The organism is Noviherbaspirillum sp., assembly GCF_035654295.1.
Lineage (GTDB): Bacteria > Pseudomonadota > Gammaproteobacteria > Burkholderiales > Burkholderiaceae_D > Noviherbaspirillum.
Genome location: NZ_DASRXF010000066.1, coordinates 1 through 50,068, shown reverse-complemented (window position 1 = coordinate 50,068; position 50,068 = coordinate 1). Strand labels below are relative to the sequence as shown.

Sequence of the window (50,068 nt, the reverse complement as noted above, 5' to 3'; positions counted from 1 at the left end):
CAGCGCCACCGTCAACATCCCATTCAGCGTAAAATCGTTCTCGTGAGTCGGTTGCATGTCGTTCTCCTCGATTTGTTGGTCGCACTTCAAATTCTAAGGATAGCTTTTGCAACTGGCTCACCTCTTCATAGGATCTACGGTACTTTATAAAGGATGGTAGGGTGGATAGAGCGAAGCGAAACCCGCCAAGCGGCCCGCCGAGAATATTCTTTAGCCACCGACGTCCTGCTACCAGTAGTTCTCCGTCACAAAATGGCCCGGCAGCGCCCGCCGTACCGGCCTCATCCCGCGTCCGTGCAGCAGCTTGCGCATATCCTCGATCATCTCCGGATTGCCGCACAACATGAAGCGCGAGGCGGCCTCGGTGATGGGCAGACCGGCGGCCTTTTCCAGCGCACCGTTCTCGAACAGCGTCGTCACACGTCCCTTGAGCAGCAGGGGATCGGCGCCTTGCGCATCCTCACGCGTCACCGCGCGCACGACTTGCAGCCGCGAGGGCGCCTCGAAAGGCGCCTTGCGGACATAGCTCGCCAGTTCGTCACGATAGGTGAATTCCTCGGTATGCCGCGCGCCGTGCACGAGGATGAGGTTGCGGAAGCGGCCCCAGACATAGGGATCGCGCAGCATGGATATGAAGGGGCCGACGCCGGTGCCGGTGGCGATCATCCACAGGTCCTCGCCATCGGTGAAGCGGTCCGGCGTCATGAAGCCGTAGCGCTGCTTCTCGACAAGAATCCCGTCTTCTTCCTTCAACGCCTTGAGTTGCGTGGTGAACAGCCCGTTCGGCACCAGTACGCCGTAGAACTCGAGGAAGTCCTGGGCCGGCGAGGAGACCATCGAGTAGGCGCGCCACACCACGCCGTGCGCGTCGCGCAGGCCGAGGCGCGCGTATTGCCCCGCATCGAAGGAATATCCCGGCGGCCGCGTTGTCGTAAAGGTGAGCAGCTTGTCGGTCCACCACTGCAGGCGGAGGATTTTTTCCACGGTGGCCTTCTCGGCGATTTTCGGATCCGTCAGCATATCTACCCTTTCAGCCCGGCAAGGAGCGGCAAGTCTCGATCAGTATTAATATTGATTGTAAATGAATCTTAATTACGAGGTGAGCGATGGCGAAGATAGTCCTGCTGGAGAAAATTCATGCGAGCGCGGCGGCACACCTCAATGTGGAAGGATTTGCCGACATCGTGCAGATTCCGACCGCCTTGAAGCCCGAGGAACTGAAGACCACGCTGGCCGATGCCGACGCCGTGGGCATTCGCTCCGCCACGCACATTTCGGCCGATACCCTGGCGGCCTTGCCGAAGCTGAAAGCCATTGGCTGCTTCTGCATCGGCACCAACCAGGTGGACCTGAACGCCGCCGCCGCCCAGGGCATCCCGGTGTTCAACGCGCCGTTCTCCAATACCCGCTCGGTGGCGGAGCTGGTTATTGCGCAGGCCATCCTGCTGCTGCGGCGGATTCCGGAAAAGAATGCGCGCACCCATCGCGGCAAATGGGACAAGAGCGCGCAGGGCGCCTACGAGGTGCGCAACAAGCTGCTTGGCATCATCGGCTACGGCAACATCGGCGCGCAGGTCGGCATCCTGGCCGAGAGCGTGGGCATGCGGGTGTGTTACTACGATGTCGAGAGCAAGCTGCCACTGGGCAACGCCAGGCCCATGCCGACGCTTCAAGCGTTGCTGGAGCAGGCCGACGTAGTCACCTTGCATGTTCCGGGCGGCAGCACGACGGCAAACATGATGACGGCGGAGCGCATTGCACACATGAAACCGACAGCCGTGCTCATCAATGCTTCGCGCGGCACCGTGGTCGACATCGACGCGCTCAATACGGCGTTGCGGGAAAAGAACCTCGCCGGCGCGGCGCTGGACGTCTTTCCCGCCGAGCCGGGCAACGACAAGGAGGAATTCGTTTCCCCGCTGCGCGGTCTCGACAACGTGATCCTGACGCCGCACATCGGCGGCAGCACCGAGGAGGCGCAGGAAAACATCGGGCGCGAAGTGTCGGACAAGCTCGCGCGCTTCCTCAAGGCGGGCACGACGCGCTGGGCGGTGAATTTCCCGGAGATTTCCCACGTCGAGAAACAGGCGCGCAGCCGGGTGCTGCATGTGCATCGCAACGAGCCGGGCGTGATCGCGCGGATGAATGCCGATTTTGCGGAGGCGGGGCTGAACATCGTCGCCCAGCACCTGCAAACGCGCGGGCCGATCGGTTATGTAATCACGGACGTCGAAGCGCCGATCTCCAAGGAGCTGCTGCGCAAGCTGTGCAACGAACCGGCGACGATCCGTTGCGAGCTTGTCTAAGGAAGAGGAGGGATCAGGCGGCCGCCTTGGCCTTGTCGCGCGGGTAGACTTGCACGCGCGCCATGGTGCGCAGGGCGCCGCTGTTGCGCAGCAGGTCGGCCAGGGTGACGCCGCTGAGCACCTGGAGGTAGGCCGCCGTCGCCCGCCGCAGTACATCCTGCAGTTCGCAGGAGGGCGAGAGCACGCACTCGTTGATCTCGCGGTTGAAGCATTCCACCATCATGAAATCCGGCTCAGTGTTGCGCACCACGTCGCCGATGTTGATTTCCTCCGGTTCCTTCCCCAGGCGCAGGCCGCCGCTGCGGCCGCGGATGGTCTCGACCAGTCCCGACAGGCCGAGCTGGTGCACTACCTTCATCAGATGGCTCTTGGAGATGCCGTAGGCATCCGCGATGTCCTGGATGGTGACCAGGTTCTCGCGGTGGATGCCGAGGTACATCAGCGTACGCAGGGAGTAGTCGGTGTAGTCGGTCAGGCGCATGGCTCGCTCGGTCTGTGGCGGGAATACGGGAAATTATATCCCCGGCCGGGAAATAAGATCGATCTATTATAAATCTTAAGGCGGCCCGGTGCGCAAAACCGTTCTTGTAGCGTGGGAATGCAACAGCCCGCGTGGCCGGAACGGCAACGCGGGCTGCGGGAGTTGGCAGGATGCTTACAGGCGCTTGCTGGTGACGACACGCGCCTCGCCGCGGTCGCCGACCGTGTGCAGCGTGACCGGCCGGCGCCAGACCCGGCCGATGTATTCCAGCACCCGCTCGGCACGGGAGAGATCCACGCCGCGGCCGTCGCTCTGGTGGTCGTGCACCAGTTGCAGGCTGCCGTCCACATGCAGGTGGTTGGCGGCGATGCGCGGTGCGCCGTAATTGAACTTCGGTCCGAGGATGGCTTCGTGCACCGCGTGCACTTCATTGGCCGAGATGCGGATGTCGCCATCGTCGCGCGCCTCGTACACGAAGAGCTCGAGCTCCTCGATCAAGTCCCTGGTCAAGTAGTTGCGGACGAAGCCGAAGTCGTCTTCTTCCTTGACGATCTGGCGTGCCTTTTCCAGCCCATGCTTCTCGATGATGTCTTCCCACATCGAGAAGCCGAGATGGTAGGGATTGACCGCCAGCGCCAGCTGCCGCTCGGCCGCGTACGGGCGCACCACATCCGAGTGGGCCTTGATCGCGGACAGGTAGAGGTCCTGCGGCAGGAAATCCGCCTCGCGCAGCAGGCGGGCATGCCAGTACGAAGCCCAGCCCTCGTTCATGATCTGGCAGGCGAACACCGGGTAGAAGTAGTACGACTCTTCGCGCACGGCGAGGAAGATGTCGCGCTCCCAGTCCTCCATCTCCGGCGCATAGTGCGCGATGAACCAGAGCAGGTCGTACTCCGGCTGAGGCGGAATGGCAGGACGCTTGGCTTGCGCGTGGGCCTCGGCGAACATCCTTTCGCCCGGCAGCGAGCGGAAGCGCTTCTGGAATTCGTCGAGCGCCGGTTCCGGTTCCGGCTTGGGCGCATGTGTCGGAAACAGCGGCCGGTGCAGCTCGCGGTTGATGTCGATGTGCGGTTCCAGCGCCAGCGCGGCATCCAGCACCGCCTCCACCCGTTCCTGTCCGTGCTCCTGGATCGCGGTTTCGATGCGATGGGCGCGGTCGGCCGCCTGTTCCAGGATATGGCCGCCCGCCATCTCCATGAACTGCGCGAACAGGTGGTTGTTCTTGGCGAAGTCGGCGTGTCCGAGCACGTGCGCCGTCACCAGCGCATTCTCCGGCAGCGTGTTGCCGTTGACGAGGTAGGCGCGGCACGGATCGCCGGGGAACATCACTTCGAAAATGCGCGAATGGCCCATGCCCTGCCGGATGAGCTGGTGGATGTAGCGCACGCCGAAGGACCAGTGGTGCATGCGCACCGGCAAGCCGTACACCGCGATTTCCATCATGAAATTGTTCGGGACGAGCTCGAAATCGACCGGGTAGTAATCCAGACCGAGATCGCGGGCAAGCTTTTCGATGCGAGTCGAATACTCCTTCAGCTGCGCGACCGCTTCAGGCGTGTGAGTGGAGTTGCACATGCTGTCTATTCCTCTTGCTGCTGAACGAAGAACTTGCGGATGGCCTTCCAAACGTCCTCATGCCGCGTCAGGATGCTGCTGCCGATCGGTGCGCCGCTGCGCTCGACTTCGGAGCACAGCATTTTCATTTCCGTTTCCGAGGTCCGCGGGGAGCCGGGGACGGTCTCCACATAGCCGATGTAGTTGAGCAGCTTGCCCAGTTTCGAGAGGTACTCGGTGGCGGCGGCGCGGTCTTCGGTGAAGTTCTCGCCGTCAGACGCATAGAACAGGTAGCCGTTGTACTGCGACGGGTCGTATTCCGTCTCGACCAGTTCCAGCGCCAGCTTGAACGCCGTGGACGCGCCGGTGCCGCCGGTGCCGCTGACATTGAAGAACTCGCTCTCGGAAAACTCCCATGCCTGCGTAGTATGCGCGATGAAGCGCGTTTCCACCTTGCCGTAGCGGCGGCGGATGCCCTGCAGCACAAAGAAGAAGAAACTCTTCGCCAGCTTGCGCTCGGCATCGGTCATGCTGGCCGAGACGTCGAGCGCGAAAATCACAACCGCGTTCGTCGCCGGCTTGCGCCGCTGCACCAATTGCTTGAAGCGCAAGTCTTCGTTGGTGAACGGCACCGGGTTCTCGGTCGTCCTTTCCTGCGTCGCGCGCCGCTTCACCGCTTCCTTCACGGTGCGGCGGCGGTCGAGGCGGGCGCGGGCGCCGTGCTTGTCCCAGCCTTCGCGGACATATTCGTCGTCGGTGACGGCGGTGTTGCGCTTGGGCTGCAGGTCGGGCAACTGCAATTCTTCCCACAGCCAGTCGATGATGTCGTCGACCTTGAACTCCAGCAGCAGTTTCACCTCGCCATCGTTGTTGCCGCCTTCGCCCTCGTCGCCGCCCATGTCGGGCTGCGCCTGGCGCAGCACGTCACCGGGCTTGCCTTTGCCCTGGCCCGCGCTGGTGAAGGTCTGGTTCGAGTCCGCCAGCCGGAAGCGGGCGTGCTCGAGCAGACGGACCGGCACCTGCACGGTGCGGTCCTCCGCGCCGGTCATGACATCCGGACCGGCCACCAGGTTGGGCAGGTTCTGCTGGACCGCCTCGCGGACTTTCTGGTTGTGGCGCAGCCAGTCGCGAGAGCCCCTGGAGAAAAGGTCGTACCAGGGTGTTTCAGCAGAAATCGTGATGTGGTCAGTCATAGAGCATGCGCCTCATTCCTGTGCCATCAGCGTGGTCACGTAGTTGAGCGCCTCACGTGCGCTGTGGCTGTCATAGCCGTACTCATCCACCAGCCGCTTTTCGACGACCGAGATCTTCTGCCGCACTTCCTCATCCGGACGGGTCGTGGAACTGACCAGGCGCAAGACTTCGCGCCGTTGTTCGAACAGGTATTGCTGCACGGCGTTGTGCAATTGCGCATGGCTGTCGAGCGTGAATTTCTCGCCGCGCTTGTAGGCGCCCATCGCCTTGCGCACCACCTCCTGCCGGAACGACTGCTTGCCGGAATCGGAGATGTGGATCTTTTCTTCCACCGCGCGCAGGAAGCGTTCGTCGGGCTTGCGTTCCTCGTTGGTGATCGGGTCCTTGATCTGGCGGTTGTCGAGCATCGCTTCCACCTCGTCCAGGTACTTGTCCAGCAGATCCTGTGCTTCCTGCTCGAAAGAGACGAACAGCGCCTTGTGCACGTCTTCCTTCACCCACCTGTTGTAGAAGTCCTTGCGCGCCAGCACGAGGTAATCGATCCACTTACGCTTGCGTTTCGGATCGATGCGCGCGTCGTTCTCGATCGAATCCTTGAGAGCGAGCAGCACATCCATCGTGGTCAGGCTCTTCACATTGGTCTGGATGATCGCGTTCGACAGGGCGTTGATGACGAAACGCGGGGAGATTCCCGCCAATCCCTCGTCAGGCATGCGCTGTTTCATGCGCTCGGCCTCGGCGTGGGCATAGCCTTCCACCTCTTCATTGGCGTAGAGGCGGACTTTCTTGCTTAGTTCCACCTCCTTGTCGTCGGCCTCGTGCAGGCGCGTGAAGATGGCAAAGACCGCTGCCGCATGCAGGACATGCGGATCGAGGTGCACTTCGCGGAAGGCGGGTGCCGCCGAGGAAATCAGTTTCTTGTAAATTCTCGCCTCATCCTTGTAATTCAAGGTATAGGGCACCTGGATGATGACCATGCGGTCGAGAAGGGCTTCGTTCTCGCTCTCCTGCAGGAATTTGCGGAATTCCGCCAGGTTGGTGTGGGCGAGGATGGTCTCGTCGAGATAGATGAGCGGGAAGCGCGATACCTTCACGTTCTTTTCCTGCGTGAGCGTCAGCAGCAGGTACAGGAATTCGCGCTTGACCTTCAGGATCTCGATCATCTCCAGCATGCCGCGGCTGGCCGCATATACGGCGCCTGACCACGACCATGCACGCGGGTCGCCTTCGTCGCCATACTCGGCCACCTTGGACAGGTCGACCGAACCCACGAGGTCGGCAAGGTCGGCCGTGGTCGGGTCGTGCGGCGCGTAGGTGCCGATACCGACGCGGCCGGCTTCGGAGATGAAGATGCGCTCCACCGGCATGCGCAGGAAGTCGCCGCTGTAGTCGTTTTCCAGACGGGTGCGGCAATGCGGGCACACCTCGCCGATGATTTCCACGCCATAGGTATCGCGGAAGCGCGGGCGCAGGGAATGCGGAATCAGGTGCAGCGGCGATTCATGCACCGGGCAGCCCTGAATGGCATACATCGCGCCTTCTTCCGTGCGGCTGTATTCCTCCAGGCCGCGCTTGAGCAGGATCACCAGGGTCGACTTGCCGCCCGAAGGCGGGCCGAGCAGGAGCAGCAGGCGGCGTCCCACTTCGGAGCCTGCGGCCGCCGCCTTGAAATAATCGACGACGCGTTCGATGGCCTCGTCGACGCCGAAAAGTTCCTGGTCGAACAGTTTGCAGCGGAAAGTACCGCCGTCGTCTACGTCGCCCATCCAGCGGATCATGTCCCACATGTACTGGTGCGACGTGCGCGCGGCTCCTTTCGGGTCTGCCGTCATCACTCGTTCGAGGAATTCGGAGACCGTCCCGGACCAGTGTGCAGCCCGATGATCCTTGGTGAACTCGATCAGGCTTTTCAGCAGGTCGTCTTGCTGCTCGGTACGATTGACGTCGCTATGCGTGGTCATTGCATGTGCTCCCCGTAGGTTTATCGATTGCCCTGAATGGACATCCGAATTGGGTTTACGTTTCTGTCACTCTCGATACGACACGCTCAATTCAAGTATAGGGCGCTGAAAAAAGCGCGAATGATGAGGATGGTCAATGAATCCACTGCTGTGTTGTTTGCCTCGTCCCGCACTGCTTCATGTGGCGCGTATCGCACAACCCATTGATAGCAAGATGCATGCAAGCATATGTGAATGAAGAGAGGCAGCGCGTACGGCCGAGGCCGGCCGATCAGCCTTGAAAAACTTACACGCAGGAAGTGGACAGAAGGCAGGAGATGCAGTGTCGGCAATGGTTGATCTGGATCAATGGAACAAGCGCCCCGATTCGGGATAGTGTTCGCATGCTTGCCTCGTCTCAATAGAAGAAGCGGCGCTGCGGAGGACACCACATGCACATGCAATTTCTCGGAGCGACGGGCACCGTCACCGGCTCCAAATACCTCGTTACATCCGGCCGTTCGAACATCCTGGTCGACTGCGGCCTGTTCCAGGGCTACAAGCAGCTACGCCTGCGCAACTGGTCCCACCTGCCGGTTCCCCCCGCATCCATCGATGCGGTCGTGCTGACCCATGCCCACCTCGACCACAGCGGTTACATTCCGCTGCTGGTAAAAAGCGGATTCCGCGGCAAGATCTATTGCAGCGAGGCCACCTACGAGCTGTGCCGCATCCTGCTCCCCGACAGCGGACACTTGCTCGAAGAGGAGGCGGGTTACGCGAACCGGCACGGACATTCCAGGCACAGCCCTGCGCTGCCGCTCTATACCCAGGAGGAGGCGGAGGACGCGCTCGCGTATTTCGCGCCTGTGAAGTTCGGCAAGCGATTTGCCGTGGCCGGTGCGCTGCACGCCGAGCTGGCACGATCGGGGCATATCCTCGGCGCCTCGATGGTCACCCTGCGGGACGACAAGACCAGCGTCGTGTTTTCGGGAGACCTGGGGCGCATGAACGACCCGCTCATGGCGCCGCCGGCGCAGGTCGAGGGCGCCGACTATCTGGTGGTTGAATCAACTTACGGCAATCGCCGCCACGATGCGGCCGATCCGATGACCTTGCTCGGCAAAACCATCCAGGAAACAGTTGCACGCGGCGGCGTCGTCATCATTCCATCGTTTGCGGTGGGTCGCGCGCAAACCTTGCTGCACTATGTGGACCGTCTCAAGAAAGCCGGCGCCATCCCGCCGCTGCTTCCCGTCTACCTGAACAGCCCGATGGCCGCCGATGTCACCGCGCTATACCGCGCCTACCGGCATGACCACCGGCTGGATGAGGAGCAGTGCAGTGCGATGTGCCATGCCGCGAAGATCGTCAATACGGTCGATGAGTCGAAGGCCTTGAACATGAAACGCATGCCGATGGTCATTATCGCTGCGAGCGGCATGGCGACCGGCGGGCGGGTCCTGCACCACCTCAAGGCATTTGCTTCCGATCCGCGCAACACTATCCTCTTTGCCGGCTTCCAGGCGGGCGGCACTCGCGGCGCTGCAATGCTCGGCGGGGCGGATGCGATCAAGATCCATGGCGAGTACGTTCCCCTGCGCGCGCAAGTGGTGCAGATCGAAAACCTTTCGGCCCATGCCGATGCCGACGAAATCCTGGCATGGCTGTCCGGGTTCCGCCAGCCGCCGAAACGCACTTTCATTACGCACGGCGAGCCCGAGGCGGCGGACAGCTTGCGACGGCGCGTCGAGGAAACGCTGAAATGGGAATGCAGCGTTCCCGACTACCTCGAACGCGTGGAGCTGCCTTAGCCGCCGGACTCAACGACACTGACGGAGCAACAGGAACATGATACCGATCCTCTTTGCGATGCCGGGCAACGAAGCCTTCACGCTGCATCTCGACCGCGCGATTTCCTGTGAAGTCGGCCAGATGGAGATGCGCCGCTTTCCCGACGGCGAGACCTACGTGCGGCTGCGCTCGCCGGTGTACGGGCGTGATGTCGTCTTCGTCTGCACGCTGGACCGGCCGGACGAAAAGCTGATATCCCTCTACCTCGCGGTACGTACCGCACGCGAGCTGGGCGCGCGCCGCGTCGGCCTTGTCGCGCCATATCTTTCCTACATGCGGCAGGACGCGCGCTTCAAGGAAGGCGAGGGGATCACCTCCGCGCACATCGCGGCCTTCCTGTCGGATTTCCTGGACTGGCTCGTGACCGTGGACCCGCACCTGCATCGCCACCACAGGCTCAACGAAATCTACAGCATCCCGACCAAGGTCGTGCACGCCGCGCCGGCCATCGGCGACTGGATCGCGGAACATGTGGACAATCCGGTGATCATCGGCCCCGACGCGGAAAGCGAACAGTGGGCAGCGAAGGCTGCCGAATCGGTGCGCTGTCCTTATGTCGTGCTCGAGAAAACACGCAAGGGCGACCACGAGGTGGAAGTAACGGAAGTGGCGGAATCCTGGGGGACTGGCGGATGGAAGGGCGGCACGCCGGTCCTGGTCGATGACATCACATCGACCGGGCAGACGATGATTGCCGCCACGCGCCGGCTGAAGCAGGCAGGACTGCCGCCGCCGGTCTGTATATCAGTGCACCCGGTCTTCGCCGGTTCCGCCTTCGAGGATCTGCATGCGGAAGGGGTCGCCGACATCGTCAGCTGCAACACGATCCACCATTCCACCAACCGCATCGACGTGGCCGAAGCAATCGCTGTCGCGGCCGTCGAACTCATGGCCATCCTGCCGATCAACGGCTGAACCGCAGGGCGGATCAGCACTCGCTGCGCGCTGCTGCCAGCCTTGTGTCTTCGCAACAGGTCCTTCCTGTTGCGATTGACACCGCATGCCGATTTCGCTGAAATGATCCGTACGGCAATCGTTCCTCGCATGGAACGGAGTTTGCTACGCTGGTTATATCGTTATCCGGGTTACGAACATTCCGCACCGCATGATCCGAGGAGTTTTTACACCATGACGATCACTCTCGCCCGCTCTCATCCTATCTACAGCATGACAGCAGTCGAAAGCGCCAAGGAAAGGGCGCGTGCACTGAAATCGACGGAACTGGAAGTCTTCTACGACGACATGCTTGAAAAAGGGGCAGAGCGCTTCGTAACGACGCCCTCGACGACCGCCGCGCTGCAGCCGCTCTACGAAGATTGTCCGAACTTCCGCGAAGTCCTCGACGACCTCACGCGCTATCTCGGCCTCGCCATCGCCGGCGGCGCCAGCTTCAACGTGATGCCGGTACTGCTGCTGGGCGATCCCGGCGTCGGCAAGACGCACTTCGGAAAGCGGCTGGCGGCCGTGCTCGGCACCGAGTTCGAATTCATCAGCATGAACGCGCTGTCGGCGGGCTTCGTCATCACCGGCAGTTCCTCCACCTGGAAGGGTGCGAAGTGCGGCAAGGTGGCCGAACGCCTGGTGCGCGGCAAATTTGCCAATCCTGTGGTGCTGCTGGACGAAGTCGAGAAGGCGACGGGCTCCACGCAATCGGACCCGATGGCCGCGCTCTACCAGCTGCTCGAACCCGAGACCTCGCGCGCCTTCCACGATGAGTTCATCGATGTCGACCTCGACGCCAGCCAGGTATTCTGGGTTCTCACCGCGAACAGCCTGGAAGGCATTCCGCCGGCATTGTTGTCGCGCATGGCGGTCTACGAAGTGCCTTCGCCGACAGCGGATGAAGCGGCAGGCATCGCGCAGCGCGTCTATATCGGGCTGCTGCGCGAACTGAAGCTGCAGCACATCGACGAAGAGCTGCCGGACAGTGTGCTCGACAAGCTGTCCGCCATCTCCCCGCGCGAAATGCGCAAGACCCTGCTCGACGGACTCGGTCACGCCGTGGCCGAAGGTCGGACCGCGCTGGTGCCGGAAGACGTGCGTGTGAAGGCGGATGCGGCGCGTCGCAGGATCGGATTCTGATCACGCCTGTTTGAGCGTGCGCAACACGGGAAACGCTTGACTGCGGCGCCGCTCTCAACAGGGTTCGACCTTGGCAGAGGAACACCATGTTCAATTTCACGAGCGCCATTGTTCTCGCCGTGCTGGCGGTGTTTCTCGCCGCCTGCGACAAGCAGGGCCGTCCGATCGAGGAATTCGGCCTCGACAAGCTGGCCCGGGGCGTGTCCTCGGAAGCCGACGTGCGCCTCGTCATGGGCCAACCGGAAACCGTATGGGAAGAAGACGACGGCACGCGCAACCTGCAATACCCGAAGGGGCCGGAGGGCGTACGCACCTGGGAATTCACGATAGACAAGTCCGGCAAGCTGAAGGACTACCGCCAGCTGCTGACAAAGGAAAACTTTTCGAAGGTGACGCAAGGCATGAGCCGCGACGAGGTCAGAAGGCTGCTCGGCAAGCCGCGGACAGTCGCGCAGTTCAAGCTGAAGAACGAAGAAGTGTGGGACTGGCGCTATCAGGATATGACCATGCCGCGCCTGTTCAACGTGCATTTCGACATGAGCAGCGGAAAGGTGACCGAAACCTCCAGTTCCGACGCATTGAACTACTGACAATGACGAAACTGAAAGAGGTTTGCATAGTCCTAATTACTGGCAACAGGGCAAGCGCAAGCGCTACGCCGCGGCCCGGTAATGACAACTTGCATCGTTCATGGAGGCAACAATGAAAACGGTATCCCTCGCATTGTTCGTTTCGCTGCTGGCGCTTTCCGGCGCCGGTTATGCTCAGTCACAGCAGTCGCAGTCAATGTCGCCTTCCTCGGAGATCAGGGAAAGCACCGATCCGGCACGCGCGGAAGAAGTCATGCGCCGCGCACAGGAAATCCAGTCCCGCCAGTCTTCCAGCGCCGACATGTCGTCCGGCTCCAGTGACACGAGCAGGAAAGCGTCGGGTAAAAGCAGACAGGGGAAGAAGTCCGGAATGAAGTCCGGGAAGAGCAGCGGCGACGCCAGCTCGGGCGTATCCACTGGCGGCTCGGGCACGTCCGGTGAAAGCGGGCCGAGCGGCAGCAGCAAGTAAGCGATTTGGCAGGAGTCGCTTCGCGGCTGCGCTCGACCCGCACGACCGTCCGCTATTAGTTTGGTGGGTTTCGCTTCGCTCTACCCACCCTACCGTCCTATATAAAGAACCGTAGGGTGGGTAGAGCGCAGCGAAACCCACCATCCAATAAAGAACCGCAGGGCGAATAGAGCGCAGCGAAACCCACCGCGCATCACGAACGAACCATTAGTGCCCGCGCCCACCCACCACGCCAAGCCACGCAAAGATCTCCGGCCACAGCCGCCGGTGCGCATTCTCTCCCATCAACGCCCCGACGTGGGCCAGCGCCACGCCGGTATCGCCCTCGTACGCAAGCAGGCGCTTCTGCCGGCTCGCTGCGGCGTCATGGAATGCAATCACCGAATCGGGCGGAATGACCACGCTGTGCGGGTCGTACACGGCCAGCAGCGGCGCGGACACGTCCTTGGGCGACACCGTGCGTCCCGCCACCGATAGCGTGCCGCGCATCAGGCTGTCGCGCCGGTAGAGGTCTTCCACCACCTGTTCGAACAGCCGACCGGGCAGCGGTGATTCATCGAGCGTCCAGCGTTCCACCAGCATGTGCGTGCGCAGCGTGCGCGAAGAGCCGAGGCTGGCGACGAAGTCGCCGATGCGTTCGACGTGGAAGGTGGCGGGTGACGCCATCACGCTCGCCATGTTCAGCACCGATCCGGGCACGTTGTCGAACAGGCGTGCGACCTTGTCGGCCGGCGGACCGAAGCTGATCAGCGGCGCGAAGGCGCCGGACGCACTGCCGAAATGCAGCGGCGTCTCAACCAGCACCAGCCCGGCGACCTGTTCCGGCCGCAGCGCCGCATAAATCGCGGCGAAAATGCCGCCGAGCGAATGGCTGAGCAGGAATAGTTGCCCCGAGGGATGGGTGGTGCGTATCGCCCGCACGCAGCGATCTAGCAGCGTGTACGCATAGTCGGCCAGCCCCAGCTCGCTCTGTTCTTCCAGCGGCTCGGTCCACTCCGCAAGGTAGACCTGCATGTCCTCGCGCATGGCATGCTGCACGACGCTGCATTCCGGGGAGATATCCCAGATGTAATGGCGCTTGATCGGCGCGGGAACGATCAGCGCGATGCTGTTGCTCGCAGGATTGCCGCCGTAGAAGCGCAGGCGTACGCCGGGCGACGAGAGGGCAGTGCGGCAGGGACTTTCGGTGGGGCCGTATCCCAGCTGGTCCATCGCGTTGCCGCGCCGCTTGCGCGCCTGGTCGAGCGATTCGAACCACCAGCGAATGCCGGACGAGACGGTTTGCATGCATGCCTCCATTGAGTTGAATAGGGTACGGCTACCCTTTGGCCGGGAACCCGCGGCATTCGTTCAATTCAGTCAAAGGCAATGTTGTAGAACAGCGAGATTGCGCTGCGGGAACCTGCCTCGGCCTCGAGCGAGAGCTTGGGCGACAGCGCGTAGCGCACCTGCACCACACTGCCTGCGCTCTCCAGCCCTTGCTGGTAACTGAGGTACAAGCGCGACGACACCTGCTTGCCGATAGTGACGATGCGCTGCTGCAGCGTATCCTGGCTGGTACCGATGCTGAACGTATCCAAGCCGAAGGTGCTGGCGATGCGGGACTGCACGCCTGCCTTGGCGCCTTCGGACAGCAGGGCGGCCGCCGCGCTTTGCAGCGCGCCTACATCGGTATCGCCGGCCGCCGCCAGTCCTCGCCCGAGCACCAGCCACGACAACTTGTCGGCATCGGGGAGCGGCGGTTCGGAGACCAGGGTGATGCGCGGCGTCAGCGCGGTGCCGCGGATCGACACGCCTGCTTCCACTTCCTGGCCCCGGCGCATGGCAAGGATGTCCAGCGAAGGATTGTTGAGCGGCCCGCGGAAACGCAGCGCACCCTGTTCGATTTCCAGTTCGCGCCCGTAGGCGGTATAAGTTCCCTTGGCAACCTGTATCGTGCCGTAGGCCTGCAGCGTTTCGCCGGCGTTGCCCTGCAGCCGGACTTCGCCCGCCAGCCGCGCATCCAGGCCGCGGCCCTTGAGCACGACCGCGCCGTCGCCGAGCGCCACCGTGATGTCGACATCGAACGCGGTCTTGTTGGTGCCTTGTTTTTCTTCGCGTCCCACGATCACCACGTCGTCCGACAGGCGCGGCTTGTTCTGGCTGCCCAGGTCGATGAAGCCGGAATCGACAGTGAACCGTCCGCTTGCCTTGCCCGCGTTACCGCTCCAGGCGAGTTCGCTAGACCCGCTGACCACGATGCGCCGGTCGCTGCGGTTGAGCAGGGCGAAACGCTCGGCCAGCAACGTGAGCCGGGCTGCCACCGTACCGCCGCTGAAATCGACCGGGCCGGACAGCGCGACGCGGCCTTCGGCCCCCTGGAAGTTCAGGCTGTGCACAACCCAGCGGTTGCCCTGGAATTCGCTGTCCAGCCTGCCGTCGCGCAGGTCGAGGCCGAGGTCGGCAAGCGCCAGCCGCAATGCCTGGCCGCCGAGCCGGCCGGACAGGCGCGGCTGGTCCGCGGTGCCATTGAGGTTCACTTCACCCTTCAGGCTGCCGTCGAGCGTGGTGGACGGAGAGAGCAGCGGGCCGATCCATGCCAGCGAGGGAACGTCGATGCTGGCCTTGCCCGAGAGCGGCGCATCGGGAGCAATCGCCATCCGGTTGCCGCCGTTGCCGAGCAATGTGCCGCCATCCAGTGTCAGCCGGCCCAAGCGGCGCCCCTCGGCCAGCATGTTCAGGTTCAGCCGTCCTGCGGACAGGGTGGCGCCGGCGGTCAGGGTGGAAAGGCCAAGCGTGACGGGTGCGCGTGCAAGCACGGTCAGGTCACCGCGTTCCCGGCGCAGCGCGAAGGTGCCGCTGTGCGTTTCCCCGATGCGGAGATTCCATTCCCCGGCGAGCTCCAGGTCCGTCTTCACCGGCGGCGCCGGTTGCGCCAGGCGCAAGAGCTGCGCAAGCTGCAGCCGCTCGATGCGCCCGCGCGTGACGATACCATCGCCATTGCGCGCGAACAGGTCGACGGCAACGCGCCCGCCGTCCGCGTCGAGCACGAACTGTTCAAGCTGTATCTGTTCGGCCGAGAGCAGCAGCGGGGCGGGGCGGGCAAGGCGGCCGCTGAAACGCCCGCCGGCATTCAGAGCCAGGATGCTGCCTTTCCAGAGCGGTGATTTTTCCAGCCGGCTCAACCCGCCCTGAGCGCGCAGAGACCAGGTCTGGCCAGTCTCGATGAGGGCGAGATCGATCGCGTGTGCCGCCGTCGTTCCTTTGGCGGTGGCCGAGAAGCGCTCTGCGCGCAGGCGGCCGGTGGAAATCTGCTCCGCCTGCAGGGAAACATCGAGCGGAGCGTCCGGCTGCGGCGCCAGCACAAGGCGGGCGGAGAGGCGGGCGATATTTTCCTTGTCGCGATGCAGGCCCGACGCGTCCAGCTCCGCCGTGCCGTTCTCGATCACAAGCGCACGCGTACGGTCGAGTGCGAGCCGCGCCTTCCCTTGCATACTGTCGATCCGCACGCCGCCGGGCGCGCGCGCACCGTTCGCGCTCCATTCCACCGCGATCCGTGGCCGCGCAACGGTGCCCCGCGCGCTGCCCGAGGCTGTCATGGCGCCGCCAAAACCGGGGCCGAGCTGCCCGAGCTGCGGCGCATCCAGCGCAAAGGACAGCGCCGCGTCGCCGCCGCTCAGCTCGCCTTCCGCATTGAGCCGGTTGACGCCGGACACCAGCAGCAGTCGCGGAATTTCCAGGTGCTCGCCGCGCAGGCGCAGTTCGCCGTTGCCCGACAGCGGCTGCCCGGCGAGCCGGCTGTCGGTGATGTTGTAGGACAAGTCGGCGTCGAGCCGCGGTACGCGCTTGCCGCGCAGGGTAAAGCCGGCGTTCAGCGCGAGCTCGGGCAGTTGCGGGAAGCGGCCGAGATCGTGCAGCCGGAAGCCGTCGACCTTGCCGTCGGCGCGGAAGGTCTGCTCGCCATCGAGGGCGGCCTGCCCGGTGAGGTCGATCCGCCCGCTGCCTGCCTGCAATTCCGCCCTTCGCAGGTCCAGCATGCGGCCGGAAAGCACGGCATGCGCATCGAGCGTGATGCGCTGCCGGCCCTCCAGCGGCTCGGCGAGGGACACGCGGATTTCCTGCACGTCGCCGCTGCGCGTCAATTCTGCTTCGCCCGACAGCGTCGTGGTCCGCGCCCGGCTGTCCAGCCGTGCGAGATCGAGCGCTTCGGTGCGCAGCTGGAACCGCATCCCGTCCTGCGCCACGCGGCCTTGTCCCTCCAGCGTGCCGGCGGGACGCTTGGCGGTGCCGAGGTTGGCCGACAGGCGGTCGAGCAGCACGGCGCCGGATTCCTGGCGGAAGGCCAGGCGCAGCGCGTGCAAGGGAAGTTTGTCGCTGTCATAAGGTCCGGCGGCGGCATTGACGGCTTCGAGCTCGCCCGTGCCGTTTTCGTCCACGGCCAGGCGCAGGTCGAGTGCTGTCGCCGGCAATCGCGTGTCGATGTGTGCCAGGTCGATCCCGCGCGCCGACAGTTGGGACCGGCCCAGCGGATTGGGCGAGAAGGGATGGAGCGTCAGCGAGCCGTTGACGCTGGCCTTGTCCAGGGCGAGGTCGACGACGGTCTCCAGTTGCTGCAGGGAACCGCCGAGGTTCACCGTGCCCGTCGCGGCAAACGCGCGCTGCTCGACGCTCGCCTTGCCGCTGCCGGAGAAACGGCCGGCGACCGCGTAGGGCTGCGCGGCCTCCACGGAGGCAGTGCCGCTGATGCTGGCGTCGTAGTCCGTGCGCCCGGGCGGCGCGGCGAGCGTCAGGCGCTGGAGCTGCAGGTCGTAGCGCCGGCCATCGAAACCGAGGCGCAAGGCCAGCGGGCCGAGCATGGCGACCGTCTGGCCGGCACGGCGCAATTCGCCGGATTGCAGCCGCAGGTCGTCGATGCGCATGTCGAAGGGGAGGCCGATGCGCGCCGGCAGCTTCGCCGGCTCCGTGTCCTGCGTCCCGCTGCTGTCGGCAAGGAGGTGGCCGATATGCAGTGTCTCGACATCCAGCATCCCGCGCAGCAGTGCGGCCGGACGCCATCCGAGCCGGATGTCGGTCAGTGTTGTCCGGCTATCGTCTTGCGTGAATGACAGGCGTTCGATGCGCAGATCCCCGGCGATTCGGCCGTAGACACCCTGGGCATCGAGTGCGCCGCCGGTGAGCATGCCGGCGGCGCCTAGGACGGCGCGCGCGCCGCTGGCCGTCCCCAGCAGCCACGCGCAGGCGAGCAGCACGATGGCAAGCACCGCCAGCAAGACGATGCCCGCCTTGCGCATGCCCGAACCCGGCCGTTTCGTTTCAGAAGCCATAACCCACCGAGAAATGCAGCCGCGGTTTGCGCGTTGCATGCCCGTAGGCCAGGTCGATGTTGACCGGCCCGATCGGACTGCGCCAGCGCGCCCCCACGCCGGTGCCGCGCTGCAGGCGGAATCCATCCCAGGAGTCCGCTGCGTTGCCCGCATCGACAAACACCGCCGCGCCCCATTGCGGCAGGATCTGCCGCACCAGTTCCGCGCTGACCACAGCGGTCACCGGCCCGGCGACGATGGCGCCATCTTGCGGCACGCCGAGCGAGTTGTAGCCATAGCCGCGCACACTCTGGTCGCCGCCGGCGCGAAACAGCAGGTCGGCCGGCACCGTCTGCCGGCTGCCGCCGAAAACTTGCCCGACCTGGCCGCGCAGCACCGCCTGCCATCGGGGTGCAAGCGGCCGCAGGAGGGTGGCGCGGCCGAGGACGCGGAAGATATTGCTCTCATTGATGAGGCCGCGCAGGCCGGTGCCAAGTTCCACGGACGCGACGTAGCCCGCGCGCGGGCGCAGCGGATGATCGAGGCGGCGCTTGGTGTAGGTGAAGGAGGCGATCAGCGCCTGGCGGTTGTTGATGAAGGTATCCCCGATACTCTGCCGGTCGCCGAGGTAGGTCAGAGCCCAGGCCTTTTCGTCGAAGCGGTTGGGGCTGGTTACGCGTGCGCCGAAGCGCAGCTTGTCGTTTGTCTCGCCACCCGTGGTCGTGCGTTCGACCCGCGCGCCGAAGCTCGGCAGCCAGCCGGGGGGAAGCAAGCCCGCGGATACCGGCGGCAGGAAAATGTCGCCGCCGGCAAGGTAAGTTTCGCGGTCGATGCGCAACTCGGATTCCAGGCGCCAGTCGCGCCGGAGGAAGTTGCGGTCCAGCCAGCGCACTTGCGCCCGGGCGCCGGTATCGGTAGAAAATCCGCCGCCCAGTGCCAGCCGCTTGCGCGGGTTCTCCACGAGGTCGAGCCGCACCGGAACGCGTTCGGGCCGCGCACGGTCGGGCTCAAGTGTGGCGAAGGCCGAGCGGAAGTAGCCGCTGTCCTCCAGCCGTGCCTGCAGTTCGTTCAGCTTGTCCTGCGAGTAGGGCTCGCCGGGCTGGATCGGATTCAGGTTGTCGATCATCGCGCGCGAATAGCGCGTCAGACCGTGGATATCGAGTTCGCCGAACGTGAAGGCGGGGCCGGAATCCGCCTCCACCGTCAGCACGGCGCTGTTGTCCTTCGGATCGATGCGCGCCTCGCTGTGGGTGATGACGGCCGTCGGATAGTCGCGTGACAGCAGGTCCTTCAGCAAGTCGTTCTTTTCCTCGGTCCACGCGGCCTGTCGGAACACGTCGCCCGGATCGAGGCCCCAGCGGCGGCGCAGCCTGTTCATGCGCGACTCGTCCGCGCCCGGCCCCTCGGCAATGGCGCCCCTGAAACGGATGTCGACGGAGATGACGCGCGTGCGCTGCCCGGGATCGACCTCGATGCGCACCGACCATGGCGAGCCGGAGGTGTCGAGCACGGCCCTTACGGTCGGCGAGAAGTAGCCTTCGGTAGCGAGCAATTCCCTGACCTGTTCCGGCGCCGTATCGACCAGCCGTTCGACTTGCTCCGGCGGCAGCCCCTCGTTTGCCTGGCGGCTGATGTCGAGATGTTCCTCCAGCATCTCCTGGAACTCGCCTGCGCCTTCGATTTCGAGCACATATGCCGGTGAAGACTGCGCCGTCGCCGCTTGGGGGAGCAGCAAGACTGCCGTCAGCGCGGCAAGCGAGAGAAAAGCTGCGGTGCGGGCAGGGATGCGCAAGGGAATGTAGGCAGAGTGGGGTGATCGTGCCCATTATTGAGGGACAGCAAAAGCACCGCATTAGGCTAGATCAAGTGACAACTTGAAGCGTTTCAAGACTGGTGCGCATCGCAGAAAGGAACGAAAACGGCCCGGCTCTGTCTTGTCCTTTGGCAGCGCGCCAGAGAGGCATTGAGGCAAGGCAAGCGCTACATCGTTTCGAAAAGGTAAGGATTTTCACCGAACTCGCCGGCATGCTATGGAATGCCGGGAACCGGCTCGCTGCGATCCGCCTCGAACAGCTATGGAATGGTCTCGCGGCCCGGCTGCCGTTTGGACTTATGTACATACCTCACGGACGGTAACGAACGGGCAGGGTATAATTCGCCGCTCAAGCGCGTGGTTGACGCGCATTCCCATCTGGTACCGGCAGCCGAAGGCCGTCCGGAGAGGCCGTAAGCAGATTCGTTAAAGAAGAAAATTCCTGTCGCCGCGACGTTGCGGCGGAAAACGGCAAAAGACCTCTGGCTGCAACCTAAAACCAACATGCACACTTCAACTGGCGAAGGCGCCGCATCCCTCCTGCAGCAGTATCCGTTGCGCGTCCTCGTGGTCGAGGACAACCGCGACCTTGCCAAACTATTCTGCGACCTGCTCGAAGTCATGGGCTGCGCCACCGAAGCCGTCTTCAATGCGCGCACAGCGCTCGACAGCGCGCGCCGGCAAGCCCCCGACCTCATCTTCTGCGACCTGCGCCTGCCCGGCGGCATGAGCGGATTCGACCTCGCCACCGAAATGCGCAACGACCAGGCACTCTCGGGCATTCCCCTGATCGCCGTCAGCGGTTATGCCGAAGGTGCCGAGCGCGAACGCGCGCTGCAGTCCGGCTTCAGCCGCGTGTTTGAAAAACCGGTGAAATTTGCGCAGATGATGGAAGTGCTGAAGGAGTTCCGGAAGGCGTGAGGGGTGGTGCGGCGCGGGTTTAATACGCGCTCCGAACGTCGAGACGGTGAGCCCCGGTGGGCTGGGATGCAATCCAAGCTATCCCAGCTATCACACGAGTGGTTAAACAGTGCTGGGATTGCATCCCAGCCTATGAAGGGGTTGATCCGCGCGCATAAAAAAGCCGGCCCGAGGCCGGCTTTCTTTTTCAGTGCCACATCACGCCGCCACAGCAACCTTCTCATCCGCCGGCGCAGACGTCCGGATCAGGTGATCGAACGCAGACAGCGCCGCCTTCGATCCTTCTCCCATCGCAATGATGATCTGCTTGTACGGCACGGTCGTGGCGTCGCCCGCGGCGAACACGCCCGGTACCGAGGTCTGGCCGCGCGCATCGACTTCGATCTCGCCGCGGTTGGTGAGCGCAATCGTGCCCTTGAGCCAGTCGGTGTTGGGCAGCAGGCCGATCTGCACGAAGATGCCTTCCAGCTCGATGTGGCGCGATTCGCCCGAGGCGCGGTCGGTGTAGCGCAGGCCGTTGACCTTGGCGCCGTCGCCGGTCACTTCCGTCGTCTGCGCCTGGGTGATCACGGTGACATTCGGCAGGCTGTGCAGCTTGCGCTGCAGGACCGCGTCAGCGCGCAGCTTGCTGTCAAACTCGAGCAGCGTCACGTGAGCGACGATGCCGGCGAGGTCGATCGCGGCTTCCACGCCGGAGTTGCCGCCGCCGACCACCGCGACGCGCTTGCCCTTGAACAGCGGGCCGTCGCAGTGCGGGCAGTACGCCACGCCGCGGTTGCGGTATTCCTTTTCACCCGGCACGTTCATTTCGCGCCAGCGTGCGCCGGTGGCGAGCACCACGGTCTTGGCCTTGAGGCTGGCGCCGCTCGCAAGCTTCACTTCGATCACGTCGCCGGGAATCAGTGCCTCGGCACGCTGCAGGTTCATCACGTCGACGTCATAGGTCTTCACGTGCTGCTCCAGAGCGACCGCGAGTTTCGGGCCTTCGGTCTCTTTCACCGAGATGAAGTTTTCGATACCCATGGTGTCCAGCACCTGGCCGCCGAAACGCTCCGCCACCACGCCGGTGCGGATGCCCTTGCGTGCCGAGTAGATCGCCGCGGAGGAGCCGGCAGGGCCGCCGCCGACCACCAGCATGTCGAACACGTCTTTCTTCGCCAGCTTGGCGGCTTCGCGCTGCGCGGCGCCGGTATCGAGCTTGGCGAGGATTTCTTCCAGGCTCATGCGGCCCTGGCCGAAGGTTTCGCCGTTCAGGTACACGGTCGGCACGGCCATGATCTGGCGCTGGTTGACTTCGTCCTGGAACAGCGCGCCGTCGATCATCACGTGGGTGATGTTCGGGTTGAGCACGGCCATCAGGTTCAGCGCCTGCACGACGTCCGGGCAGTTCTGGCAGGAGAGCGAGATATAGGTCTCGAAGCGGAATTCGCCTTCGAGGTTGCGGACCTGCTCGATCACGTCGGCGTCGACCTTCGGCGGGTGGCCGCCGACCTGCAGCAGCGCCAGGACCAGCGAGGTGAACTCGTGCCCCATCGGGATGCCGGCAAAGCGCACGCCCATCTTGCTGCCGGTGCGGTTGAGCGCGAAGGAGGGCGCGCGCTCGCCGTCGCCGCGGCGCTCGGTAAGCGAGATGCGCGGGGACAGTTCCTTGATGTCGTTGAGCAGCGCGAGCATTTCGCGCGACTTGTCGCTGTCGTCCAGCGATGCGGTGATCTCGATCGGGTGGGTGACTTTTTCGAGATACGCCTTGAGTTGGGTCTTGAGGTTGTTATCCAGCATGATGGCTTCCTTGGTCAGGTTGCTAAATCAAATATTTCAGGGTGCGCAGTGCCACCACCGGATCAGTCTCGGACTGCCGGACCAGGAGAAGACTGATCGGGGAGTGGCGCTGCCTCCGGGCGCTTGCGCCGCGCCCGGGGAGCGTTTGCGCCGGCGGTGCGGCGCAGTGTCATGCGGCTGTTAGATCTTGCCGACGAGGTCCAGCGACGGAGCCAGGGTTGCTGCGCCCGGGGTCCACTTGGCGGGGCAGACTTCGCCCGGGTGGGACGCAACGTACTGGGCTGCCTGCACCTTGCGCAGCAGTTCCTTGGCGTCGCGGCCGATGCCGTTGTCATGGATTTCGCACAGCTTGATCTGGCCTTCCGGGTTGATCAGGAAGGTGCCGCGCAGTGCCAGGCCTTCTTCCTCGATCATCACTTCGAAGTTGCGGGTGATGGCGCCGGTCGGGTCGCCGATCAGCGGATAGCGCAGCTTGCCGATGGTCTCGGAGGTGTCGTGCCAGGCCTTGTGCGTGAAGTGGGTGTCGGTGGACACGCCGTAAATTTCCACGCCCAGGGACTTGAAGGTGTCGTAGTTGTCAGCCAGGTCGCCCAGCTCGGTCGGGCAGACGAAGGTGAAGTCGGCCGGGTAGAAGAACACCACGGACCACTTGCCCTTCAGGTCGTTTTCCGTCACTTCGACGAACTTGCCGTTGTGGAAGGCGGTTGCTTTGAAGGGTTTCACTTGGGTATTGATCAGGGACATGGTCTACCTCTCTTGGTTGAAAAAGCTCGGATGAGTGAATAATAGGCGAAATCTATTGTCTTGTGAAATCAATAGTTTCAATGTATGCGATAGCGTAACTGTATGACACGACGCTATGTCTTGCACGCCGCTATTGTATTGACTTGCTTGCAAGTCTGCAGACATCCGAGGCCGTCATCCATGTTCTGATGAAGAGCGCCCGGATTGGTTCGGCGTCCTTCAGGCGGTCGTTACCGGGCGCACGCACCCCGCGGCTTCCCGGGCGCGGGCACGTGCCGTATCGATGTCGGCGGCTGTTGCCAAGGCCACGCCCATGCGGCGGCGGGCGAAGGATTCGGGCTTGCCGAACAGGCGGATGTCGGCGCCCGGTACCTGCAAGGCTTCGGCCACGCCCTCGAAGGCAATGGCCTTCGCCTCGTGCCGGCCGTAGATCACTGCCGATGCGGCCGGAGAGGCGAGCGACACGTCGACCGGCAGGCCGAGGATGGCCTTGGCATGCAGCTCGAATTCGTTCTGGCGCTGGCTGGCCATCGTCACCATGCCCGTGTCATGCGGCCGCGGGCTGACTTCCGAGAACCATACCATGTCGCCCTTGACGAACAGTTCGACGCCGAAGATCCCCAGTCCGCCGAGTTCGTCCGTGACCTTGCGCGCGATGTTCCGCGCTTTTTCCAGCGCGGTCGTGGGCATCGGATGGGGCTGCCAGGATTCGATGTAATCGCCTTTTTCCTGCAGGTGGCCGATCGGTTCGCAGAAATGCGTGGCCACAGCGCCGTCCTTGAGCGCGCGTACCGTGAGCTGGGTGATCTCGTAGTCGAAGTCGACGAAGCCTTCCACGATCACCCGTCCGGCATTGACCCGGCTGCCGGAGGCCGCGTAGTTCCAGGCTTCCTCGATGTCGCCCGGGCCATCGAGCTTCGACTGGCCCTTGCCCGACGACGACATCACCGGCTTGACCACGCAGGGGAAGCCGACTTCCGCGCAGGCGGCCTTGAGTTCCTCGAGGCTGTCGGCGAAACGGTAGGGAGAGGTCGGCAGGCCGAGGTGTTCGGCGGCAAGGCGGCGGATGCCTTCGCGGTTCATGGTGAGCCAGGCGGCGCGGGCGGTGGGGATGACGGCGGCGGCGCCTTGCTTTTCCAGCTCGACCAGCGCGGGCGTGGCGATCGCCTCGATCTCCGGCACCACGAGGTCCGGCTTTTCCTGTTCGATGAGCCTGGTCAGGGCGGCGGGGTCGGTCATGTCGATCACATGGCAGCGGTGGGCGACCTGGTGGCCGGGCGCATCGGGATAGCGGTCCACGGCGATCACTTCGACGCCGAGCCGTTGCAGCGAGATGATGACTTCCTTGCCGAGCTCGCCGGAGCCGAGCAACATCACCTTGACGGCGGACGGGGAGAGCGGGGTGCCGAGGCGGAATGGGCGTGTTGTCGTCATGTCGGGTAATGGTGGTTGGGGTTCAGCGCAGGGTGTTGAGGCTGTCCAGTTCGGACGCGGCCCAGTCGACGAAAGCCTTGACCTTGATCCGCAGGTCCTCGAAGCGATCGCTGTCTTCGAGCGGCGTCATGCATCCCAGCGCCAGGGTCCAACCGGTGCCGGTCTGCAGGAAATTCTCGAGGATTTCGCGCCGGTTCTTCATCATCCGGATCTTGAAATCGTCCATCATCGGGATCTGCAGGTCCACCGATTTGCGCCAGGTGTCCAGCATTTCCTCCATGCGATCAGGATCAAGGTCGATTTTCATTGTCGGGCTTTTGCAAGTGAGCGTGGTAGTGTACTTTCAATATCGGTTTCATACATCGGATACCCCATGAAAATACTTGCCCCGGTTTTCCTTGCAGCATTCCTGCATTTGTCCGCCCATGCCGAACAGGTCGGCGAAGTCGATACCGCCTTCAAGCTGGTCGGCCCCGACCACAAGATCGTGGTGGAGGTGTTCGACGATCCCAAGGTCAACGGGGTGAGCTGTTTCCTCTCGCGCGCCCGGACCGGCGGCATCAAGGGAGCACTAGGGCTTGCCGAAGACAAGGCCGAGGCATCGGTTGCCTGCCGGCAGGTGGGCGAGGTGTCCTTCCCGGGGGCGATCCCGAAGCAAGAAGAGGTGTTTACCGAGCGTGCCTCCATCCTGTTCAAGCGCATCCGCGTGGTGCGCATGGTCGACCCCAAGCGCAATGCACTCGTGTATCTCGTCTATTCCGACCGCCTGATCGAGGGCAGCCCCCAAAACAGCATCACGGCCGTGCCGGTCGCGAGCAGCCAGAAGATTCCGCTCAGATAGACAATCAATCGACCGATGTTTGCGCATACCGAAATGTGGCGACGCAACGATTGCGCATGACGGCCAGTCCAAATGGCGGGCAGGCGACTAGTGCCGGTTCTGCTGATTCCTTCAAGAAAGCAAAGAGCTAGCGCCTGGATCATCTGACGTTATTTGGCAGAAAGGAGCAGGCAATGAGAGAGGAATATGAGAGCAACCAATCGCGCCTGGCATGGATGCTCGGCGGGTTGTCTCTGGGCGCGCTGGCGATGTACCTGGCCGATCCGGAGCGCGGCCCGCAACGCCGTGCGCAAGCCCGCGAAGCACTGCGGGGCGCGGTTGCCAGCACCGGCGGCATGCTCGATGTGGCAAGGCGCGACCTCGGCACCCGGGTGCAGGGATGGCGCACGCAGGCCGATACGGCCCTGGCCCGCGGCAGGGAGCAGATCGATGACCAAATGTTGAAGACACGGGTGCGCCAACAGATCGCGAGCGCCGTAACCCAGCCCGGCGCCATCAACATCGAAGCGCGCCAGGGCTGCGTCACGCTCAGCGGCACGGTGCCGAAACACGAACGGCATTACCTGCTGGACAGCGTGCGCCGTGTCGAAGGCGTGGTCCAGGTCGAGGATTTCCTGGATACCCAGGAGCAGTCAGACTATGCAGGACGGCAAAGTTACAGCAGCTACCAGCCGGAAGCCTCGCTTGATAGCCGCATGCCCTCGCTCGGCACGATCGCCATGCTGGCCGGCAGTGCGCTCGGGCTGTACCTGCTCACGCAGCGTACCTCCACCTTCGGCGGCGTGCAGGAGCCGATCGTGCTGAACAAGTCCATCTACGTCGAGGCGGCGCCGGAGCGGGTGTTCGAGCTGTGGAGCAACTACGAGAACTTCCCGCGCTTCATGTCCAACGTGCAGGAAGTGCGCGACCTCGGCGGCGACCGTTCGCACTGGGTGGTGAAGGGACCGGCGGGCTCCGTCGTGGAATGGGATGCGCGCCTGACCGATTCCCGCCGCGGCGAAGTGCTGGCCTGGCAGAGCGAAGCCGATGCGGATGTGCAGAACAGCGGGCAGGTGCGTTTCACCCCCGAGGGCAAAGGCACCCGGGTCAGCGTCTACATGTCGTACACGCCGCCTGGCGGCGGTCTCGGCCATGCGATCGCGTCGCTGTTCGCCTCCAACCCGAAGCAGGAAATGGACGAAGACCTTGCACGCATGAAGGCCTTCATCGAGACCGGCAAGATGCCCTCCGACGCCGCCCAGGCGTCCTCGACCTCGGCATCCACGCTGCATTGATCCATCGTTGTTGAGCCCAGGGCCTTCCGCGGCAATCGCGGAAGGCCTTGTTGATGCAGGTAAAGGCCGCGATTGGGCAGGATCAAGCCGCGCAAGCTGCGCATCCCTATCATGACCGGAGAGGACAAACGACCGGAGGAGCGGGTGGCGCTTGCAGACATCGACCAACAGGAATTGCAGGGAGTGCCGCTGCTTGCGCGCATGAAGATCGAGCGGCTGGTGGTATTCCGCGCCCTCCAGGTCGGCGACATGCTGTGCGCCGTGCCTGCCTTGCGCGCGCTGCGCGCGACGCTTCCGAAGGCTCGCATCACCTTGGCCGGGCTGCCGTGGGCGGCGCAGTTCGCCAGCCGCTACCGGAACTACATCGACGATTTCGCCGTCTTCCCCGGGCATCCCGCCTTTCCGGAGCAGCCCGCGCGCGAGGCGGAGCTGGAAGCGTTTTACGAGGACATGCGATCACGGCAATTCGACCTCGCGTTACAGCTGCACGGGAGCGGGCAGGTCAGCAATCGCATTGTCGGAGAGTTCGGCGCGAAGACGGTGGCGGGGTCGGTGGCGCCGGGAAGTGCCCTGGCGGACCAGGTGTCGTTCATGGAATATCCGGAAGAGGGCGCGGAGCCCCTGCGCCTGCTGAATTTGGTGGAGTTCCTCGGCGCAACCGCGGTCGGCGCGCACCTGGAATTTCCGCTGACCGACGAGGACGAGCGCGAATTGCAGGACAGCGGACTGGCCGCAGGACTTGAACCGGGGAGCTATATCTGCATTCATCCCGGCGCGCGCATCCGCGACAAGTGCTGGCCGCCGGCCCGTTTTGCGGAAGTGGCGGATGCGCTGGCCGACGAGTTCGGCGTGAAGGTGGTGCTCACAGGATCGGCGAAGGAGGCGGACCTGACTGCTGCGGTGGCCGAGCACATGCGCAACCCGGCGCGCGACACGGCATCGCCGCTCTCGATCGGGGCGATGGCGGCGTTGATGAGCCGCGCGCGGCTCCTTGTCTGCAACGATACCGGCGTCTCGCACATTGCCGCCGGCCTGCGCCTGCCCAGCGTGGTGGTGTTCAGCAAGGCCGACATGCAGCGCTGGGCGCCGCTCGACCAGGAACGACATCGGTGCATTTGGGATCCGGAGGGGCAGCGCGTGGCGCTGGCCTTGCAGCATGCGCGGTCGTTGATGAAGGAGGGGTGATCGGCGGGGGTGTGGCGGGTTTCGCTGCGTGCTGCCCACCCTACGGTTCTTTATGAAGATGGTGGGTTTCGCTGGCTCTACCCACCCTACGGTCCTTTATAAGGATGGTCGGTTTCGCTGCGTTCTGCCCACTCCACGGTCCTTTATGAAGATGGTGGGTTTCGCTGCGCTCTACCCACCCTACGGTCCTTTATAGAGAATTGTAGGGTGGGTAGAGCGAAGCGAAACCCACCATGCGCTCAAGAGGCCTTGTTCCCTTCAATCCGAAACAAATCGAGCGCCAGCCGGCTCGCTTCCTCCACCGTCACGCCATCGACGAAGCTGTTGTCGTGCGCACAGCGCGTCTTCAGGTTTTCCTCCCCGCACACCGGACAATGCACGCGCAGGGACATCGCGGCCCTGTGATGGTCCTGCCGCAGCGGCGCCGATTCCAGCACGTTGGTGAGCCAGTAAATGCCGACGGCAGGCGTGCCGATCGCAAGCGCCAGATGCAGCGGCCCGGTGTCGTTGGAAACAACCAGCGATGCGCGCTCCAGCACGCCGCACAATCCCGACAGTGTCAGCTGTCCGCACAGGTTGATGGCCGGCTGCCGCATGTGTTCGAGCACCGCAGCGACGACGCCGGCTTCTTCCTCACTGCCATTGATCGCGACCAGCGCACCTTCGCCCGCAAGAATATCGCCGAGCGCGGCAAAGCGTTCGGCCGGCCAGCGGCGTCGCGGATCGCTCGCGCCAGGCTGCAGCAGCACGAGCGGGCGGCCTTGCAGGGAGTCGAGCACCGCTGCCGCTTGGCATCGGTCGTCGTCGGTGACATGCAGCTCGCGGCCGAGTCGTACCGTGGCCGCGCCGGCCAGCGAAGCGACTTCCAGCATTTGCAGGCGCCGGTTCTGCAATTCCCCATAGGCGACCCAGCGGTCCAAGGGCGCGGCGTCAGCGGCTTTCATTCCAACCGTGAGACGCGCATTGAACTGCATGATGAAGGGGTTGGAATACGCTCCGCCGCCATAGATTTGCAACGCAATATCGAAGGCCTCCTCGCGCATCCGCTCCACGAAGCGTTGTGCGGGCAGAGGATCGATGTCGGCATCGGGCGCAGCCCCGAGCCCGCGGCATGGCGGCAGCACCACGACTTCATCCACCGGCCCCGGCCGGTCGGCGAGGAAGTCCGCATGCCACTGCCTGCCGATATAGGTGATGCGGGCATCGGGATAAGCGATGCGCAGCGCGTGCAGGCAGGGCAGCGCAAACACGAAGTCGCCGACGGCATTGGGGCGCAGCACGGCGATCTTGCGCACGCCGGGCAGAGGGGGATGTTCCATCATGCGGTGTCCGCCGTGGGGGAGATCGGCAGGACCTTGGGGGCGTCGATGTCGCGCGTGGTGACCGTGGTCGGCAATTCGAGGTGATAGGCGCCTGACGGGATCATGCCGCAGCCGCCGAAGCGTTCCATGACGCGCAGTTGCGCCAGCACGTCTTCGCCGCAGTGCGCCGACGGCAGTTCGCTCCAGAAATCGAAGCCGCCGGTCTCGCGCAGCTTGGCCGTATCGAACATCACGCAGCCGCCGATCCAGGCCACACGGTACAGGCGGGTCGTGGCGCGCGTGAGGCCCAGCCTGGCTTGCACATGGAACAGGTTGGCCGCGCTGTGCAGGTGATGCCGCGCCCAGGCGGGACTGTCGGGCGTCACGCGCTCGGGCTGCACCTTGCCGTCCCAGAACTCGATGTGCTGCTGGTGCGGCCGGATGTCGTCAAGGAAGCTCATGCCGTGCAGGGCGCTGCCCACAAAGCCGCATTGCTGCTCGACGATGATGGCGTGCATGCGTTCCAGCACGTCGTTCTCCAGCAGCACATCGTCATCCAGGAACAGGCAGTAGGGTGCGCTGGCGTGTGACAGCAGGAAGGCGCGCTGCTCGGCCATGCCGCGCCGTGGCAGGTGGCGCAGTGCGAGCACTTCGCGGCCGGTAGCCTGCATCTGGCGCATCACTGCCTGCACTTCCTCCTTGTCGAAGGCGGCGGCGCCATCCGATTGGTCGGAAATGACGACACGGAAGTCGGTGAAGGTCTGCGTCGACAGCGATGCCAGGGTCACCGCCAATGCGCAGGCGCGGTTGCAAGTGGGAATGAGGACGTCGACCGTCGCGCGCGTCATCATGTCGCCACGCCTCCCGCCACTGCCCGCTGGCGTGTGCCGTAGAGATAGGGATTGAGCGTGGGGTCGTTGTACATCTTGAACTGGCGGTACACCTTGAAATACGCGCGGCCCTCCTGCGCGTCGGCGAGCAGCTGATTGAAGCAGGCGCCGAGGTCCTGGCGCTGGATGATCAGGCGCTGCAGCTTCTCGCTGCACTTGGCGATGTGCTCGGGGCCGGCGTCGACGCGCTGCGTCTGCTCGCGCATGTGGAAGATCTTCAGGCTGAGGATGGACAGGCGGTCGATCATCGCGCCGGCGGTCTCGCTGTTGAGGCGTGCGCCGCTTTCCGGCTGGCAGTCTTCCAGCGCGGAGAGGATGGCTTCGTCGATCGCTTCGACGGCGTCGTTGCGTTTCTGGTTGTACTGGTCGATCAGGCGCTTGCACGCCGCGATCTCGCTCGGCCCGACGTCGGTGCGCCTGGCCTTGTCTTCTTCATTCCACAGCAGGGTGTTGTACCGATGGTTGGCTTCGATCCACAGCCACGCGCCCGGGCGCTCCGCCAGCGGCTGGGAGGATGGCCAGCCGGCAGTGGCGAGCATCTCGTCGTGGAACTGGGTGAGGGATGACGCGGTGAGGTCCTTGAGCATGGTGTCCCTTTCGATTCTTCAATCTTGTACGGCGAGGAAAGATCGAGAGACCGGGCTGCAAGAAGCGTGCTATCCCTTTTGCCGCGGCCTGCGGCGCGGCGTGCCATGGATTACATGGCAATTTGTACATGCGGCTGTAAAAAAGGCTCAGGCGACGACCACCACCTCCGCCGGGCCTTCCTTGCGAATCACATTGACGCCCACGTTGTTCGGATAGCGTTGCAGCAACAGATCGACGGTCGAGCCGGCAATCGACAGACCGCGCACTTCGACGCGTTCGAGGAAGGGCGGGAGCTGGGGATGCCGGAAGCGGATTTCCGGCTTGTGCGGATCGAAGGAGAGACCAAGGCAAGCCTGCAGCAGGGAAAATACCGTGGCCGCAGCCCACGCCTGCGGCGAACAGGCGACCGGATACAGTGTGGGGCCTTCGTCCGGCCGCTTCTCGAAGCCGCAGAAAAGTTCCGGCATGCGGCTCTGGTCCATGTACAGCGATGCGTCGCGCAGCGCGCTGAAGACTTGCATGGCTTTGTTGGTGAAGCCGTAGCGCGCCATTCCTTCGGCGATCAGTGCGTTGTCGTGCGGCCAGACCGATCCGTTGTGGTAGGCCATCGGGTTGTAGCGGGACGCGCTGGCCGGGATGGTGCGTATGCCCCAGCCGCAGAAGAATTCCTCGCTCAGCAGCTGGTCGGCGATGCGCGCCGCGTGCTCGGGCGTGGCGATGCCGGACCAGAGCGTATGGCCGGCATTGGAGGAGGGTACCGCGCATTGCCGCTTGCTGCCGTCCAGCGCGATGGCATAGGTGCCGATCTCTTCGCACCAGAAGCTGTCGTTGAACTTTTTCCTGAGTGTTTCCGCAGCGTTCTGCAGCCTGTTCGCCAGCGCGGTGTCGCCCAGCAGGTGCGCCAGTTCCGCCGCGCGTATCTTGGCTTCATAGACATAGCCCTGGACTTCGCACAGCGCGATGGGCGCTTCCGCCAGCCGGCCGTCGCTATGGAAGACGGAATCGTTCGAGTCCTTCCATCCTTGCTGCACCAGGCCGCTGTCGCTATAGCGCGCATACTCGACGAAGCCGTCGCCGTCGCGGTCGCCGTATTCGTCGATCCAGTTGAGCGCGCGGCGGATATTGCTCCAGATGCCGCGGATGAAATCGAGGTCGCCGGTGCGTTCGTAGTAGGCGCCGGCCAGGCCCACGAACAGCGGCGTGGCGTCGACCGTGCCGTAGTAGCGGCCGAAGGGGATTTCGTTCAATGCCGCCAGTTCGCCCTGACGCGCCTCGTGCAGGATCTTGCCCGGTTCGGCGTCGCGCGCCGGATCGAATTCGGTGGCCTGGGTTGCCGCCAGCATCGCCAGCACGCCCTTGGCCATGCCCGGGTCGATCCAGAGATATTCGCGCGCGGTCAGGATGCCATCGCGGCCGAAGGTGGTGGAATACCACGGCAGGCCGGCATAGGGGTAGTCCCCTTGATGGTTGTTCGTGGTCAGCATCACCAGGTCGGCCGTCGATCGGTCCACCCAGTTGTTGAACAGCGGGTCGGAGCTCACGATGCGGCAGCGGTTGCCCAGCCGATCGCTGACCGAGCGGTTCAGTTCGGTGAATGCGGCGAAGTAGTCCGTGCTGTTTTGGACCGCGTGGCCGCCGTGCTCGCAGCCTATCGTCGCGTAAATGTGTTCCTCGGCCTTGGGTTCGAGCGTGATGCGGTAATCGGCGCGCCCGGCGGCGATTCTTTCCGGCACCGGGTCGAAGGTGATGCGGGTGCGGCGGGAAAGCTTGTCCAGGCCTTGGTAGCCGAGCACGAATTCGCTCCTGGACACTTCCGGGTCCAGCATCCGGCCGCGGCGCTCGCGGCTGAAGCCGCGCACTTCGAAAATATCCTTGTAGTCGGCGCCGAATTCCAGGGAGAGCGTCACCTCGATCGGTTCCAGCCCGTAATTGACGACGCGGATATGTTCGTAGCAGGCATTGTTCCACAGCAGCTTGGCGCGGAAGATGTGCAGGTCGCCCTTGGCGATGCGGTTCTTGCCTTCGGGATGCAGGTCGGGATTCATCAGCTCGACGATGAACAAGCCGTTGTCGTCCTTCACCGTCGAGTTCAGGTACATCGGGCGCACGCCCTCGATCAGCAGCTCCTGGTGCGAGAGGAAGCAGGTGTCGCCGTGGTAAATGCCTTCTTCGCCCAGCCCCATCGGCTGGATGTCGCCGAAGCGGTCGAACATGGCGAACAGATCGTTGTGCTTGAGCACGCGCCGGCGCTCGTCCGCCGGTGAAGAAGTGGCGAGGATGTACCACTGCTCGCCCAACCGAATCTTTTCAACCATGGGATTCTCCGTTTGCGTTGATGTTTCCCGTGGATAGCGCGGGTGGAGGTTCAGCCTGGCTGCAGACAGCGATATGCCTCGAGGTAGCGGGCCGCCATGTGCGGGGCCGTAAACCTGCGTTCGAATGCCGCCCTGCAATTCCTGCGGCTGATGGAATCGATGCGCGATGCAGCGCGCACGGCTTCTTCCTGGTTCGAGACGACGAATCCCGTCACCCCGTCTTCGACGATCTCGGGAACGGAGCCGTGGCCGTAAGCGACGACCGGTGTGCCGCACGAAAACGCTTCGATCAGGACGAGGCCGAATGGTTCGGGCCAGTCGATGGGGAAGAGCAGTGCGCTGGCATTCTCCAGCAGCTCGCGCTTTTCCTGGCCGCCCACTTCGCCGACGTAGTTGACGAGAGGATGCCTGAGCAGTGGCTTGATGCGTTCCTTGAAGTAGGTTTCCTCGTTCTTGTTCAGCTTTGCGGCAATGTAGATCGGGCGGTTGCAACGGATCGCGATGTCGATTGCGCGATCCACGCGCTTTTCCGGTGACAGGCGTCCGACGAAGAGAAAGTAGGCGGCCGGATCCGGCTCGAAGGTGTAGAGGTCCTCCGGAATGCCGTGATGGACCGTCGCCAGCCAGTTGGCCCAGGGCAGGGGCCGGCGCTGGCTGTCCGAGATGGAAACCAGCCGCTGCGTGTGGAAGTGCCGGTACAGCGGCTCCAGGCAGGGCAGGTCCAGCCGGCCGTGCAGGGTAGTGAGATGCGGTCTGGAAAAAGCCCTGGCCGCCGGAAACTGCAGGAAATCGGTATGGAAATGGATGATGTCGAATTCATCCGACATCTGCGCCACCATGTCCATCTGGATCAGGTGGTAGGCCAGCCAGGACTGGTCAAGCACGCTTTCGCGCACGCTGTGCGCAACCGGGGAGACGAGCCGCGCCGAGGTCTGCGAATCGCCGGAGGCGAACAAGGTGACATCATGGCCTTGCCTGACGAGTTCTTCGGTCAGGTAGGAAACCACGCGCTCCGTGCCGCCATAGCCGCGCGGAGGGACAGTCTCGAACAGCGGGGACACCTGGGCGATCTTCATGGTCGTTGCACGCTCCATTCAGTGATCCGGCATCCGCGGCCATGCAACCGCGCTGGTGTCGTGGTTGTGCCTTCCCATGCGCTTGCGGGAAAAATCAACAGACTGCGGTGGAGAATAGAGATGTGCGCATGCACAATTGTTCCCGCTGATGCTTGCGCGGGAAGGATGGTGCCGCTGAGGGGACTGTGCCCCGCCGGACAGGCGGCGGGGCGGAAGGGACTAGCGCTTCAGGAGGAGTTACTGTTCGGCAAACGCGCGTTCGATCACGAAGTCGCCCGGGATCGAGGTGTTGCCTTCCTTGAAGCCACGCTGCTCCAGCATCTGCTTCAGGTCGCGCAGCATTGCGGGGCTGCCGCAGATCATCACGCGGTCGTGTGCCGGATCGAGCGGGGGCACCTGCAGGTCTTCGAAGATCTTGCCGCTTTCGATGAGGTTGGTCACACGGCCCATCGTCTTGTAGGCCTCGCGGGTCACGGTCGGATAGTAGCGCAGCTTGCTGGTGACCAGCTCGCCGAGGAATTCATGGTTGGGCAGATGCTCGACCAGCAGGTCGTGGTAAGCCAGTTCATCCACCTGGCGCACGCCGTGCACGAGGATGACCTGGTCGAACTTCTCGTAGGTCTCCGGATCGCGCACGATGCTCATGAAGGGCGCGAGGCCGGTGCCGGTGGACAGCAGGTACAGGCGCTTGCCCGGCAGGAGGTAATCGATCAGCAGGGTGCCGGTGGGCTTGCGGCCGACGATGACGGTGTCGCCGGGCTGGATGTGCTGCAGGCGGGAGGTCAGGGGGCCGTCGGGCACCTTGATGCTCAGGAATTCGAGGTGTTCTTCATAGTTCGCGCTGACGATGCTGTAGGCGCGCAGCAGCGGCTTGTTGTTCACGCGCAGGCCGATCATCGTGAAATGGCCATTGGAGAACCGCAGGGACGGATCGCGGGTGGTGGTGAAGGTAAAAAGCTTGTCGGTCCAGTGATGCACGCTCAGCACGCGCTCTTCGTTGAATGCACTCATGATTGATGACAGTAGGCGGAATGAAACTGGGGCTGCGGACGCGACGCGGACATTCCAGTCGCGTGAATGCGAAAACACGGGATTTTACCATTCTCCGGGGTCGAATACCCCTGCAAACTGCCCGATTTCCCCTGAAAAGCGCAGCGGAATGCGCGTTTTACGGCGCGGGCGCGGCGATAACGGCCTCCACGCCGCTGGTTTTCATGATTTTCGCCAGCGTGTCCGGCGGACGGACGTCCGTGAACAGTTTGTCAACCTGCGAGATGTGCCCCATGCGCACCAGGGCTTCGCGGCCGAACTTGTTGCCGTCGGCGACCAGCCACACTTCGCGCGACTGTTCGATGATGGTCTGCGCCACGCGCACCTCGCGCGGATCGAAATCGCGCAGGGTGCCGTCGGGCTCGATGCTGGAGATGCCGATGATCCCGATATCGACCTTGAACTGGCGGATGAAATCGCTGGTCGCCTCGCCGATGATCGCGCGGTCGCGCTTGCGTACCACGCCGCCGGCGAGGATGACTTCCGAGGACGGGTTGTCGCACAGGATGGTCGCGACGTTCAGGTTGTTCGTGATGACGTGCAGATTCTGGTGGTTGACGAGCGCGCGCGCCACTTCTTCCGTTGTCGTGCCGATGTTGATGAGCAGCGAGCAGCCCGGTTTGACCCGCTTGGCGACCTCCGCCGCAATACCGCGCTTGGCGTTCAGGTGCAGCGTCTGTCGCTGCATGTAGTCGATGTTTTCGACCGAGGAGGCGAGCCCTACGCCGCCGTGGTAGCGCGACAGCAGCTTGGCTTCTTCCATCGCCTTGATGTCGCGCCGCACGGTCTGCGGCGTGACGTCGAATTTCCGTGCCAGTTCCTCCACGGAAACGGTTTCATGCTGGCGGACAAAGTCGAGCAATTGCCGTTGCCGGGGATTGAGGGCCAAGATTTTCTCCGTGGAAATGAAATGAGGCGGATAGGGGGATTTTAGAACAACTGCTCTACAAGCTGCACTTTCTTGCCAGACGAAAAGTAGCTAGATTGCAATGACAAAAATGCCAGCCGTCAACGAAACGGCATCCACACCACAGCAAGGAGACAACATGCGCATCAAGACCCTGGCAGCCGCGGCTGCACTCTGGACGCTCTCGGCCCTCACCCCGGCACATGCCGCCGAAATCAAGATCGGTTCCGTATTCGGCCTCACCGGCCCCACGGCTTCCACGGCAGGCGAGGGCATGGCGATCGCAAACGGCTACCTCGACATGATCAATGCGAAGGGCGGCATCAACGGCAACACCCTCAAGCTCGCCGTCCGCGACGACCAGTATGACCCGCGGAAGACACCGGCGCTGGTGGAGGAACTGATCACCAAGGAAAACATCGTTGCCCTGGTCAACGGCCTGGGCACGGCCAATACCGCGGCCCTGATGAAGACCGGCGTGCTGACCCAGCACCGCGTGCCCATGATCGGTGTGTTCAGCGGTTCCGACATCATCCGCGGGCCGGGTTCGGAACAGATCTTCCATACGCGCGCCAGCTATACCGACGAAGTGATGAAGATTTCCCGCCTGGCCAGCACCCTGGGCCTCAAGCGCGTGGCGGTCCTGTTCCAGGAAGACGGTTTCGGCGCCAGCATCAACCAGGCCGTCTCCAAAGCCTCCGAGACTTACGGCTTCGAGATCGTGCAGAAGGTGCCGTACAAGCCGGGCGAGACCGACTTCACCCAGCATGCGAAGCAGATCACGGATGCCCGCCCGCAAGCCATCTTCCTGATGGGCGTGCCGGAAGCGGTGACGCGTTTCATGAAGGTCTACGACAAGTCGAAGTCGATGGCGCAAGTCTATGCACTGTCCTTCGTGCCGGCCAAGCAGCTCGCCGATGCTGCAGGCGAAATGCGGGTGCGCGGCGTCGGTATCAGCCAGGTCGTGCCCAATCCGTCCTCCACGACGCTGCCCCTGGCAAAGGAATTCCAGAGCTTCCTCAAGTCCCCGTACGGCAAGGGCGTCAGCTCCAATCCGCTGAACTTCGAAGTGTTCCTCAACCTGCGGCTTGCGGTCGAGGCGATCCGCATGGCCGGGCCCAAGCCGACGCCGGAGAAAGTGACGCACGCGCTGACCACCATGAACAGCTTCATGCTGGCCGGGTATCCGATCAACTTCAGCGAGACCAATCGTCGCGGTGCGCATTACCTTGATATCGCGGTGGTGGGGGCGAATGGAAGGTTGCACTACTGAGGACGGTGTAATTGGCGTGTTGACGGCTCCTTGTGCGGGAGCCGTTTTTTATTTGGGGGTGCTGCATGCGGTTCTTTAAGCGCATTGTGGGTTTCGCTGCGCTCTACCCACCCTACAGTCCTCTATAGAGAACACCGCGCATAAAGAACCGTAGGGTGGGTAGAGCGAAGCGAAACCCACCGCGCAACCTAGAAACCAAGCTCCCGCCACAACACCGAGAAGAAATTCCGCACAAACCGCAAGCCCGGCGCTTCCCATTTCCCCGCAACCACCACCGTCCCGCGCAGCGCCTGCGCGGGCGCCTCCTCGGACTCATCCGGCGCGAGAGCGAGCGTCACGCGATACACGCCATGCTCGGGATACCACGCCCCTTGCTTCTCACGCGCGGCGACGGAACCGCCATGCTGTGCCGCCCACATCCCGCTGGGCAGCGCCCGCGTCGCATCCTGGTCGATCCCCGTCACCACCAGCCTGCGGGGAGGGCTGTCGGCGCCGTCCGGATAGAAGCGCGCGGTATCGCCGACGGCAACCCGGTGCACGCTTTCTTCATCGAGATAGGTTTCCGCTTCGCTGCCGTCCTTGCCGACCAGCAGTGCGAGGCGTTCGTTCTTCCGCACCCAGACGCCGGCCGCGAGGTCGGGTTCGATATCGCGCAGCGTGCCGTCGAAGGGGGCCACGGGCTGATAGCGCGACGCTTCCTGTTCCAGCTCTTGCCATTCGGCTTCCGCCGTTGCCAATTCTTCGCGCGCCGAGCTGAGACGGGCGCGCTGCTCGGCGTCGAATGCGGCCACCGACGATACCTGCCAGCGCAAGCGTTCGATGCGCGCTTCCAGCGCTTGCCGCCGCTTGTCGTTTTCCTGTGCGCCCAGGCGGATCAGCAGCTCGCCGGCCTTGACCGCGGCGCCCTCGGCCAGCGGCAGGCCGGTGACCTGCGCGTGCACCGGTGCATGCACGGGAAACACGCGGCTCGCGTGCAGGCTGCCGCCCGCCTGGATGCGGGCCGGCCAGGGAATGACGAAGAGCAGGGCGAACAGCGCGAGCACGGCGGCGCTGCGGCGCGTACGCCGGCTGTTCCGGATCTGCGGCCACAGTTTGCGCCAGGCGGCGATCTCGCCGGCAAGGGGACGAAGGATGAACCACACGATTTCCACCGCGAAGAGAAAGATGCCGACTGCCTTGATGAAGAAGTGATACACCAGCAGCGCAATGGCCAGGAACAGGGACAGGCGGTACAGCCAGGTTCCCCAGGCGAACAGGATCAGGCCGGCGCGGCGCAGGCGCGGGAAATGCTCGGGCGGCGGCGCGCCGAGGGCGAACAGGCGCTCGCGCAGGTCCCAGCGCGCCAGCTCGAAAGCGCGCGCATGCAGGTTGGGCATGTCCAGCCAGTCGGAGAGCAGGAAGTAGCCGTCGAAACGCATGAAGGGGCTCAGGTTGATCGCTAGCGTCGCGATCCAGGTGGTGGTGGCGAGCGGGAAGACGACGGAGCGCAGCAGCCCGTCCGGCAGCAGCGCCCAGGCCAGTGTGGACCAGGCGGCGATCACCAGTTCGGTGGCCACGCCGGCGCCGGCCACCTGCAGGCGCTTGCGGTTGTCGCGCAAACGCCAGACGGCGTTGGTATCGGTATAGGGCACCGGCCACAGCACGAGGAAGGCCAGGCCCATCGCCGGCACCCGGCAGCCGTAGCGCTTGGCGGTCAAGGCGTGGCCCAGCTCGTGCGCGCATTTCACGACGGCCAGCGCGATGGCATAGGCAAGCAGCCCGCCCGGCGTGAAGGTGTCGGCAAGCGTGGTCGTGAAGCGCTCCCAGTCGCGGAACACCTGCACGCCGCCGATCACCAGCGCCAGCAGGGTGAGCCGGGCGAATCCGGCCGAGAACATCCAGCCGAAGGCCGGCGCGATGCGCGTGAGCCAGCGGTCGGGCTTGAGCAGCGGGATGCGGAAGAACAGGTAGTGATGCAGCAGCTGCTTGCTCCACGATCCCCGCGCCGCGGTGCGCTGGCGGGCCATGGCCTTGGCGGACGACCTGGGGTCGGGACGCAGCAACTGGTTGTCTGCGAGGAATTTCAGGACGCCGGAGACGTCGTCGGCATCCGGATGCAAGGTCGTCGACGAACGCACGGCGAGCGCGATGTCCTCGGCATTGCCGAAGGACCAGCGCTGCAGGATTTCAAAGCTCAGCCAGTCGATGCGGAAATACTGGTTGCGCACCGGGTCTTCGAGCACGTGGCTGGGCTCGCCGTTGGCCAGCACCGGGCCGGGATGCAGCGAGAGTTCCTCGCGCAGCGGGGGTAGGACGCCGCTTGCCATGCCTACCATCCGAGGAACTGGCGGATCGTCGCGAGCGGACGGCGCAGGACCCAGTACACCAGCGGAACGCGTGCGCCGGACAGCTTGGCCGTGCCGCGCAGGCCGACGCGCTGCCCGGTCTTTTCCGGCAGCGCGGCCCGCACCCGGTAGGCGTAATTGCCGTCGGGACGCTGCACCGGTTCATAGGAGACGTAGCGCACCTGCGCCGACACGGGCGACAGCGGTGCCGCACTGAGAAAGAGCTCGGCTTCGGCTCCCGCATCGAGTTGGATCGCGTCGCCGACGGCGAGCCAGGCTTCGACTTCCACGTCGTCCGGCGCCGCGATGCGCATGATGCGTTCACCGGTCGCCACCGGCCGGCCGATCCATTCGCTCGGATCGTCGAACAGGGCGATGCCATCGCGCGGCGCGGTCACGCGTGCGCGGTCGACCTGTCCGCGCAGGAACTCGGTTTCGGCGCGGCGCTCCTCGATCTTGCCCTGCAGGGTCGACAGCAGGTTCTTCGATTTGCCGTCGCTGAGCGCCTGTTGCAGCGCCTGCCGGTATTCCGCCTCGGCCGTCACCAGCGCCTGTTCCGCCACCGCGCGGCGGCTGGCGAGCTGGGCTTCGTCGAAATCGAACAGCGGCTGGTCCTTTTGCACGCGTGCGTTCGGCATGACGTGGAATTGCTCGATCACGCCATCGAGCGGGGAGCGGATGACAGCCGGATTGGCGGGCACCAGTTCGCCCGGTGCGAGCACCGTCAGGCGCACCGGGAACAGCAGCACCAGCAGGATCAGCGCCGACACGATCGTGCGGCGGCGTTTCCACCACGGCGCAGCGCTTTCCTGCCGGGCGGCGAAAGCGCGCCGGACGGCGGTACCCAGGCTCTCGATGTTCCAGCCATGCGGCGGACGCTTCGCATCATAGGCATGCTGAAGCACGTCGGCCCATTCCGTCAGCAGCGCGATTTCGTCGTCCAGCCAGGGAATGTCGCGCGCAAGGAGCAGGCCGCCGCGGGTGCCTTCCGCCTCGCGCGAGGCCGAGCTCAGCGGGAGCCACAGGCCGTAAGCCGGCAGCCAGTCCGCCCATTCCTCGCCGAGTGCGGCGTCGACCGTTGCGGCGTCGATCCGGCCTGCTTCGCCGAGGCCGGCGCAGATCCGCTCCAGCCACTGCACATAGGGCGCATTGGCTTCGATCTGCACGACGCCGGAGAGCGCGCATACCTTGCGGTGGGCGAACCACAAGGCCGCCTGGCGGTAGGGGGCCAGCGCATGCGTGGCGTTGACGGCCATGAAATCGAGTTCGACGGCGTCCTCGACGTGTCGGGCCTGGTGGGCCAGGTCGAGCAGGGTGATGACCCCGCCTGAACCCGGCTGCACAGCTGCATCCATTTACATCCCTTTTACATCACTTGGTCAGCCGCGCGGCGGCAAGTTTGCGCCGCGTGCCAACGTTGCCAGCCTGCCGTCGCGCGCCATGTGCGCGCCGCGCTGGCGCAGCTGGTCGGACAGGCCGGTTTTGCCGGCCGGTGCCTTTCCGCCATCCTTCTCAAGCACATCCTTGTTGCCGGCCACGCCGATGTTGACGCGGAACAGCGAAGTCGCTTCCCGGCCCTGCATGTCGCGCGCGATGACCTTGATGCGCAGTTCGCCGGTTACGCCCGCAGGGACTTCGCCCGCGAACTGGCCGGTCTGCGCATTGAACTGCACCCATGCCGGCAGCGGACGGCCATCCTGCAATGTTGCCGCCAGCCGCACCACTTCCTTGGGCTGGGTGTGCGCGAAGGCATCGGCAGGCACCGTCAGCGAAATGCGGGTGCCGCTTTCGGTGTACTGGTCGGGCACGCCGCGGAACACCACGAGCGCCGGTTCTTCCGCCTTGACCACCACCGTGCGGAAACCCTCGGAACGCGTGTACACATCGCTCAGGTCGCCCTGGCGCTGCACGACGATGTCGATCGGCGTGTCTGAAGATGTCGCGCCGCGGCCGCCTTCGACGCGCAGTGAATCGTTTCCGACGGTGCTGCCGGGGACAGCCGGGGCCTCCGTCGGCTTGGCCTCGATAACGACCGGCGGCGTGAAGGCCGGCGGTGCGACCTCGACCGGCGGCGGCAGCGGCGCGGGGGCCGGAACCGGTGCCGGGACCGGTGCAGGAACCGGAACGGGCTCTGGCGGCGGGACTGGTACCGGCACTGGCACCGGCACCGGCACCGGGGCAGGAGCCGGTTCGGGTGCGGGCGTCGGTACCGGGGCGGGTGTTGGTGCGGGTGTCGGCTCCGGTGTCGGCGTTGGCGTCGGTGTCGGTGTTGGTGTTGGCGTCGGTGTTGGCGTCGGCGTCGGAGCCGGAGCCGGAGCCGGAGCCGGTGCCGGTGCCGGTGCCGGTGCGGGCGGCGCCGTAATCGTCAACTCGTTCACCGTGACGTCGGACGCAGCATTGCCGGCCGCGTCCCTGATCGTCGCCAGGACTTCATACGCCTGCCCGCGGACGAGCGGGGTCAGCGAGCCGGAGGCCGGTTGGGCGCTTGCGAGGTCCAGGCTCCATGTGCCGTTTGCCGGGACCACGGTATAGGTCGCACCGTTCACGGTCACCGAGAGAGTTTCGCCGTTGCCGGTTGCGGCATTGCCGGTCAGGATTGGCGTGGTGCTGTCCGTGACGAGGTTGTTGACCGTCGGCGCGCCCGGTACGGCCGTGTCCAGCACGGCGTCCTGCGATGCCGTCGCTCCCTGGAGGTTGGCCACGGTATTGACCACCCGCGCCTTGATCGTCCAGTCGCCGCCATGTGCGTTCGGGTCGTTGATGGTCCAGTCCGTGCCGCTGGTGGTGGCGGTGCTCCAGTTGAGGCCGCCGTCGAAGGATACCTGCACGATCTCGTTGGCGCCCAGCGGTGCGCTGATGGTGCCGCCGACGGTGCGGTTCGCCGTGCCGTCCGACGTGACGAAATCGCTCTGCGAACTGCCGGTGTCCTTCGTCATCGACGTGATCGCCACCGTTTGCGCCGGCGCGCCGGGGTTGAGGACGGTGAGCGTGAACGTAACATCGCTGCTCAGTGCGCCGTCGCTGCCGGTGATCCTGATGCTGTAGTTGCCGCTGGCGCCGGACGCGGGCGTTCCGCTGAAGGTACGGGTGGCGCTGTCGAAGATCAGCCACGCGGGCAGGTTGTCGCCATTGGCGAGCTTCGCGCTGTAGCTGAGCGTGCTGCTGTCGATATCGGTGAAGGCGGGGACGCTGAACGGCGTCATCGCCGAGCCGACGGTGGCGGACTTGCCGCCGGCCGTCGAGGCGACCGGCGCATCGTTGGCACCGTTGATGCTGATCGTCAGCGTGGTGCTCGAGGTCTGGTTGGCCGCGTCGCGCACCTGGTAGCTGAAGGTGTCCTTGAGAACGTCGCCGGTGTTGAGGGCCTGCACGTCCGCATGGTTGTTGTTGACGGTGTAGGTGTAGCTGCCGTTCGCACCGATGACGAGGGTCCCGTAGGTTCCTTCGATCGAGGTGCCGTTGGCGGCCGAGGTGCTCGATGCCGCCACTGCCGCGGCACTGCCGTCCAGCGTGCCGCCGGCCTGCGCCTTGACCACGGTGATGCCGGTGCCGTTGTCATTGCCCATCACATTGCCGCTCGGGTCCGTGCCCGCGGTGGCGTTGTTCGCGCCGCCGGCTTCGTGCGCGGTTGCCGTGTCGGCAACGAGGACGGGTGCGCCGACCCGGTCATCGTCCAGGCCGATGGTACCGGTGTCCGGTGTCGTGCCCGTTACGGTTCCGGTGTGCTTGACGCCTGTGCCGTCGTCGATGATGGATACCGTTCCACTGTGACTGCCGCCGTTGCCGGTGGCGTACGTTGCCTTGACCTGGAAGGTCTCGCTGCCTTCGTACGGCGTGTCCTGTTCGGCGCTGATGTCGATGCGCACGAGGAGGGTGCCGCCGGCCGGGATGGTCGCGCTGCCGTTGTAATCGGTCCAGGCGCTGCCGGACCAGATCTTGATTGTCTGGTTCTGATTGATGTCGGCGAAGCCGCTTCCGCTGCCTTCTACAAGCTGCAGCGATACGGCGTAGCCCGCGGCGCCGGCGACGCTGACAACGGCATAGTCAGAGCCTTCATTGACGACAGGGCTGCTGACGGTGATGCCGCGGTCGTCGTCGAGGTTCGTGCTGCCCGTGTCCGGCGCGCCGTTCGTGACCGTGCCGGGATAGGTGACGCCGGTGCCGTCGTCCCTGATCGAGGCCGTGCCGGTCGCCGTGAGCGCGCTGCTGCCCGAGGTGCTGGTCGCCTTCAGCTGGAAGCTCTCGGCACCTTCGAACACCGTGTCTTTTTCCGCGGAGATATCGGCGCGCACGAGGACGGTGCCGCCGGCGGGGAAGGTGATGCCGTTCGTGTAATCGACCCAGTTGCTGCCGTCCCAGACTTGCAGTGTCTGCGTTTCGAGAATGTCGGCGTAACCGGCGCCGCTCTGTTCGATGAGCTGCAGCGATGCCGTCTGGCCGGGGGTGCCGGTGATCGTGAAGATGGCGTGGTCGGATGCCTCGTTGACGATCGGGCTGCTGACCGTCAGCACGCGATCGTCGTCCAGGCTGCTGGTCGATGCATTCGGCGTGCTGCTCACGACGGTGGTCACGTTGTTGGCGGTTTGCGTCACCGTGGTGACGGTGCCCGGGTACTTGGTGCCGGTGCCGTCGTCGATGATGTGCATCGTGCCCGTCGCGCTGCGGGTAGCGTCGCCGCTGGCGAAGGTGGCAGTGAGACGGAAGTCTTCGGCCCCTTCGTAGGCACCGTCGTGCTCGGCCGAAATGTTCACGCGCACGAGCAGCTTGCCGCCCGACTGGATGGCCGGCAGGTACTGGCTGTCGTAGTTTTCCCATTGCGTGCCGGTCCAGACTTGCAGGACTTGCGACGCGTCGATGTTGGCCTGGCCGGCGATCTTGCCGCTGTCGCTGTCGTTGTGCAGTGCCAGCGCAACCTGCTCGCCGGTATTGCCGGCCACCGTGAAGATGGCATAGGGCGAGGCTTCGTTGACAGTGGTGCCGCTAACCTCCAACGTACGGTCATCGTCGAGGCCGCTGCCGGAAGTGACTGGAGCGCCGCCGCTGATTGCACCGGTGTGGGTGATTCCCGTGCCGTCGTCCACGATGGTGGCAACGCCCAGCGCCGGGTCGCCGCCGCCGAGGTTGGTGGCGACGAGGCCGAATGTTTCGGCGCCTTCGTAGGCCGTGTCCTGCTTGACTTGCGCGCGCACCAGCAGGGTGGGTGCGGTCATCGTGACCGAGGTGCCGTTGTAATTCTGCCAGTTTGCACCGTCGTAATACTGGAGCGCAGTGCCGGTGTCCGTGCCGACGGCGGCGGTGCCGCCGGCGAGCGACAGGCCGACGATCTGGCCGGCGCTGCCCGTGACGGTAAAGACGGCGTAGGGAGAAGCCTCATTGACCGTGATGCTGTTGACGGCCAGGGCGCGGTCGTCGTCCAGGTACTGCGGATAGCCGCCATCGGTCGATACGTTCGGCGTGCCGGTGGTGTTGGCGTCGAGGAAGATGCTGCCGGTGCCGTCGTCCTTGATCGTGGAATTCGCGGCGGCGGCCGTGCCGTTCTTGTTGGCGGCGGTGAGACGGAAGGTTTCCGCACCTTCGTGGGTGCCGTCGTTGAGGACGGCAACGCGCACGAGCAGAGTGCCGTTGGAAGCGATGGAGACGAAGCCGCCGGTATAGGTCTGCCAGGCGGCGCCGTCGAAATACTCCATGCCCGGCGCGAAGTCGGTGCCGCTGTCTGCGTGCCCGGCGCCGCTTCCTGTCGTCGAAAGCGCGAGCGAGACTTTCTGACCGGCCGCGCCGCCCACCTTGAAGAAGGCGTAGGGCGAGGCTTCGTTGACAATGCTGCCCTGGACAGTCACCGGCCTGTCGTCGGGCGTGATGGTGATGCCAAGCGTGTCCACGTCCGACAGGCCCGCCGTATCGGTCGTCGTCACCGTCAGCGTGTCGGTGCCGGTGAACTCCGGGGCGCCCTCGTAACGCAAGGTGGCCAGCGCGGCGTTGAGCTGTGCCTTGGTGCCGTTGAGCGTGATGGTCGACGTTCCGTTGTCGCCGCCGGTCTTGCTTGCACCGTTCAGGTTGTCGATGGTAACCGTGCCGTTCACGACCGTCAGCCGGACGGTCAGGCTGGCGTCGTCCGCATCAGCCACGGTGATGCCGGTAAGCGCGAGCGGATTGCCTTCGGCAACGGTGGGCGAACTCGACGGCAAGGCGTTGACCGGCGCATCGTTGGCGCCGTGGATGGTCACGGTCAGCGTCGCTGTCGATGTGCCGCCATTGCCGTCGCTGACGGTGTAGGTGAAGGTGTCGGTCAGCATGCCGCCCGGGCCGAGTGCTTCGACATCCGCGTGGCCGTTGCTAAGGTTATAGGTGTAGCTGCCGTCGGCATTGAGGACGAGCGAGCCGTAACTTCCCGCCGTCGTGCCGCCCACGGTGCCGCCAGTGATGGCCGAGACGGAAAGGCTGTTGCCTTCGACGTCGGTATCGTTGGACAGCACCTTGCCGCTCGGATTGAAGCCGGCGCTGGCATTGGCAACGCCGCCTGCCTCGATGGCGGAAGCGGTGTCGTTCACGCCTGCCGGCGCGTCGTTCGCGCCGTTGATGGTGACCGTGATGCTGGCGACGCTCTGCTTGCCGGACGCGTTCTGCACTCGGTAGAAGAAGGTCTCGGTGAGGCTTTGGCCGTTCGCGAGGGCATTCACATTCGCATTTGTGTTGTCGAGCGAATAGCTGTAGCTGCCGTCGGCGCTGATCGTCAGGCTGCCGTACAGGCCGGAGATGCCGGTGTTGGTGGTCACCGCCGTTTCGCTGCCCGCGCCGGAGAGCCATGCGTTAACGATGTTGAGCGGCGCAGTGCCGTCGGGCGTGGTATCGGCCACATCGCCGCTTTCCGCGCCGGCTGCACCGAGGGCATTGCCGTTGATCACGGAAGGGGCGGCACTGTTGGCGGCTTCCGTCACGCTGCGGGTATCGGCTTTCGCGCTCGGGTCGAGGTTGACGGAACCGAGCACGGTGATCGTCAGCGTCGCGGTGCTTTGCGCGCCGGCGGCGTCAACGATGCTGTAGGTAAACGTTTCATTGGCGCTGGAGCCGACGGGGATGCTGATCAAGTCAGTGTACGGCGTGTAGGTGTAGGCTCCGGAGCTTTGCAGCGCCAGGGTGCCGTACTGGCCGTGGAAGGTGCCCGCAGTCTGTGTCAGGGTGAAGGTGAGCTGTGTCGATGACGACAGCAGGACGGCATTGCTCAGGGTGATCTTCGAGTTTGCTGTATCGACGCCGGCAACCGTCGTGCCATCCGGAATGCCGGTGCCGCTCACGGTCATGCCAGTCTGGATCTTGGACATGCCCGATGAAATGGCTAGGGTGCTGCTGGCCGACTGGCCGACGACTGCCGTGGTGGTGTCGTGCGCGCCGTTCGGCTCGACGTCGCCGTTCGGCTTTGTCGCTTTGAAGGTGAGGGTATCGCCATTGTTGACGGTCACATTCCCCGTATTGCTGCTGTACAGCGTTACTTCCCTGGTCGTCGCGTTGACGCTCTTGACATAGAAAGCTGTCTCGACGTTGTTGATGTAGAGACGGTCGCCCTTTTCGGAGCCGTTGGTGCCCATGTTTTCCGCGACGATACCGGAAACCGATGCGACGGTGATTACGGTACCGGTGTAGCTCGTCCCCGAGCTCGTCATCCCTTGCCCGGTGAAGGTGGAGGTGAAACCGGTGAAGGTCTTGGTCTCGCCGTTGCCATCCACGTCCGTATCGTTGGCAAGCACATTGCCGCTGGCATTCACGCCCGGATCGTAACCGCCGGACAGGTGCACCTTGGCGGTATTGGTGTCGTTGACCGCGCCCGGATTGTCGTTCGCGCCCTGGATCGTTACCGTCAGCGTGGCCGAGGACGACAGGCCGCCGGCGTCGCGCACCGTGTAGCTGAAGGTCTCGGCCAAGGTGTTCGACGACGACCGCAGTGCCTGCACAGTTGCATTGCCGTTGTCGACCGCGTAGCTGTAGGTGCCGTCGGCGCTGATCGTCAGCGTGCCGTACAGACCGGTGATCGTCGTGTTCGTTGCGACGTTCGTGCTGGCTTGTGCGGCGCTCGAAGCCGCTGCAACCGTCCTGGTGTCGCCGCTGTCGACGTCGGTGTCGTTGTCGAGCACATTGCCGGCGGGGTTCTCGCCAGCGGTGCCATTGTTCGTGCCGCCGGCTTCCTTGGCCGTCGCCGCATCCGCCACGCCGACGGGTGCGTCGTTCTGCGCCGTCACGTTGAAGGTGATCGTCCTCGCCGTCGGGTCGGTATCGTTACCGCCGTTCGCGGTGCCCCCGTTGTCACGCACGTGGAAGCTGAACGCGGCGTAGGAGGTGCCGCTGGCATTCGCCGCGGGGGTGTAGACCAGCTTTGCAATGTCGGCGGCCGCGATCTCCTGATTCAGTGTCACCGTGACACCGTTCAGTTTCAGCGTGCCGGCGGCGGGCAGGCTGGCGATCCTGACAGACAGCAGGGCGTTGGCCGGGTTGTCGTTCGCGTCGCTGAAGCCGAAATCCGATGCGGCGAAGGTGTAGCTGTAATCTTCGAGCAGCGTGATGGTCTTGTCCGCGCCGGAGGGCGCATCGTTGACCGGCGTGATGGTGATCGTCAGCCTGCCGGAGGACGTGGCCTGGCCGTCAGACACGGTGTAGGTGATGACTGGAACCGGCCCGGTGTAGCCGGACTCCGGTGTGAAGGTATAGCTGCCGTCGCCGTTCACGCGCAGCGTGCCGACGCCTGCGATCGCATTGTCCTGGTTGAGCACGCCTGCCGCCGAGCCGATTTTGAAGCCGGCGACAGACAGGGCGTCGAGGTTCGCGTCGGTATCGTTGGCAAGCACATTGCCGCTGATGCTGCCGCCCTCCGACACGGATACCGCGTCGTTCACGGCGACCGGCGCGCTGTTCGGCACGATCAGCTTGTTGATCGCGGTGTCGACCGGGTCGGAGCTGGTGCGGTAGGTGCCGCCGGCGCTGAACTTCGACGGGTCGAGGACCAGCAGGTAGGTGGTCTCCGCCGCATCAGTGGCGGCGTCGCCGATGAGCGTGGTGTTGCCCCAGGCGTAGAAGAACAAACCCTGCACCGTGCCGTTGGTCTTGAACAGGCGGCTGATTACGCCGTCGACACTCTTGATTTGCCCGCTGCCGTCCACGTAGGACAGCGTGCCGGCAACATTGTTGCCGGAAAAGTAGGGCGCGGACGGGTCGGCAGAAGTGAACTTGAAGCGCGAGCCGACCACGGTGGTGACGTTGGCAATCTGGTTGGCTTCCTGGCTCCAGGAACTCGGCGTGCCCTTGTAGACACCGGCAAAGGTGAACGACGCCTCTTCGACCTCGTAGGCCTGCCCGTCGACAAAGATGGTGGAACGGTCATCCTCGGCCGCGATGCGCAGCCGGTCGCCTTCGCCCAGGTCGAAGCGCATGACCGCTGCCGCAAAGGTTTCGCCCTCGTCGCCGCGCGTGTCGCGGCCGGCGTTGAGCGCTGCATCGATGCCATGCCCGAATTCCTCGACCAGCACGCGGGTAAGGGCGGCGGGTGCCGGGTTCGACGCCAGCCAGTCGCGGTTGACGAAGATCGTCGCCCGACCGCCGGGGCCGTTCGCGGAAAAGGCGGCGAAGCCGCCGCCGATCTCGCTGCCGCCGATCTCGACGACTTGTACCGCGTTGCGTCCTTCAAGGATGTCCTGGCGCAGCGCGCGTGCCGTTTCCAGCCATTCCTGCGAAGGCGTGTCGGCGCCGCCGTTGAACAGTTTGAACAGCGCGGCGTCGTCCGGATTGGCTGCCAGGTAGTCGCGGATGTGCTGCGCCGCGGCGGATGCGGCATCGTTGAGTGCGCCGCTGGAGGCGGGCACGGCGAACAGGTCAGGGGAGGAGGCGCGATCGCGGGGCGCGGCCGGAGCTTCAAGCGCCGGCGCTTCCGCCGCGGGTTTGGCCGGCGGTTCGGCGCGTGCGGCTTCCCGCACCACGGCATCGGCTGCCTGGCGCGCGGCGAGTGCCGCATCGACGCCCGCACCGTCGAACATGATGCGCGCTTCCAGGGCCAGGGGCTTCGGTTTCGCGGTGACGAGCCTGCTGCGATTCTTGTGCGTTGTTTTCATGCTCTTGCTCCTCGGCGGAAGTGCTTAGTTTTGTCCCGTGGGTGCTGCGACCGTGACCTTGCCGCTCATGCCTGCCATCAGTTCGCGGAAGTTGCCGTCGATTGCCGCGACGGTCTTGACCGACTGGCTGACCGGGTCGACGCGCGCACCGAGGCGCAGCACCTTGGCCGGGTATGACTTGCCGGTCTCGTCGATCCGCACCTGGAACGCGTAGCCGGGCTTGAGCCAGGCGAGCCAGTGCGAAGGCACGATGAATTCCAGTTCGAGCACGCTGTCGTCGATGATGTCGAGCAGCGGCTGGCCGGGCTGTACATATTGCTGCTCGCGCACGCGCTGCTCGGCGACGCGGCCGGCGAAGGGCGCGGCGACCTGGCATTTCTCCAGCGATACCGTCATCAGCGACACTTCCGCCCGCGCCTTGGAGACTTCGGATTCGGAGACATCCAGTTCCACCTTGCCGATGGAATTGAGTTCGTTGAGCCGCTTGTTGGCGACGAAGGTGCGTTCCGC

At 64.4% G+C, this 50,068-nt stretch carries 34 protein-coding genes; 10 read left to right on the top strand and 24 right to left on the bottom strand.

The annotated features are described in order from the left end of the window. Nucleotides 1–228: 228 nt before the first annotated feature. A complete protein-coding gene (locus tag VFF99_RS07665) occupies nucleotides 229–984 on the bottom strand; it encodes a ferredoxin--NADP reductase (protein WP_325016552.1) in 756 nt (251 codons plus the stop codon). 122 nt (nucleotides 985–1,106) lie between these two features. Here VFF99_RS07665 and serA point away from each other — a divergent pair, with 122 nt between their 5' ends. Further along, nucleotides 1,107–2,306, top strand: a complete 1,200-nt coding sequence (serA, locus tag VFF99_RS07660; RefSeq protein WP_325016551.1) for a phosphoglycerate dehydrogenase — start codon at nucleotides 1,107–1,109, stop codon at nucleotides 2,304–2,306. Between the two features lie 13 nt (nucleotides 2,307–2,319). Here the strand turns inward: serA and VFF99_RS07655 are convergent, their stop codons facing one another. The 4 genes from VFF99_RS07655 to VFF99_RS07640 form a co-directional block, all read right to left on the bottom strand. Then, nucleotides 2,320–2,787, bottom strand: a complete 468-nt coding sequence (locus VFF99_RS07655; protein WP_325016549.1) for an Rrf2 family transcriptional regulator — start codon at nucleotides 2,785–2,787, stop codon at nucleotides 2,320–2,322. A gap of 174 nt (nucleotides 2,788–2,961) precedes the next feature. Beyond that, a complete protein-coding gene (locus tag VFF99_RS07650) occupies nucleotides 2,962–4,362 on the bottom strand; it encodes a SpoVR family protein (RefSeq protein ID WP_325016547.1) in 1,401 nt (466 codons plus the stop codon). A gap of 5 nt (nucleotides 4,363–4,367) precedes the next feature. Then, entirely contained in the window at nucleotides 4,368–5,534 is a 1,167-nt protein-coding gene (locus VFF99_RS07645) for a DUF444 family protein (RefSeq protein WP_325016545.1), read from the bottom strand. A gap of 12 nt (nucleotides 5,535–5,546) precedes the next feature. Beyond that, nucleotides 5,547–7,496: a serine protein kinase gene (locus VFF99_RS07640; protein WP_325016544.1), complete on the bottom strand. Its 1,950-nt coding sequence runs from the start codon at nucleotides 7,494–7,496 to the stop codon at nucleotides 5,547–5,549. 431 nt (nucleotides 7,497–7,927) lie between these two features. On the opposite strand from VFF99_RS07640, the gene VFF99_RS07635 reads away from it, so the two are divergent. The 4 genes from VFF99_RS07635 to bamE all read left to right on the top strand — a co-directional run bounded on the left by VFF99_RS07635 (nucleotide 7,928) and on the right by bamE (nucleotide 12,001). Further along, nucleotides 7,928–9,289, top strand: a complete 1,362-nt coding sequence (locus tag VFF99_RS07635) for an MBL fold metallo-hydrolase (protein ID WP_325016542.1) — start codon at nucleotides 7,928–7,930, stop codon at nucleotides 9,287–9,289. Between the two features lie 37 nt (nucleotides 9,290–9,326). Further along, nucleotides 9,327–10,244 carry a ribose-phosphate pyrophosphokinase gene (locus tag VFF99_RS07630; RefSeq protein WP_325016540.1) on the top strand — a complete coding sequence of 306 codons (918 nt, stop codon included), beginning with the start codon at nucleotides 9,327–9,329 and terminating at the stop codon, nucleotides 10,242–10,244. Nucleotides 10,245–10,457: 213 nt separating this feature from the next. Beyond that, nucleotides 10,458–11,411 carry an AAA family ATPase gene (locus tag VFF99_RS07625; RefSeq protein WP_325016538.1) on the top strand — a complete coding sequence of 318 codons (954 nt, stop codon included), beginning with the start codon at nucleotides 10,458–10,460 and terminating at the stop codon, nucleotides 11,409–11,411. 86 nt (nucleotides 11,412–11,497) lie between these two features. Continuing rightward, the gene (gene bamE / locus VFF99_RS07620) at nucleotides 11,498–12,001 is read left to right on the top strand and encodes an outer membrane protein assembly factor BamE domain-containing protein (RefSeq protein WP_325016536.1); all 504 of its coding nucleotides are present in this window, start codon (nucleotides 11,498–11,500) and stop codon (nucleotides 11,999–12,001) included. A gap of 174 nt (nucleotides 12,002–12,175) precedes the next feature. Here bamE and VFF99_RS07615 read toward each other — a convergent pair whose 3' ends face one another. From VFF99_RS07615 to VFF99_RS07600, 4 genes are all read right to left on the bottom strand, one after another. Continuing rightward, the gene (locus VFF99_RS07615) at nucleotides 12,176–12,466 is read right to left on the bottom strand and encodes a hypothetical protein (RefSeq protein ID WP_325016534.1); all 291 of its coding nucleotides are present in this window, start codon (nucleotides 12,464–12,466) and stop codon (nucleotides 12,176–12,178) included. Between the two features lie 211 nt (nucleotides 12,467–12,677). Next, the gene (locus VFF99_RS07610; RefSeq protein WP_325016532.1) at nucleotides 12,678–13,757 is read right to left on the bottom strand and encodes an alpha/beta fold hydrolase; all 1,080 of its coding nucleotides are present in this window, start codon (nucleotides 13,755–13,757) and stop codon (nucleotides 12,678–12,680) included. Nucleotides 13,758–13,825: 68 nt separating this feature from the next. After that, the gene (locus tag VFF99_RS07605) at nucleotides 13,826–17,773 is read right to left on the bottom strand and encodes a translocation/assembly module TamB domain-containing protein (protein WP_325016530.1); all 3,948 of its coding nucleotides are present in this window, start codon (nucleotides 17,771–17,773) and stop codon (nucleotides 13,826–13,828) included. Beyond that, a complete protein-coding gene (locus VFF99_RS07600) occupies nucleotides 17,763–19,487 on the bottom strand; it encodes an autotransporter assembly complex family protein (protein ID WP_325016528.1) in 1,725 nt (574 codons plus the stop codon). The genes VFF99_RS07605 and VFF99_RS07600 overlap by 11 nt, the downstream gene beginning before the upstream one ends. Nucleotides 19,488–20,069: 582 nt before the next feature. Between VFF99_RS07600 and VFF99_RS07595 the strand changes: the two genes are divergently transcribed. Continuing rightward, nucleotides 20,070–20,486, top strand: coding sequence for a response regulator (locus VFF99_RS07595; RefSeq protein WP_325016526.1), 417 nt, complete (start codon nucleotides 20,070–20,072; stop codon nucleotides 20,484–20,486). 198 nt (nucleotides 20,487–20,684) lie between these two features. On the opposite strand, the gene ahpF is transcribed toward VFF99_RS07595, so the two are convergent. The 4 genes from ahpF to VFF99_RS07575 form a co-directional block, all read right to left on the bottom strand. Continuing rightward, nucleotides 20,685–22,265, bottom strand: coding sequence for an alkyl hydroperoxide reductase subunit F (gene ahpF, locus VFF99_RS07590; RefSeq protein WP_325016525.1), 1,581 nt, complete (start codon nucleotides 22,263–22,265; stop codon nucleotides 20,685–20,687). A gap of 180 nt (nucleotides 22,266–22,445) precedes the next feature. Next, complete coding sequence (ahpC, locus tag VFF99_RS07585; protein ID WP_325016523.1) at nucleotides 22,446–23,009, bottom strand: alkyl hydroperoxide reductase subunit C; 564 nt, start codon at nucleotides 23,007–23,009, stop codon at nucleotides 22,446–22,448. Between the two features lie 219 nt (nucleotides 23,010–23,228). After that, nucleotides 23,229–24,443, bottom strand: coding sequence for a formate-dependent phosphoribosylglycinamide formyltransferase (gene purT / locus VFF99_RS07580; RefSeq protein WP_325016521.1), 1,215 nt, complete (start codon nucleotides 24,441–24,443; stop codon nucleotides 23,229–23,231). Nucleotides 24,444–24,465: 22 nt separating this feature from the next. Then, entirely contained in the window at nucleotides 24,466–24,750 is a 285-nt protein-coding gene (locus VFF99_RS07575) for a hypothetical protein (protein ID WP_325016519.1), read from the bottom strand. A gap of 66 nt (nucleotides 24,751–24,816) precedes the next feature. Between VFF99_RS07575 and VFF99_RS07570 the strand changes: the two genes are divergently transcribed. The 3 genes from VFF99_RS07570 (at nucleotide 24,817) to VFF99_RS07560 (ending at nucleotide 27,743) form a co-directional block, all read left to right on the top strand. Beyond that, nucleotides 24,817–25,284, top strand: a complete 468-nt coding sequence (locus VFF99_RS07570; protein ID WP_325016517.1) for a CreA family protein — start codon at nucleotides 24,817–24,819, stop codon at nucleotides 25,282–25,284. A gap of 173 nt (nucleotides 25,285–25,457) precedes the next feature. Further along, nucleotides 25,458–26,558 (top strand): SRPBCC family protein, encoded by a 1,101-nt coding sequence (locus tag VFF99_RS07565; RefSeq protein ID WP_325016515.1) that lies wholly within the window; start codon nucleotides 25,458–25,460, stop codon nucleotides 26,556–26,558. Nucleotides 26,559–26,669: 111 nt separating this feature from the next. Further along, nucleotides 26,670–27,743 (top strand): glycosyltransferase family 9 protein, encoded by a 1,074-nt coding sequence (locus tag VFF99_RS07560; protein WP_325016514.1) that lies wholly within the window; start codon nucleotides 26,670–26,672, stop codon nucleotides 27,741–27,743. A 239-nt stretch (nucleotides 27,744–27,982) separates the two neighbouring features. On the opposite strand, the gene VFF99_RS07555 is transcribed toward VFF99_RS07560, so the two are convergent. The 7 genes from VFF99_RS07555 to VFF99_RS07525 form a co-directional block, all read right to left on the bottom strand. Next, nucleotides 27,983–29,065, bottom strand: coding sequence for a glycosyltransferase family 9 protein (locus VFF99_RS07555; protein WP_325016512.1), 1,083 nt, complete (start codon nucleotides 29,063–29,065; stop codon nucleotides 27,983–27,985). Then, nucleotides 29,062–29,895: a glycosyltransferase family A protein gene (locus VFF99_RS07550; RefSeq protein WP_325016510.1), complete on the bottom strand. Its 834-nt coding sequence runs from the start codon at nucleotides 29,893–29,895 to the stop codon at nucleotides 29,062–29,064. The genes VFF99_RS07555 and VFF99_RS07550 overlap by 4 nt, the downstream gene beginning before the upstream one ends. Beyond that, complete coding sequence (locus VFF99_RS07545) at nucleotides 29,892–30,521, bottom strand: DUF4254 domain-containing protein (protein ID WP_325016508.1); 630 nt, start codon at nucleotides 30,519–30,521, stop codon at nucleotides 29,892–29,894. The genes VFF99_RS07550 and VFF99_RS07545 overlap by 4 nt, the downstream gene beginning before the upstream one ends. A gap of 147 nt (nucleotides 30,522–30,668) precedes the next feature. Continuing rightward, nucleotides 30,669–32,837, bottom strand: a complete 2,169-nt coding sequence (locus tag VFF99_RS07540) for an amylo-alpha-1,6-glucosidase (protein ID WP_325016506.1) — start codon at nucleotides 32,835–32,837, stop codon at nucleotides 30,669–30,671. Between the two features lie 50 nt (nucleotides 32,838–32,887). Continuing rightward, complete coding sequence (locus VFF99_RS07535) at nucleotides 32,888–33,931, bottom strand: glycosyltransferase family 4 protein (protein WP_325016504.1); 1,044 nt, start codon at nucleotides 33,929–33,931, stop codon at nucleotides 32,888–32,890. Between the two features lie 219 nt (nucleotides 33,932–34,150). After that, the gene (locus tag VFF99_RS07530) at nucleotides 34,151–34,924 is read right to left on the bottom strand and encodes a ferredoxin--NADP reductase (RefSeq protein WP_325016502.1); all 774 of its coding nucleotides are present in this window, start codon (nucleotides 34,922–34,924) and stop codon (nucleotides 34,151–34,153) included. A gap of 157 nt (nucleotides 34,925–35,081) precedes the next feature. Further along, entirely contained in the window at nucleotides 35,082–35,852 is a 771-nt protein-coding gene (locus VFF99_RS07525; protein ID WP_325016500.1) for a DeoR/GlpR family DNA-binding transcription regulator, read from the bottom strand. A gap of 157 nt (nucleotides 35,853–36,009) precedes the next feature. Between VFF99_RS07525 and VFF99_RS07520 the strand changes: the two genes are divergently transcribed. Beyond that, nucleotides 36,010–37,143 carry an ABC transporter substrate-binding protein gene (locus tag VFF99_RS07520; RefSeq protein WP_325016498.1) on the top strand — a complete coding sequence of 378 codons (1,134 nt, stop codon included), beginning with the start codon at nucleotides 36,010–36,012 and terminating at the stop codon, nucleotides 37,141–37,143. Between the two features lie 188 nt (nucleotides 37,144–37,331). Here the strand turns inward: VFF99_RS07520 and VFF99_RS07515 are convergent, their stop codons facing one another. The 4 genes from VFF99_RS07515 to VFF99_RS07500 all read right to left on the bottom strand — a co-directional run. Continuing rightward, nucleotides 37,332–39,449 carry an HlyD family efflux transporter periplasmic adaptor subunit gene (locus VFF99_RS07515; protein WP_325016496.1) on the bottom strand — a complete coding sequence of 706 codons (2,118 nt, stop codon included), beginning with the start codon at nucleotides 39,447–39,449 and terminating at the stop codon, nucleotides 37,332–37,334. A gap of 2 nt (nucleotides 39,450–39,451) precedes the next feature. Then, nucleotides 39,452–40,822, bottom strand: coding sequence for an efflux RND transporter periplasmic adaptor subunit (locus VFF99_RS07510; protein WP_325016494.1), 1,371 nt, complete (start codon nucleotides 40,820–40,822; stop codon nucleotides 39,452–39,454). A gap of 24 nt (nucleotides 40,823–40,846) precedes the next feature. Further along, nucleotides 40,847–49,558, bottom strand: coding sequence for a VCBS domain-containing protein (locus VFF99_RS07505; protein ID WP_325016492.1), 8,712 nt, complete (start codon nucleotides 49,556–49,558; stop codon nucleotides 40,847–40,849). A gap of 24 nt (nucleotides 49,559–49,582) precedes the next feature. Next, nucleotides 49,583–50,068: efflux RND transporter periplasmic adaptor subunit (locus VFF99_RS07500; protein ID WP_325016489.1), on the bottom strand; the 486-nt coding region annotated here is incomplete at its 5' end.

Excerpts from the sequence above, each read along its gene's own strand:
- VFF99_RS07575 (WP_325016519.1), bottom strand. The coding sequence starts at position 24,750 with ATGAAAATCGACCTTGATCCTGATCGCATGGAGGAAATGCTGGACACC.
- VFF99_RS07565 (WP_325016515.1), top strand. The coding sequence starts at position 25,458 with ATGAGAGAGGAATATGAGAGCAACCAATCGCGCCTGGCATGGATGCTC.
- VFF99_RS07530 (WP_325016502.1), bottom strand. The coding sequence starts at position 34,924 with ATGAGTGCATTCAACGAAGAGCGCGTGCTGAGCGTGCATCACTGGACC.
- VFF99_RS07645 (WP_325016545.1), bottom strand. The coding sequence starts at position 5,534 with ATGACTGACCACATCACGATTTCTGCTGAAACACCCTGGTACGACCTT.
- ahpC (WP_325016523.1), bottom strand. The coding sequence starts at position 23,009 with ATGTCCCTGATCAATACCCAAGTGAAACCCTTCAAAGCAACCGCCTTC.
- VFF99_RS07655 (WP_325016549.1), bottom strand. The coding sequence starts at position 2,787 with ATGCGCCTGACCGACTACACCGACTACTCCCTGCGTACGCTGATGTAC.
- VFF99_RS07610 (WP_325016532.1), bottom strand. The coding sequence starts at position 13,757 with ATGCAAACCGTCTCGTCCGGCATTCGCTGGTGGTTCGAATCGCTCGAC.
- VFF99_RS07625 (WP_325016538.1), top strand. The coding sequence starts at position 10,458 with ATGACGATCACTCTCGCCCGCTCTCATCCTATCTACAGCATGACAGCA.
- VFF99_RS07515 (WP_325016496.1), bottom strand. The coding sequence starts at position 39,449 with ATGGCAAGCGGCGTCCTACCCCCGCTGCGCGAGGAACTCTCGCTGCAT.
- VFF99_RS07595 (WP_325016526.1), top strand. The coding sequence starts at position 20,070 with ATGCACACTTCAACTGGCGAAGGCGCCGCATCCCTCCTGCAGCAGTAT.
- VFF99_RS07635 (WP_325016542.1), top strand. The coding sequence starts at position 7,928 with ATGCACATGCAATTTCTCGGAGCGACGGGCACCGTCACCGGCTCCAAA.
- VFF99_RS07540 (WP_325016506.1), bottom strand. The coding sequence starts at position 32,837 with ATGGTTGAAAAGATTCGGTTGGGCGAGCAGTGGTACATCCTCGCCACT.
- VFF99_RS07545 (WP_325016508.1), bottom strand. The coding sequence starts at position 30,521 with ATGCTCAAGGACCTCACCGCGTCATCCCTCACCCAGTTCCACGACGAG.
- VFF99_RS07650 (WP_325016547.1), bottom strand. The coding sequence starts at position 4,362 with ATGTGCAACTCCACTCACACGCCTGAAGCGGTCGCGCAGCTGAAGGAG.
- VFF99_RS07560 (WP_325016514.1), top strand. The coding sequence starts at position 26,670 with ATGACCGGAGAGGACAAACGACCGGAGGAGCGGGTGGCGCTTGCAGAC.
- VFF99_RS07605 (WP_325016530.1), bottom strand. The coding sequence starts at position 17,773 with ATGGCTTCTGAAACGAAACGGCCGGGTTCGGGCATGCGCAAGGCGGGC.
- purT (WP_325016521.1), bottom strand. The coding sequence starts at position 24,443 with ATGACGACAACACGCCCATTCCGCCTCGGCACCCCGCTCTCCCCGTCC.
- VFF99_RS07555 (WP_325016512.1), bottom strand. The coding sequence starts at position 29,065 with ATGATGGAACATCCCCCTCTGCCCGGCGTGCGCAAGATCGCCGTGCTG.
- VFF99_RS07505 (WP_325016492.1), bottom strand. The coding sequence starts at position 49,558 with ATGAAAACAACGCACAAGAATCGCAGCAGGCTCGTCACCGCGAAACCG.
- serA (WP_325016551.1), top strand. The coding sequence starts at position 1,107 with ATGGCGAAGATAGTCCTGCTGGAGAAAATTCATGCGAGCGCGGCGGCA.
- bamE (WP_325016536.1), top strand. The coding sequence starts at position 11,498 with ATGTTCAATTTCACGAGCGCCATTGTTCTCGCCGTGCTGGCGGTGTTT.
- VFF99_RS07535 (WP_325016504.1), bottom strand. The coding sequence starts at position 33,931 with ATGGAGCGTGCAACGACCATGAAGATCGCCCAGGTGTCCCCGCTGTTC.
- VFF99_RS07640 (WP_325016544.1), bottom strand. The coding sequence starts at position 7,496 with ATGACCACGCATAGCGACGTCAATCGTACCGAGCAGCAAGACGACCTG.
- VFF99_RS07520 (WP_325016498.1), top strand. The coding sequence starts at position 36,010 with ATGCGCATCAAGACCCTGGCAGCCGCGGCTGCACTCTGGACGCTCTCG.
- VFF99_RS07570 (WP_325016517.1), top strand. The coding sequence starts at position 24,817 with ATGAAAATACTTGCCCCGGTTTTCCTTGCAGCATTCCTGCATTTGTCC.
- VFF99_RS07510 (WP_325016494.1), bottom strand. The coding sequence starts at position 40,822 with ATGGATGCAGCTGTGCAGCCGGGTTCAGGCGGGGTCATCACCCTGCTC.
- VFF99_RS07550 (WP_325016510.1), bottom strand. The coding sequence starts at position 29,895 with ATGATGACGCGCGCGACGGTCGACGTCCTCATTCCCACTTGCAACCGC.
- ahpF (WP_325016525.1), bottom strand. The coding sequence starts at position 22,265 with ATGCTGGATAACAACCTCAAGACCCAACTCAAGGCGTATCTCGAAAAA.
- VFF99_RS07630 (WP_325016540.1), top strand. The coding sequence starts at position 9,327 with ATGATACCGATCCTCTTTGCGATGCCGGGCAACGAAGCCTTCACGCTG.